This window comes from Sphingomonas glacialis, assembly GCF_014653575.1.
Lineage (GTDB): Bacteria > Pseudomonadota > Alphaproteobacteria > Sphingomonadales > Sphingomonadaceae > Sphingomonas > Sphingomonas glacialis.
The window spans coordinates 1-57671 of record NZ_BNAQ01000007.1; the positions used below are offsets into that span (position 1 = coordinate 1).

Annotated in this window: 49 protein-coding genes, 5 pseudogenes and 1 other annotated feature (1 of these 55 running past the window's edge); of the genes and pseudogenes, 27 read left to right on the forward strand and 27 right to left on the reverse strand. The window is 61.4% G+C overall.

From position 1 onward, the window contains the following. Window positions 1-232: 232 nt before the first annotated feature. Entirely contained in the window at window positions 233-415 is a 183-nt protein-coding gene (locus IE187_RS18295) for a hypothetical protein (protein ID WP_189677470.1), read from the forward strand. A gap of 140 nt (window positions 416-555) precedes the next feature. Here IE187_RS18295 and IE187_RS18300 read toward each other — a convergent pair whose 3' ends face one another. Beyond that, window positions 556-2472 carry a potassium transporter Kup gene (locus IE187_RS18300; RefSeq protein WP_189677471.1) on the reverse strand — a complete coding sequence of 639 codons (1917 nt, stop codon included), beginning with the start codon at window positions 2470-2472 and terminating at the stop codon, window positions 556-558. A gap of 431 nt (window positions 2473-2903) precedes the next feature. Here IE187_RS18300 and IE187_RS18305 point away from each other — a divergent pair. Beyond that, window positions 2904-3724 (forward strand): annotated as a pseudogene (locus IE187_RS18305) (IS3 family transposase); the annotation flags it as partial. 17 nt (window positions 3725-3741) lie between these two features. Here the strand turns inward: IE187_RS18305 and IE187_RS21425 are convergent. Together IE187_RS21425 and IE187_RS21430 are read right to left on the reverse strand one after the other, a co-directional pair. Then, window positions 3742-4371, reverse strand: coding sequence for an IS630 family transposase (locus IE187_RS21425; RefSeq protein ID WP_229839517.1), 630 nt, complete (start codon window positions 4369-4371; stop codon window positions 3742-3744). Further along, window positions 4254-4799: a helix-turn-helix domain-containing protein gene (locus tag IE187_RS21430; RefSeq protein ID WP_229839501.1), complete on the reverse strand. Its 546-nt coding sequence runs from the start codon at window positions 4797-4799 to the stop codon at window positions 4254-4256. The genes IE187_RS21425 and IE187_RS21430 overlap by 118 nt, the downstream gene beginning before the upstream one ends. 85 nt (window positions 4800-4884) lie before the next feature. Here IE187_RS21430 and IE187_RS18315 point away from each other — a divergent pair. Then, a pseudogene (locus IE187_RS18315) lies at window positions 4885-5238 on the forward strand (integrase core domain-containing protein); the annotation flags it as partial. Between the two features lie 243 nt (window positions 5239-5481). Here the strand turns inward: IE187_RS18315 and IE187_RS18320 are convergent. The 4 genes and pseudogenes from IE187_RS18320 to IE187_RS18335 all read right to left on the reverse strand — a co-directional run bounded on the left by IE187_RS18320 (window position 5482) and on the right by IE187_RS18335 (window position 9018). Next, window positions 5482-6204: an alternative oxidase gene (locus IE187_RS18320; RefSeq protein ID WP_229839502.1), complete on the reverse strand. Its 723-nt coding sequence runs from the start codon at window positions 6202-6204 to the stop codon at window positions 5482-5484. Window positions 6205-6359: 155 nt separating this feature from the next. Then, window positions 6360-7427: a GGDEF domain-containing protein gene (locus IE187_RS18325; RefSeq protein ID WP_189677473.1), complete on the reverse strand. Its 1068-nt coding sequence runs from the start codon at window positions 7425-7427 to the stop codon at window positions 6360-6362. A 54-nt stretch (window positions 7428-7481) separates the two neighbouring features. Next, window positions 7482-7625, reverse strand: a pseudogene (locus tag IE187_RS18330) (transposase); the annotation flags it as partial. Between the two features lie 79 nt (window positions 7626-7704). Then, window positions 7705-9018 (reverse strand): type II restriction enzyme NmeDI-related protein, encoded by a 1314-nt coding sequence (locus tag IE187_RS18335; protein WP_189677474.1) that lies wholly within the window; start codon window positions 9016-9018, stop codon window positions 7705-7707. A gap of 409 nt (window positions 9019-9427) precedes the next feature. Here IE187_RS18335 and IE187_RS18340 point away from each other — a divergent pair, with 409 nt between their 5' ends. The 7 genes from IE187_RS18340 to IE187_RS18370 all read left to right on the forward strand — a co-directional run bounded on the left by IE187_RS18340 (window position 9428) and on the right by IE187_RS18370 (window position 18370). After that, window positions 9428-11710 (forward strand): heavy metal translocating P-type ATPase, encoded by a 2283-nt coding sequence (locus tag IE187_RS18340; RefSeq protein WP_189677475.1) that lies wholly within the window; start codon window positions 9428-9430, stop codon window positions 11708-11710. Beyond that, the gene (cueR, locus tag IE187_RS18345) at window positions 11707-12090 is read left to right on the forward strand and encodes a Cu(I)-responsive transcriptional regulator (protein ID WP_189677476.1); all 384 of its coding nucleotides are present in this window, start codon (window positions 11707-11709) and stop codon (window positions 12088-12090) included. Before IE187_RS18340 ends, cueR begins: the two co-directional genes overlap by 4 nt. Before the next feature lie 250 nt (window positions 12091-12340). Beyond that, window positions 12341-14749: a phosphoketolase family protein gene (locus IE187_RS18350; protein WP_189677477.1), complete on the forward strand. Its 2409-nt coding sequence runs from the start codon at window positions 12341-12343 to the stop codon at window positions 14747-14749. After that, complete coding sequence (locus IE187_RS18355) at window positions 14737-15807, forward strand: acetate/propionate family kinase (protein WP_189677478.1); 1071 nt, start codon at window positions 14737-14739, stop codon at window positions 15805-15807. Before IE187_RS18350 ends, IE187_RS18355 begins: the two co-directional genes overlap by 13 nt. Before the next feature lie 132 nt (window positions 15808-15939). Continuing rightward, on the forward strand, window positions 15940-16164 hold the full coding sequence (locus tag IE187_RS18360) for a hypothetical protein (protein ID WP_189677479.1): 225 nt from the start codon (window positions 15940-15942) through the stop codon (window positions 16162-16164). Window positions 16165-16285: 121 nt separating this feature from the next. Further along, window positions 16286-16852: a DUF6629 family protein gene (locus IE187_RS18365; protein WP_308435298.1), complete on the forward strand. Its 567-nt coding sequence runs from the start codon at window positions 16286-16288 to the stop codon at window positions 16850-16852. A gap of 216 nt (window positions 16853-17068) precedes the next feature. Beyond that, the gene (locus tag IE187_RS18370) at window positions 17069-18370 is read left to right on the forward strand and encodes a glycoside hydrolase family 130 protein (protein WP_189677481.1); all 1302 of its coding nucleotides are present in this window, start codon (window positions 17069-17071) and stop codon (window positions 18368-18370) included. A 150-nt stretch (window positions 18371-18520) separates the two neighbouring features. On the opposite strand, the gene IE187_RS18375 is transcribed toward IE187_RS18370, so the two are convergent. Then, window positions 18521-19201 (reverse strand): hypothetical protein, encoded by a 681-nt coding sequence (locus tag IE187_RS18375; RefSeq protein WP_189677482.1) that lies wholly within the window; start codon window positions 19199-19201, stop codon window positions 18521-18523. Here IE187_RS18375 and IE187_RS18380 point away from each other — a divergent pair. From IE187_RS18380 to IE187_RS18395, 5 genes are all read left to right on the forward strand, one after another. Then, a complete protein-coding gene (locus tag IE187_RS18380; protein ID WP_229839503.1) occupies window positions 19163-21220 on the forward strand; it encodes a heavy metal translocating P-type ATPase in 2058 nt (685 codons plus the stop codon). The two genes, IE187_RS18375 and IE187_RS18380, sit on opposite strands and share 39 nt — an antisense overlap. 38 nt (window positions 21221-21258) lie before the next feature. Continuing rightward, window positions 21259-21732: an MFS transporter gene (locus IE187_RS21435; protein WP_229839504.1), complete on the forward strand. Its 474-nt coding sequence runs from the start codon at window positions 21259-21261 to the stop codon at window positions 21730-21732. Next, window positions 21702-22523, forward strand: coding sequence for an MFS transporter (locus IE187_RS21440; protein WP_229839505.1), 822 nt, complete (start codon window positions 21702-21704; stop codon window positions 22521-22523). The genes IE187_RS21435 and IE187_RS21440 overlap by 31 nt, the downstream gene beginning before the upstream one ends. 42 nt (window positions 22524-22565) lie before the next feature. Beyond that, on the forward strand, window positions 22566-23135 hold the full coding sequence (locus IE187_RS18390; protein WP_189677483.1) for a general stress protein: 570 nt from the start codon (window positions 22566-22568) through the stop codon (window positions 23133-23135). 191 nt (window positions 23136-23326) lie between these two features. Beyond that, window positions 23327-23602 carry a hypothetical protein gene (locus tag IE187_RS18395; protein WP_189677484.1) on the forward strand — a complete coding sequence of 92 codons (276 nt, stop codon included), beginning with the start codon at window positions 23327-23329 and terminating at the stop codon, window positions 23600-23602. Window positions 23603-24066: 464 nt separating this feature from the next. Here IE187_RS18395 and IE187_RS18400 read toward each other — a convergent pair whose 3' ends face one another. The 5 genes from IE187_RS18400 to IE187_RS18415 all read right to left on the reverse strand — a co-directional run bounded on the left by IE187_RS18400 (window position 24067) and on the right by IE187_RS18415 (window position 28032). Beyond that, on the reverse strand, window positions 24067-24501 hold the full coding sequence (locus IE187_RS18400) for a response regulator (protein ID WP_189677485.1): 435 nt from the start codon (window positions 24499-24501) through the stop codon (window positions 24067-24069). Between the two features lie 74 nt (window positions 24502-24575). Continuing rightward, window positions 24576-25205: a response regulator transcription factor gene (locus IE187_RS18405; protein WP_189677486.1), complete on the reverse strand. Its 630-nt coding sequence runs from the start codon at window positions 25203-25205 to the stop codon at window positions 24576-24578. Continuing rightward, the gene (locus IE187_RS21680; RefSeq protein WP_308435295.1) at window positions 25198-25410 is read right to left on the reverse strand and encodes an ATP-binding protein; all 213 of its coding nucleotides are present in this window, start codon (window positions 25408-25410) and stop codon (window positions 25198-25200) included. The genes IE187_RS18405 and IE187_RS21680 overlap by 8 nt, the downstream gene beginning before the upstream one ends. A gap of 12 nt (window positions 25411-25422) precedes the next feature. Beyond that, window positions 25423-26751 carry a PAS domain S-box protein gene (locus tag IE187_RS18410; RefSeq protein ID WP_308435296.1) on the reverse strand — a complete coding sequence of 443 codons (1329 nt, stop codon included), beginning with the start codon at window positions 26749-26751 and terminating at the stop codon, window positions 25423-25425. Window positions 26752-27030: 279 nt separating this feature from the next. Beyond that, window positions 27031-28032, reverse strand: a complete 1002-nt coding sequence (locus IE187_RS18415) for a sensor histidine kinase (RefSeq protein ID WP_229839506.1) — start codon at window positions 28030-28032, stop codon at window positions 27031-27033. Between the two features lie 168 nt (window positions 28033-28200). Between IE187_RS18415 and IE187_RS18420 the strand changes: the two are divergent. After that, window positions 28201-28550 (forward strand): annotated as a pseudogene (locus tag IE187_RS18420) (transposase); the annotation flags it as partial. Continuing rightward, window positions 28482-28574, forward strand: a sequence feature (AL1L pseudoknot). It overlaps the preceding pseudogene by 69 nt. Here the strand turns inward: IE187_RS18420 and IE187_RS18425 are convergent. The 4 genes and pseudogenes from IE187_RS18425 to IE187_RS21450 all read right to left on the reverse strand — a co-directional run bounded on the left by IE187_RS18425 (window position 28544) and on the right by IE187_RS21450 (window position 32214). Then, a complete protein-coding gene (locus IE187_RS18425; RefSeq protein WP_189677524.1) occupies window positions 28544-29137 on the reverse strand; it encodes a class I fructose-bisphosphate aldolase in 594 nt (197 codons plus the stop codon). It overlaps the preceding feature by 31 nt. The pseudogene IE187_RS18420 and the gene IE187_RS18425 sit on opposite strands and share 7 nt — an antisense overlap. Window positions 29138-29191: 54 nt before the next feature. Next, window positions 29192-31057, reverse strand: coding sequence for a phosphoketolase family protein (locus IE187_RS18430; RefSeq protein WP_268249533.1), 1866 nt, complete (start codon window positions 31055-31057; stop codon window positions 29192-29194). Next, a pseudogene (locus tag IE187_RS21750) lies at window positions 31000-31685 on the reverse strand (phosphoketolase family protein). Before IE187_RS21750 ends, IE187_RS18430 begins: the two are co-directional and overlap by 58 nt. Before the next feature lie 73 nt (window positions 31686-31758). Continuing rightward, window positions 31759-32214 carry a hypothetical protein gene (locus tag IE187_RS21450; RefSeq protein WP_229839508.1) on the reverse strand — a complete coding sequence of 152 codons (456 nt, stop codon included), beginning with the start codon at window positions 32212-32214 and terminating at the stop codon, window positions 31759-31761. Here IE187_RS21450 and IE187_RS18435 point away from each other — a divergent pair. Together IE187_RS18435 and IE187_RS18440 are read left to right on the forward strand one after the other, a co-directional pair. Continuing rightward, on the forward strand, window positions 32207-33169 hold the full coding sequence (locus tag IE187_RS18435; protein WP_229839509.1) for an acetate/propionate family kinase: 963 nt from the start codon (window positions 32207-32209) through the stop codon (window positions 33167-33169). The two genes, IE187_RS21450 and IE187_RS18435, sit on opposite strands and share 8 nt — an antisense overlap. A 22-nt stretch (window positions 33170-33191) precedes the next feature. Continuing rightward, window positions 33192-33416, forward strand: a complete 225-nt coding sequence (locus IE187_RS18440) for a hypothetical protein (protein ID WP_189677487.1) — start codon at window positions 33192-33194, stop codon at window positions 33414-33416. Window positions 33417-33464: 48 nt separating this feature from the next. Here IE187_RS18440 and IE187_RS18445 read toward each other — a convergent pair whose 3' ends face one another. Further along, complete coding sequence (locus IE187_RS18445; protein ID WP_189677488.1) at window positions 33465-34163, reverse strand: VIT1/CCC1 transporter family protein; 699 nt, start codon at window positions 34161-34163, stop codon at window positions 33465-33467. Between the two features lie 241 nt (window positions 34164-34404). Here IE187_RS18445 and IE187_RS18450 point away from each other — a divergent pair, with 241 nt between their 5' ends. After that, entirely contained in the window at window positions 34405-34641 is a 237-nt protein-coding gene (locus IE187_RS18450; RefSeq protein ID WP_189677489.1) for a hypothetical protein, read from the forward strand. 69 nt (window positions 34642-34710) lie between these two features. Then, a complete protein-coding gene (locus tag IE187_RS18455) occupies window positions 34711-35790 on the forward strand; it encodes an IS630 family transposase (protein WP_189677490.1) in 1080 nt (359 codons plus the stop codon). 64 nt (window positions 35791-35854) lie between these two features. Here IE187_RS18455 and IE187_RS18460 read toward each other — a convergent pair whose 3' ends face one another. Next, window positions 35855-38182, reverse strand: a complete 2328-nt coding sequence (locus IE187_RS18460; RefSeq protein WP_229839510.1) for an HAD-IC family P-type ATPase — start codon at window positions 38180-38182, stop codon at window positions 35855-35857. A gap of 333 nt (window positions 38183-38515) precedes the next feature. On the opposite strand from IE187_RS18460, the gene IE187_RS18465 reads away from it, so the two are divergent. From IE187_RS18465 to IE187_RS18480, 4 genes are all read left to right on the forward strand, one after another. Further along, complete coding sequence (locus tag IE187_RS18465) at window positions 38516-38995, forward strand: ABC transporter ATP-binding protein (RefSeq protein WP_308435297.1); 480 nt, start codon at window positions 38516-38518, stop codon at window positions 38993-38995. Next, a complete protein-coding gene (locus IE187_RS18470; RefSeq protein WP_189677492.1) occupies window positions 38995-39930 on the forward strand; it encodes an MlaD family protein in 936 nt (311 codons plus the stop codon). The genes IE187_RS18465 and IE187_RS18470 overlap by 1 nt, the downstream gene beginning before the upstream one ends. A 1-nt stretch (window position 39931) precedes the next feature. Next, on the forward strand, window positions 39932-40597 hold the full coding sequence (locus tag IE187_RS18475) for an ABC-type transport auxiliary lipoprotein family protein (RefSeq protein ID WP_189677493.1): 666 nt from the start codon (window positions 39932-39934) through the stop codon (window positions 40595-40597). Window positions 40598-40731: 134 nt separating this feature from the next. Continuing rightward, window positions 40732-41307: a chemotaxis protein CheB gene (locus tag IE187_RS18480; protein WP_229839511.1), complete on the forward strand. Its 576-nt coding sequence runs from the start codon at window positions 40732-40734 to the stop codon at window positions 41305-41307. Between the two features lie 421 nt (window positions 41308-41728). On the opposite strand, the gene IE187_RS18485 is transcribed toward IE187_RS18480, so the two are convergent. Both IE187_RS18485 and IE187_RS18490 read right to left on the reverse strand, forming a co-directional pair. Next, window positions 41729-42480 (reverse strand): IS5 family transposase gene (locus tag IE187_RS18485; RefSeq protein ID WP_189677495.1). Its coding sequence is split into 2 segments (ribosomal slippage): window positions 41729-42147 and window positions 42147-42480, totalling 753 coding nucleotides; the frame shifts between segments, so codons are not numbered across the junction. A gap of 110 nt (window positions 42481-42590) precedes the next feature. Beyond that, on the reverse strand, window positions 42591-47063 hold the full coding sequence (locus IE187_RS18490; RefSeq protein WP_229839512.1) for a chemotaxis protein CheB: 4473 nt from the start codon (window positions 47061-47063) through the stop codon (window positions 42591-42593). A 144-nt stretch (window positions 47064-47207) separates the two neighbouring features. On the opposite strand from IE187_RS18490, the gene dps reads away from it, so the two are divergent. Both dps and IE187_RS18500 read left to right on the forward strand, forming a co-directional pair. Beyond that, a complete protein-coding gene (gene dps / locus IE187_RS18495) occupies window positions 47208-47906 on the forward strand; it encodes a DNA starvation/stationary phase protection protein Dps (protein WP_229839513.1) in 699 nt (232 codons plus the stop codon). Next, complete coding sequence (locus IE187_RS18500) at window positions 47903-48289, forward strand: response regulator (protein ID WP_189677496.1); 387 nt, start codon at window positions 47903-47905, stop codon at window positions 48287-48289. The genes dps and IE187_RS18500 overlap by 4 nt, the downstream gene beginning before the upstream one ends. Before the next feature lie 17 nt (window positions 48290-48306). Here the strand turns inward: IE187_RS18500 and IE187_RS18505 are convergent, their stop codons facing one another. Together IE187_RS18505 and IE187_RS18510 are read right to left on the reverse strand one after the other, a co-directional pair. Then, window positions 48307-49437 (reverse strand): cation diffusion facilitator family transporter, encoded by a 1131-nt coding sequence (locus IE187_RS18505; protein ID WP_189677497.1) that lies wholly within the window; start codon window positions 49435-49437, stop codon window positions 48307-48309. A gap of 89 nt (window positions 49438-49526) precedes the next feature. Then, window positions 49527-50684, reverse strand: coding sequence for an NAD(P)-dependent alcohol dehydrogenase (locus IE187_RS18510; RefSeq protein ID WP_189677498.1), 1158 nt, complete (start codon window positions 50682-50684; stop codon window positions 49527-49529). A gap of 385 nt (window positions 50685-51069) precedes the next feature. Here IE187_RS18510 and IE187_RS18515 point away from each other — a divergent pair, with 385 nt between their 5' ends. Beyond that, window positions 51070-52560 carry a CYTH and CHAD domain-containing protein gene (locus tag IE187_RS18515; RefSeq protein WP_189677499.1) on the forward strand — a complete coding sequence of 497 codons (1491 nt, stop codon included), beginning with the start codon at window positions 51070-51072 and terminating at the stop codon, window positions 52558-52560. Between the two features lie 489 nt (window positions 52561-53049). Here the strand turns inward: IE187_RS18515 and IE187_RS18520 are convergent, their stop codons facing one another. The 4 genes from IE187_RS18520 to IE187_RS18540 all read right to left on the reverse strand — a co-directional run. Further along, a complete protein-coding gene (locus tag IE187_RS18520; RefSeq protein WP_189677500.1) occupies window positions 53050-53673 on the reverse strand; it encodes an NAD(P)-dependent oxidoreductase in 624 nt (207 codons plus the stop codon). A gap of 197 nt (window positions 53674-53870) precedes the next feature. Continuing rightward, entirely contained in the window at window positions 53871-56501 is a 2631-nt protein-coding gene (mgtA, locus tag IE187_RS18530) for a magnesium-translocating P-type ATPase (RefSeq protein WP_189677502.1), read from the reverse strand. Window positions 56502-56630: 129 nt separating this feature from the next. Next, the gene (locus IE187_RS18535; protein WP_189677503.1) at window positions 56631-57614 is read right to left on the reverse strand and encodes a zinc-dependent alcohol dehydrogenase family protein; all 984 of its coding nucleotides are present in this window, start codon (window positions 57612-57614) and stop codon (window positions 56631-56633) included. After that, window positions 57592-57671 carry the end of an NAD(P)H-hydrate dehydratase gene (locus IE187_RS18540; protein WP_189677504.1) on the reverse strand. It continues 1513 nt past the right edge of the window, so 80 of the gene's 1593 nt are visible here — the last part of the coding sequence; the start codon falls outside the window, past its right edge; its stop codon occupies window positions 57592-57594. Before IE187_RS18540 ends, IE187_RS18535 begins: the two co-directional genes overlap by 23 nt.

Genomic DNA, 57671 nt, shown 5'->3' on the forward strand with positions numbered 1-57671 from the left:
CGAGGCATGGATGGTCGTCTCATCCATCAGGCGAATGACGCGCCGTATTGCCAAGCTCGAATTATGAGTCGGGCTCTAAGGCGCATCCGCCCGATGATCACTCGGAACGGCAGACGACCATTTGTCCGGCGACCGCACCGGTTGGTCGAGATGTCGCCCTTGTTCTGCATCCTGCGGAGCTGGCGTTCGTAGTATCGTCTGCGTTTTGGCGAAAACTACTCAGATGAGGCTTATGCCCAACACCTCGGAATTTATCGACTACGAACAGCTGACGTTGGCTGCGCTCGAAAAGGCATCTTTGTCGGCAACGCCGGCCCAACAGCGTACCCACCTTAATCAGGCATCCGTGTTTGCCACTCTCGGCGAAAAGCAACGAGGCCTGCATCCTGGTGGTGCGCGCATCCGAAGTCGTTAGCGACCAGACATTGTCATTCGAGGTCGCATTTAGCGCTGTCAGAGCCATGCCATTTAGATCTGACATTCACAGGACTGACCGTGCCGTGGCTGCTGCGACTCGCGGCGCGCAGAGCCCGTACATGATCGTGCTCGGGGCGATCAGATTTCGATCTCGGTCCCCACATCGATGACGCGGCCGGGTGGGATACAGAAATAGGCCGCAGGCCTCTCGGCGTTACGTTGCATGAAGGCGAATAGCTTCTCGCGCCAATACGCCATGCCGAGCACCGCGCGCGACGGGATCACCGCTTCGCGACCGACGTAGAAGACCAAGTCGCGCACCGTTTCGGCATCGAGTTTGCCTTGCGCGACCGCGATGTCGAGCGCTGCGGGTACGCGAACCGGTTCGGTGAATCCGTAGCGCAGGATCATGCGGCGATAGCCGTCCTCCGCGATGAGCTGGACATGATCGTCCGCTGCGACCGCAGGGATTTCCAAAATCTCGATGCTGAGCAGGATAATGTGCTCGGGGATCGCACCGGTCAGCGCATAGAGCCGTGACAGCGAGAGCGGGACGCCTTCGCGCGACGGCGTCAGGAAGGCGGCGACCCCTGCCGGACGAAGCGGCGGTCGCGCCTTGAGATCCGCGCGAAACGCGTCGCTCGACTGGCGCATGCACGCGCGTGCCGCTGCAACCAATTGCTGGCCGCGTCGCCAGGTCAGCATGAGGAGCGCCACGCCGCCGGCAATCGCCAGCGGAAACCAGCCACCCTCGAAGATTTTCACCGAATTGGCTACGAAGAAACCCAGATCGATGGTCAGAAAAGCCCCGTTAACGGCAAGCACGAGCGCCAGCGCGTACCCCCATTGCCTCGCGATCAGCGCGGCGAGCAGGGTAGTAATGACCATCAGCAGCGACACCGCGATGCCGTAAGCCCCGGCGAGCGCATCGGAACTCCCGAAGGTGACGACCGCAGTGATCGTCGCGATGGCGAGCCCGGTGTTGACGAACGGGAGATAGACTTGGCCGATCGACGCCGCATCGGTGTGCAGCACGCGCAGCCGCGGGAGGAACCCCAGCTGGATCGCTTGTCGAGTGAGCGAGAAAGCACCCGAGATAATCGACTGGCTCGCGATGATGGTCGCGCAGGTCGCAAAGGCGACCAGCGGATAATGCGCCCAACCCGGCGCCAGTTTCCAGAACGGACTGGCAAGCGCGCTTGGGTTATCCAGAAGCAGCGCACCCTGGCCGAGGTAGTTCAATAGCAGGCATGGCAGCACAAGGGCGAACCACGCCAGTCGGATTGGCCCAACGCCGAAATGTCCGAGATCGGCATACATCGCCTCGCCACCCGTGACCGCGAGGAAGGCCGCACCGAGCAGAGCAGCGTCGACCGCGAACGGCGCGTGCCGCAGGAAGTCGATCGCGATAAAAGGGTCGAAAGCGACAAGAATGTGGGGTGCGCGCGCAATGCCGCCGATCCCGAGCAGTGCGATCGCAAGGAACCACAACAGCATCACTGGTCCGAACACACGCCCGATCTTGGCCGTGCCGAAGCGTTGCGCGGCGAACAGGCCGACGATGATGCAGATAGTGATCGGCACCACTGCGGGTGCCAGGAACGGCGCGTCTGTCTTCAGCCCTTCGACCGCGGAGAGGACCGACACTGCAGGCGTGATCGCGCCGTCGCCATAAAGCAAGGCCGCACCGACTAGGCCGGCGACGAGCAGGATCAGTCCCGAGCGGCCCGGCTGGACCGCGCGGGCGTGGAGGATCGCCAGCATTGCCATGATGCCGCCCTCGCCGCGATTGTCGGCGCGTAGGATCAGCAGCGCGTATTTCAGCGCGACAATGACGACGAGCGACCAAATGATCGCCGACGTGGCCGCAACGGCGGCGGCCGGTGAAAGTGCTCCACCGCCCGCGGCGGCCTTGGCGGCTTCGCGTAGCGCATACAGCGGTGAGGTGCCGATGTCTCCATAGACGACACCGAGCGCACCAAGGCTGACCCCCAGCGTTGCGACGGTGCTCTTTGGAGCAGCATGCCCGCTGCTTTTCGCGATCTTCGCCGTCATCGACAGATTCTCCAGGCCGAACGAGTCTGGCTCCGAGCAATACGCGCGCAACCCGTTTCGTTGCCAGGCCCAATCCGCGGTGGGGTGCTTGGCCCAGCTGACCGTGCAAACGCAATCAGTGCGGCGCTGCTATGAGCTATGATTATTCATCTGATAAACCAACGAGCGGGGGGATCGCTAATTGCGAGAGGAGCGGGTGGACCTCTGCTTTCAGGACCAGCTCCGATCAGATGAGAGCTCGTTCAGTCATTGCATTCAGGGCTAGGACCATCGGTGAAGATGCGCGCCAGCTCGCGGTGAACCAGCCCGTAGCATTCGCAGGCAACGGATTCGAGATCATGGCGATGGGCCACTTCGATCAACCCGCATGAGCTGCCCCCTTCTAAGTGGTCCATCGACTATGAGAGTCTGGATCAAGGAAGAGACGACGAATGCCTGCCAAGAAGCACAAGCCCGAGGAGATCATCGGGAAACTGCGTGAAGTTGAAATCGTGCTGGGTCAGGGCGGGACGACCGCCGAGGCGTGCCGGCGGATCGCGGTCAGCGAGCAGACCTATTATCGCTGGCGCAAGGAATATGGTGGCCTGAAGACAGATCAGGCTCGGCGCATGAAGGATCTGGAAAAGGAGAACCTTCGGCTGCGGCGTGCGATCTCCGACCTGACACTGGACAAGCTGATCCTGCAGGAGGCGGCACGGGGAAACTTTTGAGCCCCGCGCGGCGCCGACGCTGCATCGACCAGGTGAAAGAGGTGCTGGACGTATCCGAGCGGCGGGTGTGCCGCGTGCTCGGTCAGCACCGGTCGACGCAGCGCAAGGTGCCGTGCGGGGCAGATGACGAACAGGCGCTGACCGAGGACATTGTCGTGCTGGCCGGGCAATATGGGCGCTACGGTTACCGTCGTGTGACCGCGCTGTTGCATGCCGCTGGGTGGTCAGTGAACCATAAGCGTGTCGAACGGATCTGGCGGCGCGAGGGGCTGAAAGTGCCACAGAAGCAATCCAAACGTGGCCGGCTGTGGTTGAACGACGGCTCGTGCATCCGGCTGCGGCCGGAATATCCGGGCCACGTCTGGGCGTAAGATTTTGTCGAAGCGCGGACGCACGACGGGCGCAAGTTCCGGATCCTCACGATCATCGACGAGGCCAGCAGGGAGTGAATGGCGCTGATCGTCGCACGTCAGTTGAAACACGAAGACGTGCTGGCGGCGCTTGCCGAGCTGTTTATCGAGCGCGGGCCGCCAGCGCATATAATACCAAGATTCACTGATCAGAACTCCTGAGCCCAATTTCGCAACCCGATCGACATGATTTTCCAAGGCTGGTCGACGAGCTTGTTCCAGGCGTCGCAGCAGTGATCGACGATGTCGTCGTAGGAGCTGAACACGCGGTTCGACAGCCAGTTGTCGCGCATGAACTGCCAGATGTTTTCCTGCGGGTTGAGCTCGGGACATTTCGACGGGATCGCGATGATCGAGATGTTGGCGGGAAGTTCGAGCTTCGGAGTCAGGTGCCAGCCGGCCTGGTCCATCAGCACCACGGCGTGGGCGCCTGGCGCGACATGCAGGGAGATCTCGGCCAAGTGCAGGTTCATCGTGTCGGTATTGCAGAACGGCAGGACGAGGCCGGCCGCTTTGCCTTCCTGCGGGCAGATCGCGCCGAAGATATAGGCCGATTTGGTACGTTGGTCGTGCGGCGCCGACGGCCGCGTACCGCGCTTGGCCCATCGTCGCGTGATCTTGTTCTTCTGTCCGACCCTGGCCTCGTCCTGGAACCAAACCTCTATCGGTGTGCCACGCGCGAGTCTGGCTTTGACCGTGTCCAGCTCGGCGGCAAAGCCCCCTTTTTGAAGGCTTCGATCGCCTCTGGATCCTGCGCATGGTGTTTGGGCCGCGCGGATAATTTCCGGTAGCCCAGCGCGCGAAGCTCGCGGCTCAGCGTCGGCTTCGAAACCGACACGGAGAAATCGTCCCACAGCATCTGCGCCAGGTCGACGATCCGCCAGCGCACCACGCCGTGCGCGGCAGGAATTGGCCCCCGCTCGATCGCCTCGACCAGAGCCGCACGGTGCGTCGCGTTCAGGAGCGGCGGCTTGCCCGGGGCCTTTCGATCGATCAATCCTTCAGGCCCCGACGCATTGAACTTCACCACCCAGTCCCGAACGATCTGCACCGTGACGCTACCCAGGCGGGCAGCTTCCGTCCGGCTCGAACCCTCATAGATCGCCGCCAACGCGAGCAGGCGCCGCGCTTGGGCGCCATCCTTCGATTTACGAGCGGCGGACCGTACCGCGACAGCGTCGAAGTCGGTGCGAAGCGCGATCGGCATGGCAAACTCCTGTCCGTTTGCCATCTTGAATCAAACCTAGGCGCCGCAGGCAACCCCCTTCGAGTCACGGTCATCGGATCTTGGTATAACGTCGGACAATGGCAGCGAGTTCATCGCTACCGCGGTCCAGAAATGGCTCGGCCAGGTCGGCGTGAAGACGCTGTACATCGCGCCGGGCTCGCCCTGGGAGAACGGCTATAACGAGAGCTTCAACGGCTCGCTGCGCGACGAGCTGCTCAACGGCGAAATCTTCTACAGCCTCGTCGAGGCACGGGTGCTGATCGAGTCGTGGCGGCGCCACTACAACACCGTCCGGCCGCACAGCAGCCTGGGCTACCGCCCACCGGCCCCAGAAGCGGCGACACCGCCATTGCCGGCCTCCGGTTCCGCTTCGCTCCACCTCCGCCCGGCAATGGCGGCGGAGACGACAATGCACTAACTATCTACCCGGACCACCCGGTGGGGGCTGCTCATATTCGACCGCTGAAATCGAACGCGAGCGTTCCACCTACATTTGACGAAGCCACGCGTCCGACCATGAGACCGCCGGCACCCACCCCCTCGGGGCTATGCCGGCGGAATTTGGACGGAAGGTCATCGACATAGCCTCGCCAATTCCTTCAGATCCACGGCGGGCGGGTGCCGTTGGTTGTTGAGCCGTGTGCGGGGCGCCTCCGCGCAGTCAGCCGTTGACCGCCAATTCATTCGCATGCGGTGGATATGGGGCGTCCGCTTTGTCGAGCGGCATGCCGGCGATCGTGCTGGCGAAGCCGTGATTGACGTCGCGATGGTGCGCCTCGTCGTCACGGACCACCAGCACGACATCGCGCAGCGTGGCGTCGTCGGCCATTTTCCAATAGTGTCGGGCAATCAGCGGCGCGGGCACATTGGGGGAGCGCCCCTCGTCGATTTCATGCAAGTACAGCGTGTAGCTGGTCACCGCTTCTTCCTCGAAATAGCCCACGACCCGGTGCCCGGTCTTGGCAGAGAGCAGGTAGAGCAGGGAGAAGCCGATCAGGAAAACGCCCTGAACGAGCAGAATGACGGTGCGCTCGAACCAGGTCGGCTTGGCGATCTCGATGAACGTCATCAGGTGCATGCGCTCGTTCTCGGCCTCTTCCATCAGCGTGCGAATCCAGCCCTGATCATCCCGCATCCAGCGCAGGCATTTGAGATGCGTGAACATCGCGCCGACCATGCCGGGCACCGCCGCGACCGTTTCCAGCACGATCGCACGGTGCCCATAGCGCTTCGCGAAGAAAGTGTCCGCGCTGAAGCGCAGCAGCTTGGTGAAGCCGAGCGCGAAGTGGTCGGAGAAACCGTGCGGGACATGATGCACGATCGGTTGCGCGGCGCGCTCTGTCGCGAGCGCAAGGCTGTCGGGCTTGAGGACGGTATTGACCATTGAACGTTCGCTTCCCGGTGGTGTAGCCTCCGACTGTATCGGCCGACGCGCGGCCCGAGCAGGGTCGGGAACTACCTATCCCGTCCGATGCGTAGTTCCCGAAGCGCATCGATCACAATCGTCTGGCATTCGACGAATTGCTACTCTTCGATCAGTCACGCTGCGACGTTCGTTGCGCTACTTTCATCCCAGACGGCCACGGTCCCACGCGCGCTGTGTTTGGCCGAACAGAGCTCCGCGTCGGCTCGAGCCGAGAGCTGCTCGAGGTCGAGGCCGTCCCGAGGAGCAAAGGCGATCCCGATGCTCGTCCCGATCCTGATAGACGCTGATCCAATTTCAAAGGGGACTTCAAGTGCTTCGACAATTCTATCGGCGAGCGCCTGGGCTTCGCGCACATTTTTTACGCCAGTTTGAATAACTGCAAACTCATCGCCTCCGATACGAGCCACCGTATCGCCGGGGCGAGTAAGACGTGATAGACGGTCCGCGACGCCCTTCAAAATCGCGTCGCCAGTCGGGGGCCCATAACGATCATTGACGGGCTTGAAACGATCCAGATCGAGCAAGTGAACTGCGACCAGATCGCCGGCGCCCGAGATAGCTGCGATACTCTCGTCGAGGCGTTCCCTAAGCAGCAGCCGGTTGGCGAGCCCCGTCAGTACATCCTTGCGGGCAAGGCTCGCCAAGGTTCGGGCGGTGATCAGTTGATTGACCGTCGATCGATAGAGAAACCGCGCCGACTCAACGCTTCCGAGGGCGAAGGTGCAGTACAGTAGCGCCATTGCTCCATATGGGAGGCCATGACGCGCAGGCTCTCCGAGGTGCATCAGCAAACCAGAAAGAGACGGCACAATCGCAGCAGCGAGGCTTAGGATATAGATTTTCGGTCGGATAGCGACTCTGACGACTAGGCCTGCGCCATAACCAAAGATCAAAGCGCTCATGACCATGTGGATCGCCGCGTCTTCACTGCGTAGGGCGGTGAAATTCATGAAGCCGAGCAGTAGCCCCGACCCAATACTTCCAACGGCATAGAGTTTTTCATACCTTCGGACTTCGACACCGTTCATCTTATAGGCCGAGGCACGTTTCCGGTACGCGAGGAGGAGCGCGACACGACAGGTCATCCAAACAAGAATAGCGGCCGCAGAAAGCGCGGTTCCCACACTCCGTGAGTGGACCGCGACGATCATGCCGATGATGCCGCTAATCACGCCGACCATGCCTGTTCGTCATCTGCTCCGCACGGCACCTTGCGCTGCGTCGACCGGTGCTGATTCCTTGCGCCAGCGATAATAGGTCTGCTCGCTGACCGCGATCCGCCGGCACGCCTCGGCGGTCGTCCCGCCCTGACCCAGCACGATTTCAACTTCACGCAGCTTCCCGATGATCTCCTCGGGCTTGTGCTTCTTGGCAGGCATTCGTCGTCCCTTCCTTGATCCAGACTCTCATAGTCGATGGACCACTTAGAAGGGGGCAGCTCAGTAATATCCTAGCAATTCAGACGAGCTTGCTGGCGATGGCCTTGATCGCTTTCAGGCCCGATCCAAACCGCCCGATCGCCTCGCGGTTCTTCTCCAACTCGCCATAAGGGAGATAGGATATGTCGAGGTCGGCGACGCGGCTGAACGCGGGCCGCTGCAACTGCGCCCGAACGTCCGCCTCACGTGTGTCGGGCGCGACGAGAAACAGCCCCGCCGTCGCGTGAAGCTCGCTGCCGCTGAGCGCCAGGTCGAGCATCCGCACTATACCGGAATAAATCGAAGTCGAGTGCTCCACCTCGAACGCTGCCGCGACGTGATCGCCACCCTTTTCAAGCCAGAGCACATCGATCAATCGGATGGAATCCGCGCCTTTCGAGGTCGCAATGGTCGCGGGCAGGCGCTCAAGGCATCCATACCCTAGTGGCGACCCGTTGAAGGGACGGCTGCGATCGTTCGCGGCGATCCACACATCGTAGCCAAGCGCCAATCCTAGATCGCGAAGCCATGCCTGTATCTCGGTATGAGTGCGCTCGCACTCGCCCTGCGCCAACGCTGCCTGGCTGAGCGTGCGCGCTTCTTCGCGTGCGGCTTCAAGCCGCGATCCCCAGTTCGCAAGCGTCGCGCTGCTGCCGTCGAGGGGCGGCGCGGGGTAGCGGCCAGACCCCACGTCGAACAGCAAGCCGCCAATCGCACCCAAATCGTTCGATAACAACTCGCGGTGCCGCTCGTTCAAGTCGAGGACGCCGGTTCGCATCGCCAGGAAATGCTCCCAGCTTCCAAGCTTCACGTTCGCGCCAGTCAGCGCGTTGTAGCCCTTCACGATCGCGGTGTTGAAAGGGGGCACAAGCGTCGGATGGAGAAAGTAGAGCAGGCTCGCGACTGCCGGCCGAAGCCCCTTGATCTTCAAGCGGTCGATCGCGTGGATATGGCCGATGATCTCCTCGGCCGTATCGCAGCACGAACAGGCGTCGAGAAGGCGGCCAAACGCCCGCTGATTCTCGGGGCTCTCGTAAATATCCGGAATGCGGAGCTTCGGCTTCCACCGAAAAGCGTGGTCCGCGCCTTTGAAGATTTGCCGCTGTTCGGCGACCGAATGGACCACGGTTTCGAGGGACGATCCCCGATAGGTGACGCCGAACGTACCGCGCTCGATCTCTCCGACAACCTGCCCGATCCCGCGCCGGATCGACCGGAAGTTCTTCAACCGCTCATCCCAAAGAAACCAGCTTCGGTAAGTCGCGTTCGGATCATCACGCCAACGGGTAATGAGACGACGGACGAGTCCGTCATGGTCGTCGCCGATACCCAAGGTGTCGATCTGTGCTGCCATAAGTCCCCGTTACCACGGCTCGCAATGACGAGCTGAGCAACAGACCTAAGCTGCGACGCTCGTCGCGTCGAGTGGAGCGAATTTTGAACTATCCAAGGGGGGAAACTCGCGCCTGCGTAGAATCCACGGGTAGCAAATGAATCCGATCGGGCCTTGACCCTGACACGGTGTCAGACCCTACATGCTTTAGGATCGAAGGAATTACGCCATGAACGATCCTCATTCGCACGAACATCAATCTGGCGGCTGCGGCTGTTCTGGAAAAGGCGGGGGCCACCCCGAGGCCGTCGCGCCATCCGGTACGTCGTCGTCCTGCTGCTCGACGGCATCGGCCGCTCCCGTGGACGCCGATCGCCCCGCCAAAGCTGGCGGCTGCTGCTCTGGCAGCAAGCCGTCTGACGGAACGCCAATGGTCACGGACCCCGTGTGCGGGATGACGGTTGATCCGGCAAAGACGCCGCATCATGCCGAGCACGCCGGCAAATCCTATCATTTTTGCAGTGCGGGGTGCCGCGCCAAGTTTGTCGCAAAGCCGGATGCCTATCTCGGCAAGTCGAAACCGGAGCCGATGGCGACGCCGGGGGCGATCTGGACGTGTCCCATGCACCCGCAAATACGTCAGGAGGGGCCAGGAACATGCCCGATCTGCGGCATGGCGCTCGAACCGGAAGAACCGTCGCTCGACGATGGGCCTAATCCTGAGCTGACTGACTTTACGCGTCGGCTCTGGGTAGCGGGCGTGCTCGCCGTGCCGCTGCTGGCGATCTCGATGGTCGCCGAAATGCTCGGCATCCATGTCGTCAGTCCTGCCGCATCGCCTTGGGTACAGCTTGCGCTTAGCGCACCGATCGTACTGTGGGCGGGCTTGCCGTTTTTCCAGCGGGGATGGACTTCGCTTCGCACCCGCCATCTCAATATGTTCACCCTGATCTCGATCGGGGTCGGTGCTGCCTTCCTCTACAGCCTGGTCGCGACGGTCGCGCCCGGCATCTTCCCCCCGACCTTCCGCATGCACGGAGGCGTGGTCCCGGTTTATTACGAGGCGGCCGGAGTGGTGGTGGCGCTGGTGCTGCTCGGACAGGTCCTTGAACTGCGTGCCAGGGCGGCGACGGGACGCGCGATCCGCGCCCTCATGGACCTTGCCCCGAAGACGGCGCGTCGGATGCGATCGGATGGCTCCGAGGAGGAAGTCAGCCTTGCTGACGTGGCAACCGGCGATCGCCTTCGCGTTCGCCCCGGCGATGCGATCCCCGTCGACGGCGTCGTGGTCGAGGGCCGCTCCTCGGTCGATGAATCGATGCTCACCGGCGAACCCGCACCCGTCCTCAAGGAAGTCGAGGCGACCGTCACCGGGGGCACGGTCAACGGCACGGGAAGCCTGGTCATGGAAGCGCGCGCAGTCGGGTCGGATACGATGCTCGCGCGGATCGTCCGCATGGTCGCGGACGCGCAGCGCAGCCGCGCTCCGATCCAAGCGGTCGCCGATCGGGTATCTGGCTGGTTCGTGCCGCTGGTCGTGCTGATCTCGGTGGTGACTTTCGTGGTATGGTCCCTGGTCGGCCCTGAGCCGCGCATGGGGCACGCTATACTCAACGCCATTGCCGTGCTGGTGATCGCCTGCCCATGCGCGCTGGGCCTCGCTACGCCCATGTCCATCATGGTCGGTACAGGACGTGGTGCGCAAGCCGGTGTTCTGGTCAAGAGCGCCGAAGCCCTGCAGGGGCTCGAGAGGGTCGATACGCTGGTCATCGACAAGACTGGCACGCTCACGGAAGGCAAACCCAAGCTAATTGCGGTCGAGACGGTCGGCGCGGTCGAGGAAAACGACATGCTCGCCCTCGCTGCCGCGGTTGAAGGGCAATCCGAACACCCGCTCGCCCACGCGATCGTTGTCGCCGCCAAGGAACGTGAATTGCAGCTTGGCACGGTCGCCGATTTTGTCTCGCAAAGCGGCTTGGGTGTCAGCGCCACGGTTGGCGGCCGCTCGGTCGTGATCGGGAACGCCGCGCAAATGAGCCGGGTCGGAGCTGATCCCAAGCTGCTCGATGAGGCCGCCGATCGTCATCGCGCCGATGGTGCAGGCGTCATCCTGGTGGCGATCGACGGTGCTCTTGCCGGCCTGCTCGCGGTCGCCGATCCGGTTCGCGCCAATGCCGGAGAGGCAATCGCTGCGCTTCGCCAACAGGGGCTCCGCGTCATCATGCTGACTGGTGACAACCAAACGACCGCCGATGCGGTCGCGCGCGCCGTCGGCGGACTTGACGATGTGCGCGCCGGCCTGCGCCCGGAAGACAAGGCGCGTATCATCGGCGAGCTGAAAGCGTCCGGTGCCAAGGTTGCGATGGCCGGCGACGGCATCAACGATGCCCCCGCACTGGCGGCTGCGGACGTGGGCCTTGCAATGGGCACGGGAACAGACGTGGCGATCGAAAGCGCTGGCATGACGCTCACGCTCGGCGATCTCTCGGCTATCGTGCGCGCGCGCAAGCTCGCCCGTGCGACCATGCGGAACATCCGCCAGAACCTGTTCTTCTCGTTCCTGTTCAACGGGATCGGCGTGCCGGTCGCGGCTGGGGTGCTCTACCCCGTGGCGGGCATTCTGCTCTCGCCGATGCTGGCCGGCGCGGCGATGGCGCTCTCGTCCTTTACCGTGGTCCTCAACGCGCTGCGGCTGAACGCGGTGAAACTATGAACATTGGCGCGGCGTCGGACGCCAGCGGCGTTTCTCAACGGATGATCCGCCATTATGAGAAGATCGGTCTCGTGCCGGCACCGGCCCGGCGTGGGATTTATAGGCATTATGCAGACCCCGACGTTCATCGGCTCCGCTTCATCGCAAACGCCCGCGATCTCGGGTTTCCGATAGAGGAAATTCGCACGTTGCTGGGCCTATGGTCAGACCGGGAGCGATCGAGCGCTGAGGTGAAGGCGCTGGCTGAATCGCGTGCCGCCGAATTGGGCCGCAAGGTCCGCGCTTTGGAGAACATGCGTCGTTCCCTCATATGGCTTGTTCAGTCCTGTCATGGCGATGATCGGCCAGACTGCCCGATTATGGATCGCCTGGCAGAATAGGTAACGCGGACAAGCGCTTAACCATGTATAGAATTAATCGCGGTCCTTCAAAAGGACTGAATGTGTTGGCACTAGTTTCATGGCCAGCGCACCAGGGCTGCCCGCATCACCGGGAGCACATGCGCCGACAAATTCAACGGCTGCGTATTTTCCGAGGGTCATCAACGCTCAGATCAAGCACTAAGCAAGCGATTGCCCAGGGCCGCGTGAGCATAGCGGCGTGCTAAGTTAATCAGCAAGGATTTGCGACATGGCGACAAGCGCGCTGGACACGATCGAACGCGGCATCGCCGATCCCATCAGTGCAGACGGTCCGCTGTCGCCGGACATGCTCCGGCGCATGCACGGATACTGGCGCGCGGCAAACTATCTCTCGGTCGGCCAGATCTACTTGCGTGAGAACCCGTTGCTCGAGCTACCGCTCACGATCGACCACATCAAGCCGCGGCTGCTCGGGCACTGGGGAACGACGCCGGGGCTCAATATGCTCTACGTCCACCTCAACCGCTTGATCGCCGAGAATGATCTCAACTTGATTAACGTGATCGGACCGGGTCATGGCGGCCCGGGCCTCGTTGCGAACACTTACCTCGAAGGGTCCTACACCGAACATTATCCGGCGATAGAGCGCAGCCGAAACGGCATGCACCGCTTGTTCCGCCAATTCTCCTGGCCGGGTGGTATCCCGAGTCACGTCGCGCCGGAGACTCCGGGATCGATCCACGAAGGCGGCGAACTCGGTTATTCGTTGGCCCACGCTTACGGCGCTGCGTTCGACAACCCGGACCTGATCGTCGCTTGCGTGGTCGGCGACGGCGAGGCCGAAACTGGCGCGCTCGCGACCAGCTGGCACTCAAACAAGTTTCTCAACCCGGCACGTGATGGCGCGGTGCTCCCGATCCTCCACCTAAACGGTTTCAAGATCGCCAATCCCACCGTGCTGGCGCGGATCGGCCGCGACGAGCTGACCGATCTCCTGCGTGGCTTTGGCCACGAGCCCTGGTTCGTCGAAGGCGACGACCCGGCCAAAGTCCATCAGCAACTCGCAGGGACGCTCGATGCAGTGCTAGCCCGGATACAGGACATCCAGGCAAAGGCACGCTCAGGCAAGGGCCCGATCGAGCGCCCGCGTTGGCCGATGATAGTCTTCGCGACACCCAAGGGCTGGACCGGCCCCAGATTTGTCGACGGCCTGCCCGTCGAGGGCACATGGCGCGCACATCAGGTGCCGATCGCGAGCTTCGACAATCCTGAGCATCTTCGCCAGCTCGAGGAATGGATGCGCAGTTACGAACCGGCCGAACTGTTCGACGATGATGGAAAATTTCGCGAGGACTACGCGTCGCTGGCGCCGACCGGCCACCGCCGCATGGGATCGAACCCGCACGCCAATGGCGGTGCGCTGCTTCGGCCTCTGTCGCTCCCGGATTTCCGTGCGCATGCGGTGCCTTTGCCCGAAGCCGGTCAGACCAAGGCCGAAGCGACCCGCGTTCTGGGCGGATATCTGCGTGACGTAATGGGATTTAATCTCGACGCCAGGAACTTTCGGCTGTTCGGGCCGGACGAGACCGCGTCCAATCGCCTCGAAGCGGTCTATGAAGTGTCCGGCAAAGTCTGGATGGCGGAGATCGATTCGGTCGATGTGGATCTGAGTCAGGATGGCCGGGTGATGGAGGTGCTGAGCGAGCACCTCTGCCAGGGATGGCTTGAGGCCTATCTGCTGACCGGCCGTCACGGCTTGTTTTCCTGTTACGAGGCATTCGTCCACATCATCGATTCCATGGTCAACCAGCACGCCAAATGGCTGAAGGTCACCAAGGCGATCCCGTGGCGCAAGCCAATCGCTTCGCTCAACTATCTGATCACCTCCCATGTCTGGCGGCAGGATCACAATGGCCTGTCGCACCAGGACCCGGGCTTCATCGATCATATCGCCAACAAGACCGCCGACGTCGCCCGTATCTACCTGCCGCCCGACGCCAACTGCCTGTTGTCGGTGGCCGATCATTGCCTGCGGAGCCGCGGCTATGTGAACCTGATCGTCGCCGGCAAGCAGCCGGAATGGCAATGGCTGGATATCGATGAGGCCGTGCGCCACTGCACCGCGGGGGCAGGCATCTGGGAGTGGGCCGGTGACGAGGGAGAACCCGATGTCGTCATGGCGTGCGCCGGCGACGTGCCGACGCTCGAGACGCTTGCGGCTGTTACGCTACTGCGCGACTTTGTGCCGGATATCCGAATGCGTGTCGTCAACGTCGTCGATCTGATGGGGCTGCAGCCCCAGTCCGAACATCCCCACGGCCTCGGCGATCGGGAGTTCGACGCGCTCTTCACCGCCGACAAGCCCGTGATCTTCGCGTTCCACGGCTTCCCGGCGATGGTCCACAAGCTGACTTATCGCCGCACTAACCATCACAACATCCATGTGCGCGGCTTCAAGGGTGAAGGGACAACGACCACGCCGTTCGACATGGTCGTGCTGAACGATCTTGATCGCTATCGGCTCGCGCTGGACGCGATCTCACGCGTTCCGCGTCTGAGTGCTCAGGTCCCCGCTGCCACCGCCCGCTACTGGGCGGCGATCGAGCGGCATAAGCTCTACATCGCGGAGCATGGCGACGATCTGCCGGAGGTCCGGGACTGGCGATGGAGCAGGTGAACCCGGCAGCGGACCGCGACGTCGTCCTCGCGCTCAACAGCGGCTCGTCATCGCTCAAATTTGGGCTCTACGACGTCGGGCCGACTGGGGTCGTCGAGTTGACCACGGGCGCCGTAGAGGCGATGCATTTCCAGGACCGGCTGTTCGAACGCATCGAAGCCGCGCTGACCGAGGCAAAGGTTCCGGGTCCAACTGCGATCGGCCACCGTATCGTGCATGGCGGTCCGACGCTGCGGCGGCACTCCCGGATCGATGACGATGTCGTCGCCCAACTCAAAGAGGCGGTCGCCTTGGCCCCGCTCCACGGTCCAGCGTCCCTGGCGCTGATCCGGCTTGCCGAAGCGCATTACCCGGCGCTGCCGCAGGTCGCCTGTTTCGACACTGTCTTCCACACGACCCTGCCCGAGATCGCCTACGTCCTGCCCATCCCACGCGCCATGTCGTCCGACGGAGTGCGCCGCTACGGTTTCCACGGGCTTTCCTGCGCGTCGATCGTTCGGCAACTCGGGGGGGAATTGCCCGATCGCCTGATCATTGCCCATCTCGGCAATGGCGCCAGCGTCACGGCAGTAAAAGCCGGTCGCTCCATCGACACAAGCATGGGCCTTACGCCGACCGGCGGGGTCGTCATGGGCAGCCGAACCGGCGATCTCGACCCGGGTGTGCTGCTATATCTGCTCCGTGAGAAGGGCCTGGATGGTTCCGCGCTAGAGGCGCTCGTCGATAACCAATCCGGCCTGCTCGGTATCTCGGGCGTCTCCGGCGACATGCGTGCCTTGCATCTGGCAGCCACGGAGCATCCCGACGCCCGCCTGGCAATCGACATATTCTGCTATTCGGTGCGCAAGCAGATCGGCGCGATGGCAGCCGTCCTTGGCGGTGTCGACATGCTCGTCTTCACCGGCGGCATAGGAGAGAACGACGCGGCTGTGCGCAGGTCGATCCTCGGCGACCCCGGCTGGGTCGGGAACTTTGCGGTTCGTGTCATCAATGCTCGGGAAGACGAGCAGATTGCGCGGGAAACGCACATTGTCCTTGCGGACACCGGTCGACTGTAACGCTTCGCGCCGATCCGAAAATGCGCGAGTACGTGATTCCCGAGGCCTGACGCGCGAACAACCGCAATCTAGAGTAATTATGAAGCTTGGCCCGAAGTTATGGGAACATGTTCGTTATTTGGGGGGATTGCTATGTTCACCGACAACGACGAAGCCGCATATATCCAGGGGCGGATCGATGCTTCGCTTGATATGGCGCGCGCCGCTACGAGCGACTGCGCCCGCATCGCCCATGAGGCGATAGCCGAGCGCTATGGAAGCAATCTGGTTGCGCTGAGGGGTCGTCCGTCAACTGCGTCGTCCGCTTTGCTGCTGATGGAGGAAACCCGCTCGGTGCCAGTCCCCTCGACCTGCTGAGCCTGGCTAGCGTCGAAGACAGTGTCCTAGCAGACGAACGTATCGCGCCTTCTCGCACTAGACAACTCGAACTCGTATTCGGCCGGAAACGGTGCTTTCGCGCTAATTCTGGCAAAAAAGAATATGCTTTTATGCAACTGCCAGCTTCACCGCCGGAGCCGGATTGTTGATCATAGGTGCCATAACGGTGCGCCGCACCCGCACGACGGCAGAATTGCCGTTCGCTCTCATTCCCGCGATGTTCGGTGTCCAACAGGTGATCGAGGGCGCACTCTGGCTCACCTTCCCTGATAAGGCGCCGCTTCTGAACGTCGTCCTGACTTACGCCTATTTTGTTTTTTCGCATGTCTTCTGGCCGATATACGTGCCGTTCGCTGTGATGCTGATCGAAGGAACGAATTGGCGCCGCAAAACCGCGATGGCGATCGCGGTGGCAAGCGACATGGCCGGGCTCTATCTGTCATACGCGTTGATCACGCAGCCGATCGTCGCCCGGGTGGTCGGTCACCATATCACCTATGTGTCTCCGCACTTCTACGGCGTCGCAGTAATGGCACTCTATCTGCTTGGAACGTGCGTCAGCCCGCTTTTTTCGAGTCACCGGATGGCGCGGGCGTTCGGCGTAGCAGCGTCCATATCTTTCGTCGCCGCCTATATCTTTTTCGCGATGTGGTTCATTTCCGTCTAGTGTTTCCTCGCCGCCGTCATGAGCGGCATCGTCCTTCTCCATTTCTCCCGCCACGCTCGTGCGTGGGCCGGGCGAACGGCACCGCTGCCTGACACCGGCGCAAGTTGAGACAATGGTCGTTAGGTAGTTTCCGACCCTCGCGGTGCACCAAGCGATGGAGTTACCTCGCCGTGCGTCTCCGGATCTCGGTCGCGGCATCATCCGGCCGGGGTAACAATGGCTAACGACGACCTTGCGACGCATCTGCCAATCACGCTGCGACCCGACCCAAAACGGGTCGCGATCCGCCCGTTCACGCCTGCCGACGACTCGCCCCACGCCGCAGTCGATGGTCGTCCGCGCGCCCAGCGCATTGCCGACCGCGTTCTGGCGCTCAGCGCTGCCGACCTGACGATCGACCTCAAGCGGGTCATGTCAGGCCTGTCGGAACACCACCGCGATGTGAACATGGTCCTCCGGCGGCGCTTCCACGAAGTGGACGGACTATTGATCGACCACTGCTCCGTCTCCGAGGAGCAGGCTCTTCTGATCGGGGCCTATTTCAGCGAGGAATATGCGTTCGAGGCAGCTGCCCTGTTCAACCCGAGCATCGTTGCCCATCCGGATCAGTCTGGCGTGCAACCGGGCGCAATGCGCTTCGTGCTGTCGTTACGTGGCGTCGGCGAAGGTCATGTCTCATCCGTCACCTTTCGTACTGGGATCTGCGATGCCGACGGCAGCGTCACCATCGATCCGCCAGGCCTGCAGGCTGTCGCGCCGCGGATCGAGAAGATCCCAGGCGGCGCACCCGATGATCCGGGCGTCCGGTTATTCTGTGAAGACAGTCGCGATCTTTCCGAAGTCGTGATCTTTCCAATAACGATCAACCAGCGGCACGGAATCGAGGATGTGCGCCTCGTTCGATTTGTCGACGACGATGGCAACGTCGCCTATTTCGGCACTTACACCGCTTTCAGCGGCGAGGGTATCCGACAGGAGATGCTGCGCACGACCGACTTCGTGACCTTCGAACTGAACGCGCTTCGCGGCGACGCCACGGCCAACAAGGGAATGGCGCTCTTCCCGCGTCGGATTAACGGCCGATACGCCATGCTGGGACGCCAGGATCATGAGAACATCTGGCTGCTGACGTCTGACGACCTCTACAACTGGGCAGGCGGGACCAGGATAGTGTCGCCTCGGTGGGACTGGGAGTTCGTTCAGATCGGCAATGGTGGTTCCCCGATCGAGATTGATGAAGGATGGTTGGTTATTACCCATGGCGTTGGCCCGGTGCGCAATTATTGCCTCGGGGCGTGCCTGCTTGACCGCGACGACCCAACGAAACTTCTAGCACGAACGACCTACCCAATTCTTCAGCCCCGAGCCGAAGAACGCTACGGCTACGTCCCCAACGTGGCCTATACCTGCGGCGCGATGGTCCACGGCCGAACGCTTATCCTCCCCTACGCCTTGGCCGACAGCTTCACGACCTTTGCAACAGTGCCGCTGGATCGGCTGCTCGAGGCGATGGCTTAGGTAGTTTCCGATCCTGTCGCGGCAGGTGCAGGCTCGGCTAAATCCAAAATGTCGATCCACGGTCCCGCCGAGCACGCGTCTGTGACCAGCGCCGATCCCAACAGGACAACAGCCATGTCGATCAACACCGATACGCCTACAGAGTCTGGTTCAAGCCATAGTTGCTGTGGCGGCATGAGTAAGAATTCGAAAGCGGCTACGCCAGCTGCGGCGCAGCCAGCGGTCGCTACGTCGGTCGAACTCAAGCACGACACACAAGCCCCAAAGAAATCTGAATCCTGCTGCGGCCGCGGGGCTGGCGCCGAACACGGCTAGGGCGATCGGTGATTCCAATCCCCACGCCGTTGAGACGCGACCAGTTCGGATCACAACGCCAATTCCGCCACCTCTGATCACAGATGAGCAGCAACCGGTTGACTGCGCTACCCGGATATCAGCCGGCCGTCGCCATTGACCGAACCACGCGCCGCGGGCCGTAGGCCGAGCCCATTCGGCAAGGCCAGTGACGATCCGAGCATGACCTTTCATCGGTTGGGCGAGAAGCTCGACATTAGCGAGAGAAGCGATGCCGAAAAGCTCCAGTCCGACAGCATCGATCGATCGAATGGATATGCCAGGGGGCGGCGCGCGCTCACTTGATACGCTCGGAGCATCGGCGGAAAAAAAACCGAACGCGACGGCCGCAGCAGAGACGAGCGCGGCGCTGCAGATCCGGACATCGAAAATGCGACAGCGAAGGGAATGGAGCCGCTCGCTGACGAGGGCCATGGCGAACGCCACAAAGCGAATGCTATGAGCAATGCCGACGCCATGGCCAAGGAAATGGGTCATGGCGGCGGCGAGGACTTGGCTGCCAGGGTTCGCGACATGCGCAACCGCTTCTGGATCGCGCTCGCGTTCAGCGTGCCGGTCTTCATCCTCTCCCCAATGGGCCTGGATTTCCTCAAGGTCCCTGTTCCGTTCGGACTGAGACTCGAACCGGTCCTGTTCGTTCTGGCAAGCGGCGCGATTCTCTACCCGGTCTGGCCCTTCGTCGTTGCCGCGTATCGCGCAATCCGCTCGGGCATCGCCAACATGGCCGTCCTCGTCGTCCTGAGCGTAGGCACCGGCTACCTGTTCAGCGTAGGAGCCACGTTCATCTGGGGCGGCCAGAACTTCTACGAAGCCGCGGTAATCCTGCTCGACTTCATCCTGCTTGGACATTGGCTTGAGATGCGGGCGAGAGCCGGAGCGTCGCAGGCGATCCGATCTCTCATGGATCTGGCACCGCCCAAGGCGATGGTGCTGCGTGACGGCAAAGAAGTCGAAGTGGCCACCTCCGATGTCGTCGCCGACGACATCATCGTAATCCGGCCTGGCAACAAGATCCCGGTCGATGGTGTGATCACGGAAGGATCGTCCTCGGTCGACCAGTCTATGCTTACCGGAGAATCGATGCCGGTCGACAAGAAGGTTGGTGACACCGTCATCGGCGCGACCATCAATAAGAGCGGGACGTTTCAGTACAAGGCGACCAAGGTTGGCGCCGACTCGGCGCTCGCGCAGATCGTCAAGCTCGTCCAGGACGCGCAAAACTCCAAGGCCCCAGCGCAACTTTTGGCAGATCGCGCCGCGCAGTGGCTCGTGCTGGCGGCGGTCGTCATGGGACTGGGCACATTTGCGGTCTGGTATTGGTGGATTGGTCAGCCGCTGCTGTTCGCCGTCAGTCTCACGATCACGGTATTCGTCATCGCCTGTCCCGACGCCCTTGGACTCGCGACACCGATGGCGATCATGGTCGGCACCGGCCTGGGCGCGATCAACGGGATACTGTTCAAGAACGCATCGGCGTTGGAGGACGCGACCAAGCTGGACGTGATTGTCTTCGACAAGACCGGCACTCTGACGATGGGCCAGCCCGAGGTCGTGGAACTGGCCGTAGCCGCCGGCATGGATGAACAAAAGCTTCTAGCGACGGCGGCCGCAGTTGAGGCGGGCTCCGATCATCCGCTGGCCCAGGCGATCACGCGCCGTGCTGCCGATGTAAAGAGACCCAAGGCAACCGCCTTCAGGAACCTGGAGGGCAAGGGAGCGCAGGCTGAAGTCGACGGCGAGGCCGTTCTGCTCGGCAACAGGCTCCTGATGGCGGACAACAAGATCGATCTGGGCGAGCTCGGAGCGAAGTCCGACGCGTTGCAGAGCGCCGGGCGAACTGTCGTTCACATCGCGATTTCCGGCAAACTGGCCGGCCTTCTTGCGATTGCGGATGCCGAACGACCGACCGCCAAGGCAGCAATCGCATCGCTTCGTGAGCGTGGCCTCGATGTGATCATGATTACCGGTGACAACCAGGGAACGGCCTCGCGCATCGCCGCCGGCCTGGGCATCGACACCGTCCTGGCCGACGTGCTGCCCGGGGACAAGGCGAGCAAGATCAAGGAACTGCAGGCGCGAGGCAAGAAGGTCGGGATGGTGGGCGACGGCGTGAATGACGCGCCGGCTCTCGTGCAGGCCGATGTTGGCTTCGCGATCGGCGCGGGCACCGATGTGGCCATGGACAGCGCCGACATCGTCCTGATGAAAAGCGATCCTTTCGATGTGGTGGGAGCGATCGAGCTCTCGCATGCAACATTGAGGAAGATGCACCAGAATCTATGGTGGGCGGTCGGCTACAACGTAATCGCATTCCCGCTAGCTGCAGGCGTGCTCTACCCGTTCCTGCTTGGGCCCAGCATCGCCGCGCTTGCAATGTCGGGCAGCTCGGCGCTCGTCGCGATGAACGCCCTGTTACTCAAGCGCACGAAGCTCACCGGCATAACCCTGCGACGGTCCCAGACGCAGTCAGATCCGGCGAGGGCTTTTGCATCATGAGGATGCGCGCGTCAGCGACAGGGGCGCCACGCGGGACCTTGGCAGCGCTGATGCTTTCGGTGTTCACGGTTTCTCTCGGCTTCGGCATCGTCCTTCCGTCGCTGCCATTCCTCCTTGAACGACTTTTCGGTGCGAGCGGCGACGCAACGCAAGTTTCACGCGCGACAGGTCTGCTCACCGCTCTCTACACGCTCTCGCTGTTCCTGTTCGCACCGGTCTGGGGGTGGCTGTCCGACCGCTTCGGTCGCCGATTGATCCTGATTATCGGGCTGGTGGGGTTCAGTGCCACCATGCTGACCTTTGCCTTCATCGATGGCCTTGGTGCGATCTATACCGAGCGCTTCCTGAGCGGGATGTTCGCCGCAGCGGTGACGCCCATCGCGCTCGCCACGATCGGCGATATTGCAGCAACGGAGGCCGCACGGGCGCGGCGGCTCATGTTCGTCAGCCTGGCCGGGATCACCGGCTTCTCGTGGGACCTATGCTTGGCGTATTCCTGTCGCGCGGGGTGAAAGTGCTGTTTCCGGCCCTCGGCGGCATCGGAGCGCTCACAATACCGCTGATCGGAACTGCGGTGCTGGCCTCCGTCGCCGCTCTGGCAGCGACGCGAACGGTTCCGAAGGCAATTACGAGCAATGGCCGATCGAAGGGCGAGCCAGTCGCTCTCGAGTCTGACAAATGGCTTGTCCCGAGGTTGCTCGCGCTCGCATTCGTCGTCTCTGCCGGCGTCGGAGTGTTCGAAGTCGGGCTGGCGTTACGCGGAAAAGAGCAACTGGGTCTGACACAATATCAGATCGCGACCATGTTCACCGAATGCAGCCTGGTGATGCTGATCGTCCAATCCCTCGTTTTCTCGCCTTGGATTAGGCCTGAAACGGCGCGCTGGCTCATCGCCCCCGCTTTTGCGATCCTCGCTGGAGGAATCTTTCTAGTCCCGCACGCATCCACCTTCACGCTTATGCTGGCGGTCATTGGAGCGGTTGCGGCAAGCGCCGGAATCCTCTCACCCATCCTAACCTTCTGGATATCGAGCAAGGCCGGAAGGGCGCAGGGTGCACGACTCGGCAAGCAAACCGCCGCCGCAAGTCTTGGCGCCGCCTTCGGGTCGGCCGCGGGCGGGCTACTGTTCGATGTGTCGTGGCTACCCGACGCTTCGTTCGCGATTGCCGCTGCGCTGTCGGTCGCAGCCGTCCTGCTGAGCCTGCGTCTGCCAAAGCTCCTCGTCGCTCACGAAGCCACGCAGAAGACCGAGCCGCCCTCCGTGAACGCCCCCAGACCCAGGCATTCTCCCGTGCCCGGATAACGCGCGCCGGCTCCAAGCACGTCAACCTAGAAGGAATACACGATGTCAAAAAGTCACGCGATCATCGCCGTCTTCGACAGTCATCAGGCCGCTGAAAGTGCCGTCCGCTCGCTCTCCGACGGCGGTCTCGACATCAAGCACTTCAGCATCATCGGCAAGGGTTACCACAAGGAAGAGCAGATTCTTGGCTTCTACAACGTCGGTGACCGCATCGCCTCCTGGGGCGGAACCGGCGCATTCTGGGGTGGCCTATGGGGACTGTTTGCTGGCGATTTGTTTATGACGGTGCCGATCATAGGGCCCGTCATCGTGCTCGGACATTTCGCTGCGATGGTATTCGCCGCGGCCGAAGGCGCGGTAGTCGTTGGAGGCCTGGGCGTGCTCGGCGGCGCACTGTCCAGCCTTGGCATCCCCAAGGATAGCGTGATCGAATACGAGACCGCCCTGAAGACCGACAGCTTCCTGCTGATGGCGCATGGCTCGGTCGAAGAGATGGCCCGCGCCAAGACGCTACTCGATTCCGCATCGCCCACACGCATCGATCTGCACCGCGATGTCGTGGAGATGCCGGGCGTTCACGCAGAGCGCGCCACGCTGGAGGAGGTGAACTGACTTATGATGCGATGCGCGTCTGCCGTTTCCAACTAACCTCGCGGTAGGTGTTGGAACTGATCTACCATGCCGAAATATGGGAACTTCGGATCGTATGATGCGCTTGGTAATAGGCCGATCCCGCATCGCTCGACACCGACGATCCCCGTCTCTTTCGGCATGCCATTTTCGACCAATCTAGGAGAAAAAGCGTGTTTTTAACGAAACTGACCCTCGGGTCCATTGCCTTAGTGCTTGCCACCGGCACGCCAGCTTTTGCGCAGAACGGCATGATGAGTTCCGGCGGTATGCAGCCGGCCAGCATGAAGATGACAAAGTCGCAGATGGCGAGCATGAACCGGTGCAAGAAAATGTCACATCCCATGATGACGAAGAACCGGACGTGCATGAAGATGATGAAAATGCATCCGGACATGATGAGCGACGGTAGCATGATGAATGACGGCAAGATGGAAAAGAAGCACTGATAGGAGAGGGAAAGCGTCCTTGGAGACTCGTCCCCAAGGACGCCTGACTGCGGAGCCGCGCCTCTAGTTACAGCTATCGAACGTCAGAATGTCAGTGCGGACCATTCGTGGTGACATCCCCCAGCGGCGAGCAGAATAAACGATCAGAGCACGCCACGGGCCCGACCATGTGGCCCATTTCGCGATAATTGAGGACCCAAGGACGCGATGGAACGCCATCGGCCGTTATCGCTGTGGATAGGCGTCGAAAACGAGACCCAATCTGTTTGAGGCGGAACCGCCTGTGAAACCTTGATATTCTGAATTCTATAAGGATCCCGGTCGGCGTCGGTCGTGACCACTGCTTTATTCGCTGCCACAATGATTTATCCGAACTTCAGCGTGGTTCCGTATCGACGCCATCCACAGATCATAGGCACGGTCGCCTCGCTGACCGTAGTTTGAGTTGATCGGCGTCTACTTGCCTATTTGTTAGGCCCCAAGCCCCCAACATCCCAGCCGGCCCAGCTGTGGTCGATCGATCCGGCGATCGCGGTCAGGAGCGCCTGATTGCCGACGTTGTGGGGCAAGACTGTGTCGCCATATCGCTCCGCCTTCTGTAGCATGGGGCTAGCCGAAGTCGGACCATCAAGCAGCAGCGCTTTGCCATGCCAGCCATTGGCGCGCATTTGCCGAAGGATTTCGAGACCATCGATGTGCCCCATCTCGAAATTGAGGATAATGCATAAATAATCCCGCGCTTGCGGGTCCGCCAGGAGCGCTGCGCAGGTGGCATAAGACCGTACGTCATAACCCTCCGACAGAAGCATCAGTTGTCGGGCGTGACGAACGGCTGAATCCCCATCGACGAGCGAAACGCCAATGCCCAGCGGGGAAGGTTTTTTCTTGGAACGGAACATAGTACGTATCTCCGGTATTGCCCGGGTGTCGCACGTTGGTGAGCGGCCAGTCTGTACGTAGAAAGCGAGGGTCGTTACATTGGCTCCGCGTCGCCGAGACCTGCAGCGAATGCGATCCGAAGCACATCGGACAGGCTTCGCGCGGACAATTTATCCATGAGGTTTGAACGGTGGGCCTCGACCGTCCGCGTCGAGATACCGAGATCGAACGCGATCAGCTTGTTGGGTCGCCCCAAGACCAAGCCGCCCAGCACGTCGCGTTCTCGCTCTGTTAGAACTGCCAAGCGGACAAAAGCTTCGGCGGACGCGAGCTGGATGCGGTCGTTTCGTCCGGCCTGGTTCAAGGCTTCGTCGATGGCGGCGATAAGCGCGGAACGTTCGAACGGCTTTTCAAGAAACTCGATTGCACCCGCCTTTACCGCGCGAACAGCGAGCGTTACCTCCCCGTGACCCGTCAGCATGATGACCGGAAGCATTATCCCTTGCTCCGCAAGGCGGGCTTGAACCTCCAGGCCATCGATGTCGGGCATGCGAACGTCTAGAAGAACGCACCCTTGCGTTGCTGTCGTCGCCACCTTGAGGAACTCTGTTCCCGACGCATAAGTGACGACGGTGTAGCCAGCTCTGCGAAGCATGAAGCTGATGGACTGCCGGATCGCTTCGTCATCATCGACTACATAGACGATCCGCGTATGGTCATTCATCGTCATTCTCCGCGAGGGGAACGCAGAAATGGAAGGCCGTGCCACCGCCGTCAGCCGCTTCGGCCCAGATGCGCCCGCCATGCGCTTCGACGATAGTCCGACAGATCGAGAGCCCGAGGCCCATGCCGTCTTCCTTGGTCGTGGCGAACGCTTCGAACAGCCGATCCCTGACGTCGGGTGCAATGCCGGAGCCGGTGTCGGCCACTGTCACACGAACTCACCCGGCCCTGTCAGGTGCGGTCTGGATGGTCAGTTCCTTTAACGAAGATACACTCATCGACTGGATGGCATTGCGGATGAGGTTCACAAGCACCTGCTGGATCTGGATGCGATCGACCATGACGTGGTCATGCCCGGCAGCGATCGTCATCGTAACCTTGATCCCTGCTTCGTGAGCGCCGAGCAGCCCAAGGCTAGTAGCCTCCTCCACAAGTGCATCCAAACGCTCGACCCGGAAGCCAGTATCGCCGCCGTCAACGAAGGCCCGTAGGCGCCTGACAATGGTGCCGGCTCTCAAAGACTGGGCAACAGATAACTCGAGGGGTTCAACCATGTCGGCGAGAGTTCCGTCGGGATGGTCGCCAATGATATCGCGCATTGCCTCAAGATAATTGGCGATCGCGGTGAGCGGCTGGTTGATCTCGTGGGCCAACGTCGATGCCATGGTACCCATCGCACTGACGCGCGAAACATGTATCAACTCCGACTGCAGTTCTGCCATGCGGCGTTCGGTTTGTTGGCGATTGGTGAGGTCGCGGATGAAGCCCGTAAAGATACGCTCGCCGGCGACCGAAGCCTCGCCGACCGCCAACTCCATCGAAAAGACCTCGCCGTTTTTGCGCACCGCTTTTTGCAGGCGTACGTTGCCAATTATGTGCTTGATCCCGGTTTCCCGGTAGGTCCGAAGATCCGCGTCGTGGCGGCGCTCATCCGCCGGCAGCATTAGAATACGAACATTGCAGCCGATCACCTCGGCCTTCGTGTAGCCAAAGAGATGCTCCGCGGCGGCGCTGAAGGATGAGACGATGCCGTGCTCGTCCATGACGATCATCGCGTCCGGCACGGTGGCCAGAATTGAGCGCAGATGATCTTCGCGCCGCAGCACCGCCGCTTCGGACGCTTTCTGGTCGGTAATATCGCGGATGACTTTTCCGAACCCGCGAAGCGCACCAGCGTCGTCGTACAGTGCAGTGATCGTTATGCTCGCTAGGAATTCGGAGCCATCCTTTCGAAGGCGCCAGCTATCCTCCTCAAGGCGACCGTCGTTCTGCGCTCGGTCCATATCGGCTTGGGGCTTGCCGGCCTCAACATCATCGGGGGGATAAAAGAGGTTGATGGATCGACCGACAATCTCGGCTTCCGTCCAGCCTTTCAGGCGCTCTGCACCGCGGTTCCAGATTGTTACACGCCCTGCGGGGTCAAACATGAAGATCGCGAGGTTCTCGGCCCCATCGATCAGAAGACTGAGTTCCTCGGCCAGGACTGCATTCCTACGCGCCGTCGCATCGGTTCCTGATGATGCACGGTGGGATGAAGCGTCGCTCATTCGGCGCGTGTGGTGGGTCGTGGGAGCGCGCAATACCTCATCGAACAGTCTGCCTCCAGCGTCGGTAGTTCCCGATGTATCGGGTTCCGTGAACGACACAACGCTCAAAGACGCGATTTGAAACCAAGGCGGCAAGACGCGCGGCGGATCGCAAGGTACGTCGTGGCCGGCTGAGTACGGGAGCGCGGCGGCTAGCGCTAAAGTGGCTCTATGCCGCCTGCTGGAGGTGCGGTGCCGCTACAGAACTTGTAAGGGATACGCTCATCCCCTCTGCGCTGCTTACTGTCTCAATCCGCGCGCCGAGCTGTTTAGCCAAAGCCTCCACGATTGTCGTGCCGAGCCCAGAGCCACCGGCAGTAGCACCCTCCAGCTTGCCGACGCCGTTGTCCGAGACATAAGCTTCCAGCCTGCATCGCTGGTGTTGAAGATCACAGCGATCCGAGCGTCGTTCCGGGTCTCCGGGAAAGCGTACTTGACGCAGTTTATGACAAGTTCCGTCACGATCAGTCCGAGGCTGACTGCTTTAGCTGAATCTATCGTGCCCGCCTCGGCTTCCACGCGAATAGCGATGGGGTGGCTTTCGCTCACCATCGATCCTGCGAGGCTGTTGCAAAGCTGGGTGAGGTAATTGTCAGCTTGGACCTGATTGATCGCCGACGATGCATGCAGGTGAGACTGCACGGCGGCGACGGACATGACCCGCTGGTGGGCATCGCGGAGATGCTGGCGCGTTTCGGGGGAGGAGACGCCTTTCGCCTTCAACAGCAGAATGCTCGCAATGATCTGCAGACTGTTAGCCACGCGATGCTCAATCTCCCGAAGCAGAACATCTTTTTGGCGAAGTAACTCTTCGGTTTGAAGAAACAGTGCTTCCTTTTCTTGTTCGATAGCCCGCTGATCGGTGATATCGCGGAATGCCAACAAGATGGTGGCGGTGGGGCTATCTTCATAAACGACCTTGCGTGCGTCCAGCAGCATGACTCGCAGGCCCACGCCAGGGAAGTCGTGCTCCACCTCGAAGCCGTGCATCGCGATGCGCTCGGGAATGATCTTTTCGAGAAGGAGTCGCAGTGCCGGAATATCCCATTGGCCATCACCCAGCGCGAACAGCTTGGCACCCCGCGTGCGTTCAGGGTCGACCTTGAATACCCTGTAGAAGGAGTAACTCGCCGCCAGCACATTGAACGATTCGTCGAGCACGACAAACGGTCCAGGGATCGTGTTGACGATCGCCTGAGCCAGGATCTGTGCATCTTCGATTTTGCCCGTCCGGTTAATCATATGGCTCTCAAGGTCCGCGCGGAGGTTCGGCCAAGGCGGCGAAATAGCTCTCATTGTAGTATGCCCTAATTGTAGCGGCTCGCAATGATGATCGCCCAGAACTGCAATAAAGGACTGAACCGCGCCGGGTTTGCCGGAGGCTTCAACTCCTGAGAAGGTGGAGCCTGTATGAGCAAGACAACGTACAAGTTTGCGCCGGAAGTTCGCGAACGCGCGGTACGGATGGTTTTCGACCACGAGCGCGATCATCCCTCGCGATGGGCAGCGGTGGTTTCGATCGCGGAGAAGATCGGCTGCGTTCCGGAGACACTGCATGAGTGGGGGAAGAAGGCTGAGGTCAACAGCGGCAAGCGCGCCGGTGTCCCGACCGAGGTTGCCGACAAGGTGAAGGCGCCGGAGCGCGAGGTCCGCGAGCTGCGGCAGGCCAACGAGATCCTGCGCAAGGCGTCCGGATATTTTGCACAGGCGGAGCTCGACCGCCCGTTCCGGCGATGATCGCGTTTATTGACGATCACCGCGATGCCAACGCCACACCCTGTTCGTCGGCATGACGGAAGACCGCGTGCAGAACTTCCTCCGTCACCACGGCGCAGCGCGCCAGGTCGTGCCGACCGTCTATCAACACCTCTGGCTCGATCACCGTGAGGAGGCCAACTTGCCGGCAGATCGCGACATAGCGCGCGAGCGTCTGCGCATCGGCCTCGATACAGCCTCGCGTCGGGATATCCGCCGCAATTGTGATAACGCCGCGCCATTTCGCGAAGCGCGCGCGCATCACCGCAAACGCTTCGAGCCGCGCCTTCAGCCAGTCGACTCCGTCGGTGATCCGCACGCGCGCATGCCCGGCGAGCGCGATCGTGCCCGTGTCGACCTTCACGCCAGGAATGATGCCCGCATCGCGGATTGTGGCCGCGAAGCGCGCACCAGAAAGCTCCGTCTGGCGGATCGTCTCCTCGTTCAGGATGATGGTGCCGATCGATTGGGCGAGACCTGGCGTCGTCACGATCAGGTTTCGCCAGGCGCGTCGGCGGTCGACCGTCTGTGCGATAAAGAGCGCTGCAAAACGTCGATCACACGTGCCGATACTCTCATCGATCGCGAGCAGGCCCTTGCCATGCGCTCACCATCTGCTGGGCGAGGGCCGCGAGATGGGCGACGCTCATGCGGGGGTCCGCCAGGTCCAGTCGCGTATCTCCGGCAAATCCTCGCCATGGCGATCGATATAATGCTTATGCTCGACCAGCTTGTCGCGCATCGCCTGCTGGAGATAGGCGCCTCGGCTGCCGGTCTGCGGCACCCGGTCGATCGCGTCGATGACCAGGCTGAAACGATCGAGGCCGTTCTGCACGCGGATATCGAACGGCGTCGTGATCGTGCCTTCCTCACGATAGCCGTGGACGTGCACGTTGCGATTGGCGCGGTGGCAGGTGAGTTGATCGACAAGCCCCGGATAGCCGTGAAAGGCGAAGATCACGGGCTTGTCGCGCGTGAACAGCGAGTCGAACGCACGCTCGCTGAGGCCATGGGGATGCTCGGCGCAGGGCTGGAGCTTCATCAGGTCGACGACGTTGACGACCCGCACCTTCCGCTCGGGCAAGGCACCGCGCAGAATCGAGGTCGCCGCCATGCTTTCGAGCGTCGGCGTATCCCCGCAGCTGGCGATGATGAGATCGGGTTCGCAATCCTGATCATTGCTCGCCCAGCCCCAGATGCCGATCCCTTGCGTGCAATGCGTGACCGCAGCCTCGATCGACAGCCACTGCGGCAGCGCATGCTTGCCGGCAACGACGACGTTTAAATAGTTGCGGCTGCGCAAGCAGTGATCGACCACAGAGAGCAGGCAATTGGCGTCCGCCGGCAAATATACGCGGACGATATCGGCCTTCTTGGAGACGACGTGATCGAGAAAACCGGGATCCTGATGCGTAAAGCCGTTATGATCCTGTTGCCAAACGTGCGACGCGAGTAGGATATTGAGCGAGGCGATATCGCGACGCCATGCAATCTCCTTGCACACCTTCAGCCATTTAGCGTGCTGCCCGACCATCGAATCGACGATGCGGATGAACGCCTCGTAGCTGTTGAACAAACCGTGACGGCCCGTCAGCAGATAGCCTTCGAGCCAGCCTTCGCACTGATGCTCACTGAGCATCGAATCGACAACGCGACCCGTTGGCGCGAGGAACTCGTCGTTGGGTTCTATCGCAGCGTCCCATTGGCGATCGGTCACCTCGAACACGGCGCCGAGCAGGTTGGACAGCGTCTCGTCGGGGCCGAACAACCGGAAATTGTCGGGATTCGCGATAATCACGTCCCGTAGGAACTGGCCGAGAACCGGTGTATCTCCGCAGATGACCGCTCCCGGTGTCGCCACCGCCACCGCGTGAGCGCGAAAGTCCGGCATCCGCAGATTGCGAAATAGGGCGCCGCCATTGGCGTGCGGGTTGGCGCCCATCCGCCGGTCGCCCTCGGGCGCGATCGCGGCAAGTTCGGGAACCAGGCTGCCGGCCTCGTCGAAGAGGTCCTGGGGGCGGTAGCTCATCATCCAGCTTTCGAGCAGCGCCACGTGGTCCGGATGATTGCGATCGACCAGGAGCGGCACCTGATGCGCACGGAATGTGCCCTCGACGGGCACGCCGTTGACTTCCTTTGGGCCGGTCCAGCCCTTGAGCGAGCGCAGCACGATGACCGGCCACCGCGGGCGGAGTGTCGTTTTGCCGGTGCGCGCATCATCCTGCAGCTGACGAATGTCGGCGATCGCCACATCCATCACCTCAGCCATACGCTCGTGCATCGCATCGGGGTCGCTTCCCTCGACAAAGCGCGGCGACCAGCCGCAGCCTTCGAGAAAATAGGCCAGGTCGTCGCCATCGATCCGCGCGAATATCGTCGGATTGCTGATCTTGTAGCCGTTGAGATGCAGGATCGGAAGGACCGCGCCGTCGCTGATCGGGTTCAGCAGCTTGTTTAATGCCAGGCGGTGGCAAGCGGCCCGGTTTCCGCCTCTCCGTCGCCAATCACGCACGCGACGATCAGGTCGGGATTGTCGAACGCCGCGCCGAAGGCGTGGCTCAGTGAATAGCCGAACTCGCCGCCCTCATGAATTGACCCAGGGGTCGTTGGTGCGACGTGGCTCGAGATGCCGCCCGGGAACGAGAACTGAGTGAACAGCTTTTTGAGGCCGGGCATATCCCGGGTGATGTCCGGAAAGAACTCGCTGTAGGTTCCCTCAAGATACGTGTTGCCGACGATCGCCGGACCGCCATGGCCCGGGCCCGCGATATAGATCATATTGAGATCGTGAGCCCGGATCACACGGTTAAGATGGACGTAGATGAAATTTTGTCCGGCGTCGTTCCCCAATGTCCCACGATCAGGGGTTTCACATGGGCGAGCTTTAACGGCTCCTGCAGAAGCGGGTTGTCATAGAGGTAGATCTGTCCGACCGATAGGTAATTGGCCGCGCGCCAATACGCGTTGGTAAGGCGGCGCTCTTCCGACCCAAGATAGGATTTCGCCACCGACGATGAGACGTCGACAAGGCTCGGCGGCACTCGTTCGATGGCATGTGCGTCCATGGGGTTGCGGCTCCGCGAAAGGGCAGGTCCCGGCGTCGTGGCGTTGCATAACCGGAATTGTCTCTGGCGCAGCATTGGCCGCAATTGGCTCTCGATCGCAGTATCGGAAAATACTCACGACGTGCCTTCGCAACTTCCGGCGCAGTCGTTACGGCACGAGCGGGAAGACGACGCTGACCGTCATCTTATCTACCGTCGGGTCTCTGCCTGCGACGGGTCTTGTGACAAGCCTTCTCCGCGGCCTTGAGGTGGTGGAGCCGCGAAGCCAGCTGGGTAGTTTCCGACCCTCGCGCGATACTAGCCCCTTGGCATAATCGGAGCGTCCCATCCTGCGCGTGTCGTGCACATGCGCGAATGTCGTCAGGAGATAATCATGACCGGATCGATCCTGACGTTGAATGCGGGATCGTCGAGCGTCAAATTCGCGATGTTCGATGAAGCGCTCATCCCGATTCTTTGCGGCGAGATCGAAGACATCGACGGGACGCCCCGCCTGGCCGCAAGCGATGTAGCAGGCCGAGTCGTGGTGGAATGCAGCTGGCTGGCCGAACATGCATCCTTTGCGGTGATCCTCGGCGATTTGCTCAGTGTCTTGCATGATCATGCTGGGCCGCGACGGGTTGGGGAGTGCAGGCCACCGCATCGTGCATGGTGGCATGGATCATGTCGAACCTGCCCTCATCACCTACGATCTGCTAGATTCTTTGGACGGACTGACGCCGCACGATCCCCTGCACATGCAGCACAACCTGGCACCCGTGCGCGCCATCCTCAAAGCGCGACCTGATCTGCCGCAGGTTGCTTGTTTCGACACCGCCTTCCACCACGATATGCCGGTGGAAGCTCAGACCGTGCCGGTCCCGCGCGCGCTACGGGACGCGGGCGTGCGACGGTATGGCTTCCATGGACTGTCGTACGAATATATCGCGAACCGACTTGCGCGAGATGCGCCAGATCTGGCGCGGGGGCGCGCCATCATCGCGCATCTAGGCGCAGGGGCAAGCCTTTGCGCGCTCAGCGGCGGCGCCAGTATCGCGACCACGATTGGTTTTAGCACGCTCGATGGCTTGCTAATGGCAACGCCCTGCGGCGACATCGATCCCGGCGCTTTGCTCTATCTTGCGCGGCAGGGCCGCAGCGTGGCTGAGATCGAGGACTTGCTCTATCACCAATCCGAGCTCCTTGGCGTATCGGGGATCAGCGGGGACCTGCGTCTTCTGCTTGCCAGCGACGATGCGCGCACGGTCGAAGTGATAAGCCTGTTCAGTTATCGCATCGCGGTCGAGGCCGGGGGTATGGCGAGCGCACTCGGCGGGATCGACGGGTTCGTCTTTACCGCGGGGATCGGTGAACGTTCCGCCGTCATTCGTGCAGCTGTATGTGAACGTCTTGCTTGGCTGGGCATCGCCCTCGACGATGCAGCCAATGCCGCCAACGCGCGTCAGATCAGCGCGACGGACAGCAAGATCAAGGTTCTGGTATATCGCACCGACGAGGAAGCGATGATCGCGCAACACACCCGGGCGGTGCTGTCGCGCCACCTGGCAGTGAATCGTTGAGGCTTAGCGCGCTCGTGGGATCATGATCGTCATGTGCGGCTCGATCGTCGCTGTCCTCGTCGACAACGAGGTTCGTCCGGCAATTGACGCGCCGCCGGACGTGGACGGCGACGGGCTTGAACCGCTCGTTCTCGAAGGTCACTTTCATGGCGATCCGCAAACGGTTGGCGGCATCACGCAAGCAGGTCGTCTCCATGCTCGCCGGCGCGCGCGCGACTGCAGTAGCATGGCATTACCGTCGACGTGATCGGGCTCGCCGCAGCCGGGCGCCGGATCAGCTAAAACCGCCGCGGTCCTAGAGCGTGGTCCCCACCAGACGCCCGATGCTCGCAGTAACCGCGAGGGCAAGGGCGCCCCAAAACGTGACACGCGCCATGGCCCGCCAGACGTTTGCGCCCCCCGTGACCCCGCCAACAGCACCGAGAACCGCGAGAAACACAAGCGCCCCGACCGACTCTGCCACAATGAGCGTTGCTGGCGGCGCGATGACAACGATCAGGACCGGCAATGACGCCCCGAACGTAAAGGTGGCAGCCGACGTAAGAGCAGCCTGAATTGGTCGGGCGATGCCCGTGGCCGTAATTCCCAGTTCGTCTCTCGCATGTGCGCCGAGCGCGTCCTTCGCCATCAGTTCACGCGACACCAAATGAGCGGTCGAATCGTCGACGCCACGCTCGCGGTATATTTGCGCGAGGTCCTCTCCTTCACCAACGATATCCGACGTGAGCCCGGCGCGTTCGCGGGAAAGATCGGCTTGTTCGGTGTCATGCTGGGAGCTCACCGAGACATATTCGCCTGCTGCCATCGACATTGCGCCCGCCACAAGCGCTGCGACCGCCGCGATCAGAGTATTGGCGCGGTTGCCGCCCGCCGCGGCAACGCCAAGGATCAAGCTCGCGGTAGACAATATTCTATCATTGGCGCCCAGCACAGGCGCGCGCAACCACCCGATGCGGGAAACAAGATGGTGCTTGGGAATCCTCGATCGCATCATCGGGCAGGTGCTTCCATTTTACGTTGACGCTACGGTCGTCTCCCCGACAGCCCCAGCTTCAGAAATCACCCATTGGCGATGCTCAATCGCGTGCATCGGCAGATCAGGCTGAGCCCTTCGTTTCGGCAGGGCGGCGTTCTCGCCCGCAGTCGGATGGGTAGATGCCGAGCCTGCCGCGATCCGCATCGACGGCTAAATTGCAGGCCAGAGGCGATGCCAGACTTCGCGATGGAGACGAAAAATGATCAAGCCCAAGGAAAACGATATCGCGGTGAAACCCCTTCTCACTGAAACCACGCAGCATCCGGTCGACAGGCCCGGCTGCGATTTCGGCGAATCGACCGGCCTGACGACAGCGGGTCTGGGACTCGGTTTGGGAGAGGATTCATCGGATACGCGTCTGGAGCGTAGCCTGCTGGGTCGTCGGTTCACGGGGACGCTCAGCATACCGCGTTGGCGCGGTCCCGATATAGCCTAGTGGTGCTCGCCTGACGGTTGAGTCCGATTAGGGATTCCCAGGGTCGTGTGGCCGTGCGAGTCAGCGGGGATGCGCAGTGGCATAGTCATCGACCTCACGTCCGCGGACCGAGAGCGTCTTGAGCGGATCAGCAAGGATCGCAACGCCGCTCAGAAGCACGTCTGGCGCGCCGAGATCGTGCTTCAGAGCGCTGACGGGGTCGGCACCAGCGAGACCATGCGCCGGACGGACACGTCCAAGACGTGCGTCTGGCGCTGGCAGGAGCGGTTCATGCAGGAAGGGGTGGAAGGCCTTCTGCGCGACAAGACCCGCCCGTCGCGTATCCCTGCTCTGTCCCCAGAGGTCGTCGCATGGGTAGCCACCCGAACGCATGAGGAGCCGCCCGGCGAGACGACCCACTGGACGGCCTCGCTGATGGCCAGCGAAGCGGGCATCAGCGCCAGTTCGGTTCACCGGATCTGGCGCGCCCACGGCCTCCAGCCTCACCGCGTTCGGCAGTTCAAGCTGTCCAATGATCCTGAGTTCATCGACAAGCTCCGCGACGTCGTCGGCCTGTATGTCGCGCCGCCCGCTCACGCGATCGTCTTGTCGTTCGACGAGAAGAGCCAGATCCAGGCCCTCGACCGATCCCAGCCCGGCCTGCCGCTCAAGAAGGGCCAAGCCGGCACCATGACCCATGATTACAAGCGCAATGGCACCACCACACTGTTCGCGGCGCTCAACATACTCGACGGAACCGTGATCGGTCGCAACATGCAGCGACACCGACATCAGGAATTCATCCGCTTTCTCAATCTGATCGAAGCGCGCGTCCCCGTCGGCAAGGCGATCCATGTGATCCTCGACAACTACGCCGCTCACAAGCACCCGAAGGTCCGCGAGTGGCTCGACCGGCACCCGCGCTTCACCTTCCACTTTACGCCAACCTCGTGCTCATGGCTCAATGCCGTCGAGGGTTTCTTCGCCAGGCTGACCAACCGCCGCCTCAAACGCGGCGTCTTCCATTCGCTCGTCGACCTTCAGGCTGCCATCAACCGCTTCCTCGCCGAACACAATGAAAGCCCAAAGCCCTTCGTCTGGACAGCCGATCCCGATAAAATCATCGCCGCCGTCAGGCGCGGGCACCAAGTGTTAGATTCGATCCACTAGGTGGGCATGCGCTCGCTTCATCAGTCGGGAGCTACCCCAAGATGCCCCACCGGATGAGCTAGCATCATCTCGAGATGGATGCTCGTTTCCGCGTGACAGAGCGGAGAAGGAGAAACACCGCCATGACAGCCCAAGCTCCGCTTATTGCGGCGGTGAACCATAGGTTTGATGGCAAAACCACTAGCGCGAAGAAGCTCCGCGAGATCGGGACAATCAGCACGACCGCGAATGCTGCTGCCAACGTGACAAGGAGAAGTGCGCGAAACGGGGTAAAGGGCCGGCAGAGATAGGCCAGGTTTGCCAGTCCGCAAGAAAACAGAACGAGGCTTGCAACGGTGCTGGCCTCGTCGAGCGAACCATTGGCGGGATACAGTGCGATCGAATATGCCGCCAGCGTCGCGATTGCGGCGGCGATGCCCGCAGGGATCGCGAAGTGTAATACGCGACGGAGAAACCCGGTTCGTGCGCGCTGTGCATTAGGCGCAAGCGACAGGAAGAAAGCCGGGATTCCGATTGTCAGTGCGCCGACGAGGGAAAGTTGGCGGGGCAGAAATGGATAAACGAGACCTGCCGCCGCAACCGTGCCGACCAGAACCGCTGCAAAAACCGTCTTGGTCACGAACAAAATCGCCAGACGTTCGATGTTGGCGATGACGCGCCGCCCCTCGGCCAACACGTCAGGTAGACACGCGAAATTGCCATCGAGTAACGTGAGCTGAGCGATGGCGCGAGCAGCACCACTTCCTGCCCCCATTGCGATGCCAATATCGGCCTGTTTGAGAGCGAGGACATCGTTCACGCCGTCGCCGGTCATGGCGACGACCTGACCCTTGCTCTGGAGGGCGGCAATCATCGCGCGCTTGCCGTCTGGCGTAGCCCTTCCGAAAATGGATCGCGCTTCCATCAGTGTCGCGAGCGCTGCGCCATCGCTCGGGAGGTGAAGCGCGTCGACGGGATCGTCGGCACCAGGCACGCCGACCTGGCGGGCCACTGCGGCCACGGTCTCGGGATGGTCACCGGAAATGATCTTGATGGCGACGCCTTCCCGCACGAAGTAAGCGAGTGTTTCCGCGGCGTTCGATCGCACCTCTTCGGCCAGGATGACGAATGCGGCTGGGATGAGGTCGGCAGGCGGTTTGTCGCTTGAAAACGCCCTCGCATGAGCAACGAGCAGCACACGACGTCCGTCTTTGGCGTGCGCCGCAGCGCGCTTTAACAGGTCGGCGTGGATATCACCGACGAGCAGCACGTCTGGAGCGCCGAGCACCCAGTTTCCGTGGTCACCAAAGCACACTTCGCTCCATTTGCGCGCCGACGAGAACGCGACTTTGTCCGTGGCCTTCCAGTCTGTTGGCGCTGGATACTTCGAGGCGATAGCGCGCAGCGTGGCATTGGGCGCAGGATCCGCAGCGGCGAGCGCCCCGAGCGCCTTGGCGATCTCGGCATCCGCGTCGAAGATCTCGATGTCCGCGATGTTGAGCTTGCCCGTCGTGAGCGTGCCCGTCTTGTCGAGACAAAGCGTGGTGACCCGCGCCAGCGTTTCGACGGCGGGCAGCTCCTGGATGAGCGCGCGGCGGCGACCCAGGCGCGTCACGGCGACGGCCAGGGCAAGGCTCGTCAGCAGCACAAGTCCTTGCGGCACCATCGCGACCACGCCGGCTACCGTCGAGCGCAGCGCGGCGGCGTGGAATAGGGGCTGTGCCCGAAATTGGCTCCACAGCAGCACGGGGGCCGCAACCGCAATCGTCCACAGGACGTAGCGCAATATGCGGTTGATACCGGCGCTCAATTCGGAGTGTGCGGGTTTGAAGACCTTGGCCGCACTTGAGAGTTTCTGGGCATAGGCTTTGCTGCCGACGGCGGTTGCCCGGTAGTGACCGTGCCCGGCGGTTACAAAGCTGCCCGAGAGCGCGCGGTCGCCGGGCATTTTCAAAAGTGGCTCCGACTCGCCGCTGATGAGCGCTTCGTCGATTTCCAGGTCTTCCGATGTGACCACGATGCCGTCGGCGACGACCTGATCCCCCGGTCTGAACTCGAGCACATCGTCGAGAACGAGAGAAGCGACCGGAATGTCGATCGTGTGTCCTGACCTCACAACGCGCGCAGTCGGTGCACTGATGACGGCCAGCCGATCCAGAGCTCGCTTGGCGCGCACCTCCTGAACTATGCCGATAAGCGTGTTCACAACCGAAACGCCGCCGAACAGCGCGTCTTGCAATGGACCAATATAGAGAATGATGCAGAGCAGAACGCCGAGTATCGCGTTGAAACGGGTAAATGTGTTGGAAATCAGTATCCCGCTTATCGTTCGGCTGTTTTGACGATCAACCGCATTGATATCGCCACGACGAACGCGTTCGTCGACCTGTTCGTCAGTAAGGCCGGTATCCACCTTTGGCGCTATTGATGCGCCACAGGATTGAGGTCGCCCACCAGCGATCAAAGCCGTCGGCGTGGTACTGGCTCCCACCCCCTCATCTCCCATAGTGTCTTGGCCCGGACGGGTGCCCTGCAATACCTAGGCTACGCGCTGATCCAGAACGTCGTCATCCACCGGCAACTACTCATGTGGGAGAACGGGACTGCTGTTTTGGAACGACGCGCATAAGCGTCCCGATAGCGGGACGATCGAGATTTTCGGGCAAAATGGTGGTGTTCTTGATGTGCAAGGTGCGACCGAGCAGCGGGTCGGCGTGATGTTCCTGCAGGGGCTTTGTTCTCTGCGTTGAGTGTTCAGGAAAACATCGAGGCGCCGTTCCGGGAGCACGCTGATCTGCCCGCGGATATCGTCCGCGATCTGGCCGCCCTCAAGCTTCTGCTGGCGGGACTTCCTGCCGACGTCGGCGTCCAGATGCCGGCCGAGCTGTCAGGCGGCATGCGCAAGCGCGTCGGCGTTGCCCCAGCGATCGTACTCGATCCCGACCTCCTGTTTCTCGACGAGCCGACGTCGGGACTTGATCCGATCAGCGCGACCGCGTTCGACGATCTGATCCGCACGCTGCATCAAGCGCTGGGCTTTACCGTGTTTCTCATCACGCATGATCTCGATACGCTGCACGCGATCTGCGACCGGGTCGCGGTGCTCGCTGACAAGAAGATCATTGCCGTTGCGACCGTCGCCGAACTCGAGAAATCCGAACAGCCCTGGATCAAGGCGTATTTCCACGGCGCGCGCGGTCGCGGCGCAGAAGGCAGGTTCAGCTGATGGAACGCCACGCCCATTACGCGCTCGTCGGCGTCATCTCGACGCTGCTGGTGATCGCGGCCTTTATCTTCGTCGTCTGGCTCGGCCGCTTCGAGTTCGATCGTCAGTTTGACGAATATCGGATCGTGTTTTCCGGCCCGGTGCGCGGGCTGAGCGTCGGCGGTGACGTTCAGTTCAGCGGCATCAAGGTCGGCACCATCCAGCATATCACACTGGATGCCCAAGACCCCAACAAGGTCATCACCGATATCCGGATCGATGGCGAAACCCCGGTTCGCGTCGATTCCGAAGCCACGACCGAACTGCAGGGCATTTCCGGGATCGACGTCATTCAGATCAGCGCAGGGACACCGAGCAAGCCCCTCCTGCGCCAGGTTGACACCAGTAAGCGTCCGACCATTCGCAGTAAGCCGAACGCGCTGGCGTCGCTGCTCCTTGGTGGGGGGCAAATGTTGGAAACGGCCACGGAATCCCTCACTAGGGTCAACCGCCTTTTGTCGGACGGTAATATCGCCAATCTGACGGGGGCGGTGCGGGACATCCGATCGACGACCGCGGCGTTCGCTGCCAACCGGTCAATGTTCAGCGATGCTGCGGCAACTCTTGCCAAGCTCGACAGTGCAGCGACCGACATCCAGGGGGCCGCCGCCTCGGTTCACAAGATTGCCGATGGCGATGGGCGGCAGGCTTTCTCGGACATTTCCAGCGCGGCGGGTGAACTCAAACTCGCAGTACACGAAGCGCGCGGAACGATTGCGCGGCTCGACGGCCAGACGGGCGCGCTTGCATCGACAACCATCCCCGACATCGATGCCACGATGCGAAGTCTGCAGGATACGGCGGACTCGCTGAACGGGCTTGTCCGCTCGATCCGTGAGGATCCGCGCGGCACGCTGACAAAACCCCGCGGCAAGGAACTGGAGCTCCCCAAATGACGTGCGCCGATCAACCGCACGCCTCGGCGGATTCGCATCGCTATGTCTGCTCGCGGGCTGCGTCGGTGGGCTTCTGGGCGGCGGTAAACCCGACAGCTTATACCGCTTCGGTGTTACCGAGCCTGCTGGCACCACCAAAAGACTATCGTCCGCGCAACCGACGCTCTTGGTCGAGAAAGTCCGCTTCGCTCCGGAAATCGACGGGGACCGAATGCTGGCGGTGCATGAAGGAAGTGCGCGCTACATAAAAGGCGTTCGATGGGTGACGAGCGCGCCGAGTCTTATCGCGCAGGCAACGGTTCGTGAGCTTCAGTCGCGGATGCCGGGGTTCCGGGTGACGGCAGCGCAGGAGGGCGCGCGCGACGGCTATTCGCTCGCGCTCACCATTGGACAATTCGAAGCGCAGTATGACAATGCAAGCATGCTTGATACGCCGACGATCGTGATCGCAGGCGATGCAACGCTCTATCAGCTTCCCACGCACACCGTCGTCGGTCAACGGCACTTCGTAACGCGGGTAGGCGCTACGCGCAGCCGCGCCGGGGAGATCGTAGCGGCGTTCGATCGCGCCACCATATGTTACACGGCCGATATCGCAGACTGGATCACGACTTCGGCCGCAGGCCAGCCTCCGTCTGGAGATGCCGTCTGCCCAACGCGGTCGTAGCGTAGCGCGGCGCTGGGCAGAGACAAACGGTGCGCGGTTTCGGGCGGGAGCGTGTACGGTCGCCCCAACCAGCCTAACGTGGGTATCAAGCAATGCCGTCTCGTCGCGAGCGCGGACAGAGGAGCATCGGGCCGGTGATAGCGCAGGACATTCCAATCGTATGCGTCGGCGGATCAGCGGGCGGTCTCGACGCGTACAAAAGACTGCTCGATAACCTGCCGAGCGACCTCGGCGCGGCGATCGTCATCGTCAACCACCTGCGAACGGTGTCGACACTTCTGCACGAGATCCTTCCGCGGCATACGGCGATGCCGGTCGAACTCATCACCGAGGGGCTCGATATCCGGCCGAACCATGTCTTTATCATTCCTGCTCAACGCGATCTGCACGTGCTGAACGGGGAATTCCGGCTGGCCCCGATTTCCAAGCCGCGCGGATGGCCCGATGTCATCACGGTCTTTCTAAGGTCGTTGACCGAGCATTGGCATGGCAGACTCGTCGCCGTGATCGTGTCCGGCTATGACGGCGACGGAGCAGAAGCCTTGTGTGGTATCCGCGAATGCGGAGGGGTGACGATCGCGCAATTGCCGGCGTCTGCCCTCCAGTCGGATATGCCAGACAGCGCGATCGCGAGTGGCTGTGTCGATTTCATCCTCCGCCCGGAAGCCATTGCCGCAAGAATTGCGGATATCCTCGGGTCTGGTCGCTGATGATTGAAAGGCGTTTGCTGCCGAGCCACCCGCTGCAACGATGACTCCCGCTACCGCTCTGGGCGCAGGGATGAGTATTTTCCGATCCTGCGGGGCGCGGGTTCCAGAGGATACATGGATGGACCCATGATCGCCGCGCACACGTGGCGGTCGACCTCAGGGAGATCGAAATGCTGACCGAAACCAGAACTTTCCTTCGCGACCGGGCCACTACCGAAGATGCAATGGCTGCGGCGACTGACTGTGGACCTGCGGCGTGGTCGCATTCTCATCTCGCACGTCTTTATCGCGAACGGTGTATTGATACTGCTGGTGAAGCCGGAGAGTGCGTAGACTGTACGATGGGCGCCGAGTGCCTCGTTATCAGGCGAGCTTGCTAATATTTCTTCCATGGCTGTCGATTGCGCCCTAGGGTCAGGACTCATAACCACCAGGTGATGGCGGCTACGAGGTATATCGCGCCGACGAAGTTGGTGGCGAGTTTGTCGTAGCGGGTTGCGATGCGGCGATAATCCTTGAGGCGGCAGAACATGCGCTCGACGGCGTTTCGCCCCTTGTAGAGCGTGCGCGAGAAGCAGCTTTTCCAGCGGCGGTTGGCCTTTGATGGGATGTTGGGCACCGCGCCCTGACATTCGATCAGGTCGCGGATCGCGTTGGTGTCATATGCCTTGTCGGCCAGCACGATGGTACGCGGCGCAAGATCATCGAGCAGGACATCGGCGGCACGGCAGTCGGCGACGTTGCCGCCGGTCAGCAGGAAGCGGAGCGGGCGACCTTGGCCGTCGGTGAGCGCGTGGAGCTTGCTGTTTCGGCCACCTCGGCTGATCCCGATCGCCTGGACGAGCGCCCCCCTTTTCCGCCGCCTGCCGAGCGGTGGGCTTTCATGTGCGTGCTATCGATCAGGACTTCGACAGGCGGCCCGCCCGCCGCTGCCAGCGTGACGAACATCTCCTGCCAGATGCCTTTTGCCGCCCACCGCTCGAACCGATTGTAGAGCGTCTTTCTCGGACCGTAGCAGGCGGGGGCATCTACCCACCGGCCACCCGACTTCACCACATGGATGATGCCGCTGATCACTCGCCGGTCATCGACCCGCGCGACACCTCGGATCTTGTTCGGCAGCAACGGACGAAGCCGCTCGAACTGCTCTTCGCTCAACCAGAACTCGCTCAAATTCAGGCTCCTGCTGTTGCCGAGCCTGAATCACATTCGCGCCGCCAAGGGAATCCCGTTTATGGGTCCTGACCCTAGTTCAAAAGCGAACGGTCTTTCGGTGAGCGATGCTACCCACCATTCGGTACGGGTGCAATTTCGTTGGTTTGGGCGACACCTTCGGTGGACGACGGCCCTGATAAGGCTTTCGGCATATGGCCATCGGCGGCGGCCTGCGCGATTCGAGCAAGCTCTGGAAGCGACTTCGCATCCATCTTGTACATGATAGCCGCGCGGTGGTTCTCCACGGTGCGCTGACTGATACCGAGATCGGCAGCGATATTTTTGCTTGGATGACCCGCAAGAACCATGTCCATTACTTCGCGCTGTCGGATGGTCAGATCGGCAACATGCGCGGCCGCTTCTTCGTGAGCCGCGTCGTTGAGCCGGATATCGTGCGACTGGTCGATTGCGCGCGCAATGCTTGCCAGCAATTCCCCGCGACCCACCGGTTTTTCAATGAAATCACAGGCGCCCGTCCTCATGGCCTCAACAGCGAGGCCGATGTCGCTGCTCCCAGTGATCAGGATCGCGGGCAGGTGATCTCCCCGGGCGCGAAGGTGTTCGATTAGCGACACCCCACTCATCCCGGGCAGGTGAGCGTCAACCAGGAGGCACCCGTCCTTGCCAGGCTTATAGGCCTCTAAAAAAGCCTCCGCAGTGGCGAAACCTTCGACTCTTTGCCCATCATCTTCAAGCACGTCGCGGATGGTCGCTAATATGCCCGGATCATCATCGATCACGTATGCCACGGCTGCGCCTACCATCGCAGCCGCTCCGACGCGGTGCAAGGATGACGGCTGTGCGCTTTCCAGAAGTCGCTCGATTGCCGAACGGAGTTCCCGCGCTTGCACCGGTTTGCTTAGCTGTATGCAATCGCCTGCCGCGATTCGCGCCAGCGCCTCGCTCGAAATATCCCCGGTTAGAATGATCGCTGGAAGACCATCCGGCAAATTGGCGCGAAGCCCCCGCAAAAGATCGATTCCATCCGTGCCCCCCGGGAGATTATAGTCGGTTAACAGGAGTTCTGGCTTGAGCGCACCGCCGGCGATGAGCTTGAGTGCGGAAGCCGCGCTGGTTGCTGTTTGGACGATATGCCCGTCGCCCCGGAGCAACTGTTCAAGCAGTTCGACAACGTCCGGATCATCGTCGACAATGACGATTTTGCAGGTACGCCGTGCCGGCATCCCGATGGAATCGGCGTTAAGTGCCTCTATTACTGGGTTGGAGAGCTTTGTAGCTGGACTCGTGACCGTAATGGTAAAGACCGAACCCTTGTTCGGCTTCGACCGCACATTGACGGCATGGCCGAGGAGGTGGCCGAGGCGTTGCACGATTGACAAACCCAAGCCCAAGCCAAGGCTTCTTTCCCGCGCGGTGTTATTAATCTGATGAAATTCTTCGAAGATGGCATGAAGCTCATCGGCTGCGATCCCGATACCGGTATCCCACACTTCGATGCAGAGCACATTGCCGCGAAGACGGCAGCCGAGCAGCACTTTTCCCCGCTTCGTATATTTGATGGCGTTCCCAAGCAGGTTGCGGATCATCTGCGTAAGCAGGGTCGGATCGCTGTGCACCAGCGCAGAACTTTGCAAGATATGGAGCGAAAGATTGCGCGATTGCGCAAGATAGCTGAATTCATCCCGCAAGAGATCTAGGACATCGGCAATGGGGAAGGTTGCCGGCTTGGCTTCGACGACGCCGGCTTCGATCTGGTTGATGTCGAGTAGAGCATTGAGCATCCCGGACATGGCCGCCAGCGTTTGTCCCTGACGGGAGAGCAGCTTCTTCGGCTTTTCGGCCTCGACAGACTGGGTCAGCAGTTCCTGAAGAAGCGTCAGCGACTGCAGAGGCTGGCGCAGGTCATGGCTCGCCGCCGCGAGAAACCGAGACTTGGCGAGGTTGGCGCGTTCCGCTTCGATCTTGGCGAGTTCGAGCGCCTTCGCAGCGATCTTTCGCTCGGTGGTGTCGGCGAAGGTGATAACGACACCTTCAACATTGCCATCATGCGCGCGGTAGGGAAATACCCGCCGGAGAAACCATGTGTCCTTCGGCGCGCTGATTTCGCGCTCGATCAAGATGTGATCGGATAGGACCCGGTTAGCATCGGTCAGCAGCTCGGGATCGGTAGCGATCGGCCGCAGGTCCGCGATTGGTCGTCCGATGTCCCCGGCTATTATGCTAAACAACGACTTGATCGCAGGTGTGTAGAATCGGATTTTAAGGTCGATATCGAGAAATAGCGTTGCTACATTGGTACTGTAGAGAACGTTCTGTAGATCGTCCGACGTCAATCGCTGGCGCTCCAGCGTTTCCTGAAGCTGGCTGTTGAGTGCGGTCAATTCCTCGTTCAGAGATTGCAGCTCCTCCTTCGATGTGAGCAGCTCCTCGTTGGTTGACTGGAACTCCTCGTTGACCGAAAGTGCCTCTTCGTTGATCGTCTTCTGTTCCTGGCTAGAAGTTTCCTGGTTCAGGATTGAATTTTGGAATTCAGCCTGGGTCGCTTCGAGCTCGTGCTCAAGTTCTGCAACACGCGCGGCGTCGCTGCGATTTAGGAGTGACGGCGCACTTGCGCTTTCGCTTGCCTCCTCGACGAAGCAGATGAGCAGCAAATCCTCTTGGTCGTCGGCAACCGCCTGGACATCGATACGAAACCAGATGGTACTGCCATCAAGGGTCACGCGCGAGCGGCCTCCATCGACGCGCGGGGCCGCCTTGCTGACCTTGTCGATCGCGAGCCGAAGCTTGGTTCGTAGGGTCGGGCTCGCCATGGCGAGTAGATCGAGCGTGGCATAGCCCGGCGCGATGCGCAGATAGCGATCGGTCGGCCCCATCGAGTAGAGACACTGCCCCTTGCGATTGATCAGAATCGCTGCGGGCGCGTGGCTGGCGATGACGGCCTTGCGGCAAATATCCGCCAACGTGGATTGGCGCATTGGCGAGGCGGATCTGTCGTCCGTGCCAAGCGATGGCAGGGTATCGCCAAAGCCTAAAGGAAAGCCGGTATTACTGGTCCTGCTTCGCGCGATATGCCGGTAGACGCGTTCGGACTTTGCGATCACCTCAAACCGGTCTTCGGCCTTACCTACTGTTTCGGATGAGCCCAGAACGAGGACTCCACCTTCGCGCAGGGCGAAATGGAAGAGCGATATCACCTTGGCCTGCGCCTCGGGATTTAGATAGATCAGGAGATTGCGGCAGGAGACGAGATCGATCTTTGGGAAGGGCGGATCTGACAATACGTCCTGCACGGTGAAGACGACATCGCCGCGCAGGCCCGTCGCCACTCGGTACCCGGCCTCGTCCTTGACGAAAAAGCGCGCAAGCTGATCTGCTGGAACTGCGTGTGCGATGTCGAAGGGATACAGCCCTTCGCGTGCGGTCGCGATGGCGCCCATATCGATGTCGGATGCGAAGATCTGCAGCTTTATGTCCCGCCCAGACGCTTTGATTGCGTCACGGCAGATCATCCCGATCGAATAGGCCTCTTCTCCCGTGCTGCACCCGGCGACCCATATCCTGAGCGCCTTATGCTCCGGTAGATTATCGACGAGATCAGGAATGATTGTCTTAGCCAGTGCCGCAAAGATCGTTGGATCCCGGAAGAAGCTAGTCACATTGATCAACAGGTCCTTCGCGAGTAGGTCGCGCTCGGCCGGGTCTCTACGGAGCAGATCGAGATAGCCGGCAAGATTACCGCGCTCGAGCGCGAGAAAGGCGATCCGCCGTTCGATGCGACGTTCGAGCGTCCCCGGCTTGTACTGCCGGAAATCGTGAGGCGTCTTGTCCTTGAGGAAGCCGATGATCTCGTCCAGGCCTGTCGGGAGCGGCAACAAGGGTTCCTTCGGCTCTGCCGGCCTATTCACGATCTCAACCTGGCGGGCGGCAAGCGCCTGCGGTATATCATCTAATTCAAGGATCCGATCGACCAATCCTGTTCCGATCGCGCTGCGCGGCATCCCGTCATATTCAGCCTCTTCGGGCTTTTGTGCGATCACGTAGCCGCCTGCGGCCTTGAGTGCGGAAATCCCTCCACTGCCATCCGCACCTGTTCCAGATAGGATGACGCCGACCGTCTGTTGGCCATAGCGCTCGGCCAACGAACGCAACAAAAAATCGAAAGGTAGCCGGGCACCATGGAGTGCCTGGCGGGGGGAAAGCTGCAAAGCACCGGCGCGAACGGAAAGATATCGGCCTGGCGGAATGACATAGATATGATCGGGGTTGATGGGGCAGTCGTCGGTCGCGTCGACGATTTTCATTTTGGTGTGTTCGGCCAGCAGGTCGACCATCATGCTCTTGTGAGTCGGATCAAGATGCTGGACGAGAATAAACGCCATGCCCGTGTTCGGCGGGATCGCGTCCAGCAATTTGGATGCAGCATCCAACCCCCCGGCTGACGCCCCAATGGCGATGATCGGCATCATGCCAGGAGGGCCTCTGGCGGCAAGTGCGGTCGCGCCTTCTGCCGCCTTGGGCGACGCAAGACGGGTCTCATGGTTGGGGCGCGGATCCGCCGAACGTGCGTTGTCTGCCGTCATGCAACACGGCGTAGCACTCTTCCGCCTCTTCACTCATACTTATAGTGACTCCGGACATGAATTCGCCGTCACGCTTTTGAAGCGTGAGTAGTTTCCGAGACTGACCGCGCGACCGTCGAAGGGCCATTGTCGCGGCCGACCCTGATGACGAAGCTGCTCAAGATGGCGAGCGGGTTTGCATCAAAGGCCGGTGGGGCGGCCTGGAGCTTGACCATGTACCCAACGAGAAACAGCTTGCCCGAGCAAGTCCGTGCGCAATCGAACGAGATTTTGAACAAGCACTTGGCCGCCGCGATCGATATCCACGCGCAGCTCAAGCAGGCGCACTGGAATGTCCGGGGGCCGGCGTTCATTGCCATCCGTGAGCTGTTCGACCGAATTTCGGCAGAGGTCGAGGCGATGTCGGACCTAATCGCCGAACGCGTTGCGGGGCTTGGCGGAACGGCGCGCGGTACCATCCAGCTGGCGAGCGAGCGCTCGTTTCTTGCGCCCTATCAGCTCGGTATCGGATCCGAGCAAACCCATCTTTCGGCTGTCGCCGAGGCTTTGGCGTCATTCGGGACCTCGACGCGCGCGACCATCGGGGAGCAATCACCTTTGGCGATGCGGACACCGCAGACCTTTTCACCGGCATATCACGCAATATCGACAAGCATCTCTGGATCGTTGAGTCGCACCATGTCCCTGCGTGAACGTCTAGGGCGCAACGCCGACCACCGCGGGGTACCAGCGTCGCCGGATGAAGCTGGCACGAGCCACGATGATGAGCAGGGACCGGCGAGACGGCTGCCGCGCTCGATTACGAATTGGGTCAATGAAGGCGGCGCAGGAGAGGACCGGTGACCGCTGGACGCAGGATCGTCATTGTCGAAGATGACGTCCTCATCGCCATGGATCTCGCCGATCTTTTAATAGCGATGGGCCATGACGTTTGCAGGATCGCGACGACCGAGGCCGAGGCCGTGGAGGCAGCGATGGCTTTGGAGCCCGATCTGATGATCGTCGACGGGAATCTTGCCGAGGGCAGCGGGGTGTCGGCGATGCGTCAGATCCTAGCACGCGGCTTTGTCACCCATTTCTATATAACCGGTGATCCGGTCCAACTTTTGAAGATCGCGCCGAATGCCGTGGTCGTGGCCAAGCCGTTCAATATGCGTGCTCTGGTTACAGGTATGGCCAAGGCAGGCCGCGTGAAAGCCAGCGTGACCGGCGGGGTGGAATCGTAGCGAGTTACGAGCGTGGCTTAAACCGTGCCCGACTTGATTGTGTCCTGCGACACCTCGCCCACCGGAACGGCGCCTTCGTCCAATTTTGAGGTGATCGTGGGCACCAACCGCTGCGCGCGCCAAGCGCTTGGAATGAAAGAAGGCAATGTCAGGCCGAAAAACCGGCTTCCGCGACGCTTGCGCGCATCTTCGACTGGATCTCCGAACCGGTCGCGCCGCTGTGCGCTAAAGGCCTTGTCGGTTTGCGGTTTGACGAACAAAACGACGACATCAGGATGTGCGGCGCGGACATGTTGCTCGAGGGCGATCACTTGTTGCTCGACCTGCGAAATCGTCCGCTCATCAGAGAATTCAAGGCTGAGGGCAGCCAATATCTGATCAGGGGAGAGTTGGACTGTCAGTAAGCCGTTCGCACGCGTGACGAATGGCTCGGCGGCAGCGATTGCCAGGATCGATCGCGACAAGTGCGGATCAGCACGCTCTCCTATCAGTAGGCTCTTGCTTTCACGGGCCAGCAGGACGGCCGTCCCACCCAGGATCACGCCGATGATGATCGACGCCACGCCGTCCAACCAGGGTTGCTGAAATGCGACGGCCGAAGCGGTTCCGATTGCGGCGACGACGAGGCCCAGCAAGGCCGCGCTGTTTTCAAACAGGATCATGAACGACGGCGGATCCTTGCTCTCGCGAAAGGCTGCGTAAAAGCCAAGCTCGCCGCTGGCGGCTTTAAACTGCTTGAAGGACACCAGCCATGCCCACCCTTCCAACCCAAAGGCGACGCCGAGCACCGCATAGTTGATCAACGGATGCTGGATTGCTTCGGGGTGAAGCACGTGATTGACGCCCTCGTAGACAGCAAATCCCGCGCCGACGGCGAACACCAGCAGAGCAACGATAAAGCTCCAAAAGTATAGCTCGCGCCCATAGCCCAAGGGGTGTTCGATATCAGGCCGGTGCCCGGCGCGGCGAATGCCATAGAGGAGCAGGATCCCGTTTCCGGCATCGACGAAGGAATGGATCGCTTCGCTCGTCATGGCGGAACTGCCGGTCCACAGCGCGGCCGCGGACTTTGCGAGCGCGACCAGCACGTCGCCGGCCAAGGCGGCGCGGACGGCGGGCGTGGAGGAGTTTTTGCGTCTTGATACCATGGTTCGTCCGTCGAACGTGCGGCCCTCAGGCGGCGGCTGGATCGCTAGCGCGCGCTCGCGCTCCCGAGCGCAGGGGGTCTCAGGCCGCTTTATCCGGCGCGATGCGACGCGAGATCGATGACGAAGCGATAGCGCACGTCCTTGCGCTCGACCCGAAGATACGCGTCGTCGATCTGATCGGGGCGGATCAGCTCGATCTGCGGCCGAATGCCGTTGGTGCAGCAATAGTCGACCACGTCCTGCGTCTCGGGCATGCCGCCGATGCAGGACCCGACGATCGATCGCCGCTGGCTCCACAAGGCGCCGCCACTGACGCCGGCAATCGTGCCGGGCGCGCCGACGTTGACGAAGATGCCGTCCAGCCGGAGCAGCGGCAGGAAGGGCGCGACGTCGAACGGGAAGGGGATCGTCGACAGCATGAAATCGAAACGGTCCGTCATCTCCCCGACCAGCGGGATCGGGTCGGTCGCAGCCGGTTGCCACACGACGACGTCTTTCGCGCCCATGGCATAGGCGTCCTTGGCCTTGTCCGCGCTCGTCGTGAAGACGGTCGCTTCGGCACCGCGATAAACCGCGAGCTTCAGCGCCATATGCCCCAGCCCACCGAGCCCGATCACCGCGAAGCGTTGGCCCGAACCCAGGCGCCAATGCTGCATCGGGGAAAAGGTCGTGATGCCCGAGCACAATAACGGCGCGGTCGACGCCAGATCCGCGCCATCGGGGATTTTGACGACGAAGCGGTCGCGCACCACGATCCGTTCGGCATAGCCGCCGTGCGTCTGCCCGGGACCGCGCGGGTCGGGCGAGGCATAGGTCAGCGTCGTGCCCGTCGTGCAATATTGCTCCAGACCCGCCGTGCAATTGTCGCAGACGCAGCAGCTGTCGACCATGCAGCCCACCCCGGCAAAATCTCCGGGCGAGAACCGGGTGACCGCTTGGCCGACGGCGGATACCCGACCGACGAACTCATGCCCCGGCACCATCGGAAACGGCTGTTCGCCCCATTCCCCGCGGATCATGTGGATGTCGCTGTGGCACACGCCGCAATAGAGGATGTCGATCGCGACATCGTCCGGTAGCAGCGCGCGGCGGTCGATGTTCATGCCGTGGATCGGCCCGTTGCTGTGAAGCGCGCCATAAGCCCGGGTAGGTGCGCCATGATGCTCGACGATCTGCGAAGGGTTGCTCCGTGTCCGCACGGTTTCCACGCTGTCGGCGAATTGCTCCGGGAAGAATGTATCTGTCACAACGGTCTCCAACGTTTCGCGGTTATCAGCCATGCCCAGCAGTGCGATCGCGACGAGCAAGGGACGGGACTGCGCCAAGGTGCCTCTGCCCAACAGGACCGGAAACTACCCAGGGACCGAGGATACGAGGTCACCGCGGCGACGAACGGGCATCTCCGCATGGTCTGCAGGTCACGACATCTTCGTCGGCGGTCGAGGGCACATGTGTGAGAATACGCGACCATAAGGGCATGTTTCAGCGATTTGCCTGCGTCTGCTTGAGCGTGGTGATATCCGTTGCCAGGACTTCGGTGCCTGCGAGGTCTGCGTAGATTCCGATGCTTTTCCGACTGCCGATCGACGCGGAGAACGGCGCCTCGGACGTCCGATAAGAACGAATAGCGAAATGACAGGTCCCCCATTGGAAACCGAGTTGAAGCTTGATGTGGATGTGCAAGACGGGTCCACGGTCTATGAATCGCTGATCACGAGCTTTGGCCGTCCGACGGCGCATCATCACCTGATATCAACGTATTTTGATACCACCGAAGACCATCTCTGGCATGCCGGCATCACATTACGCGTCCGCCGTGACGGAAGACGGCGCATTCAGACGATCAAGGTCGAGGGCGGCAAAGCCGCCGGGTTGTTTAGCCGGCCGGAATGGGAGTGCGACATCGCGGGGGAAACGCCCGATCTTGATCTGCCTACAGCTGGCTTGCTAACCAAGTTGGCTGACGCGGAGATCACCGCCGACACCTTGCAACAGGTGTTCACGACAGACATTGCCCGCACGATTTGGCTCGTCGATTCAGAAGGCGCGACGATCGAGATTGCCGACGACGACGGTACCATCACGACCAAGGGTCGCGACGAGGCGATCCACGAACTTGAGTTCGAATTGAAGAAAGGTACATGTGCGGCGCTGTTCACGCTTGCGGCAAAAATTGGCGCGACTGTTCCGCTGCGCATCGGCGTGCGCAGCAAAGCCGAACGCGGGCAGGCGCTGCGGACGTCCGATGTCAGCAAGGCGCTCGAAGCTGAGCCTATCGCTCTGGGAAAAGACCTCACCACAGCCGCTGGCTTTCAAGCGATCGCCGGTGGCTGCATTCGGCACTACCGGCTCAATGAAGGGCTGCTGCTCGAGGCCACGGACTCCGAAACGTTACATCAATGCCGCGTGGCGCTCCGTCGCCTTCGCGCGGCGCTGACGTTGTTCAAACCGATCCTCCGAGACCCGGAGTCCATCGCGCTGAGCGACCGATTGCGGACCGCCGCCGCTTTGTTCGGCGATGCTCGTAACATCGATGTGCTGATTGATCGGATCGCGGATCCTAAACTGCTCGCCACGCTGACGGAGCGCCGCAAGGCGATCTGCGCTGAGCTTTTGAGCGCGATAGGAGCGGATAATTTTCGCGCGTTGATGCTCGACCTTGTCCGCTGGACCAGTGTCGGTTGCTGGCTCTCCGAGAAGGATACCGCCGAGAAACGGCACCAACCAATCACCGCTTTCGCCGGTCATGTACTCGACCGCTATCAACGGCGCCTGAATCGACGCGGCAGGCACCTGGCAAGACTGAGCGACGAGAACCGTCATAAAATCCGCATCGTCGGCAAGAAGCTTGGCTATGCTGCGGACTTCTTCGGCACCCTGTTTGCGGGCAAGAAGGCCCGCCGACGGCGTCAACATTTCCGGCAGGCGATAACGGCACTGCAAAGCGAGTTGGGTAGTCTTAACGACGAAACCACCGGTGCCGAGTTGCTGAAGCATTTTACCCCTTTGGCGGTGCCATCGAAGGCAGACGCCGCACTTGCGGCCTCGTCTAAGAACCAATCCATCAGCAGGGCCGCGGATGCCTATGAGATGGTGAAGGACATCAAGCGCTTCTGGCGTTGACTCCGACGCCGGTGCTTCGCTTACGGCGGGTCAGCCCTTTTTCGTTTGAATTGCGTAACGGGAGGGCCTGCCGAGCTGGCAATGGTCTGGCTCCTTCTGGCGGTGGGCTCTGAACAGAGCGACCGTAGTCCTAAACTAGTCAGACGTTGGTAGTGGGCAGGCCCTATGGAGCGATTTGTTATGCCCTCGAAAATTCTGTTTTAACGATCCGGGGCCGGTACATAGAAGCGACCCGGATATACCTTAAGCGCCAGCAGGCCGGCTTAGGTGGCGCAAAACACCTGGATGTGGTGCATTCCCGGGGAATGACGAGGTTTGGGACTTAACTGCCATCCCGTTTGAACCTCGAATGTCGACTTGGGGCAATAAAGCCGACACCGCGCGTTCCATCCGTCCAACGCCGCTATTTCTTAAAATTGCCGTCTCGGCGGCCGGGTGGCGGCGTGCCGCGCCGCCACTCGCGCCCACATGACAGGCGAGCGATGTCCGTCATGAATTGGCAATTGTGACCGCGCCGCCGACGTGTTCGTCACTCGTCAGCTGATCGACGCAGAATTGCGCCACGTCCGCCCGAGTGATCGTGTGGGCGGTGTCGTGTCCTAGAAAGACCTTCACGATCCCGGTGGCAGCGCGGTCGTTAAGCATTGCGGGGCGGACGATGACGAAGGCAATGCCACTCGCGCGAACGACGGCTTCCGTAGCAGACTTGTCCTCAGTGGAGCCCCGCAACCACGTGGGCACGATCACGTGCTCCACGAACCAGCTCACTTGGTCCGCCGAGTCGCCGACGCCGAACGCACTGATGACGATGATGCGCTTCGTACCGTGCGCCTTCATCGACGCAACGACGGCGCCGGCGACGCTGCGCTCAAGCGCTGTCTTAAGGTAAGGCGTCTTGCCGCCGATCGAGTCGATCACGGCATCCTGCCCGGCCATCGCCCTGTCCACGCTCACCTGATCGGTCGCATCACCGGCGACGACACGGACATTCTCAGGTAGGCTATAGGACGCCGCGTCGCGAACGAACGCTGTCACAATGTGCCCGGCCGCCAAGGCCCGCTCGACCATAACTGAGCCCGTCTTGCCGGCGGCGCCAATGATCAAAACTTTCATGATCTCTTCTCCTTGAGCGGTTAGCCGCCGGTGTGCGGCACAATCAATATTCTCCGCCGTCGATTGCGAGCGTGCTGCCCGTAACAAAGGACGCGTCTTCGGAAACAAGGAATGCGACAGCTTTGCCAGAGTAGGCGGAAACCCGATTTCGGAGGTTTTCCGTCACTGCCGATCGTTAGCGTATAACTGGGTCCGTTCTATGTGCTGACCCCTTTCTGCCGCCGCGCTTTTGCCCGTCTATGGCGTGAGCCGTTCAGAATCTTGGTTGTGGCGGCGCGCTTCAATGATTCAGCGAACATTAGGTAGAAGAGGACCAGCAGAATGATACCGCCAGTCATGGCAAGGGGTGGGGTCTGAAAACCGAAGAGCGCAGCCGCCGGGGTGAACGGCAGCGCCATCGCAACCAGTAGAGCACCCAGCGACGTGGCCACCAGGATCGGTTTCGGCCGATCCGCCCAAGGCCTCCCATTCGTGCGGATGACGAAGATGACCAGGATTTGCGTCGCCATCGATTCCAGGAACCAGGCCGTGCGGAACTCGGGTGGTGAAGCGTGGAACAAGAAGATCAGCCCGCCGAACGTGAACAGGTCGAAAACCGATGACAATGGTCCCATGACCGCGGCAAATCGGATCAGCGCGTGCATATCCCATCGTTGCGGCCTGACTATGGCTTCGGGCCTCACAGAGTCGAACGGGATCCCGATTTCGGAGATGTCGTAGAGCAGGTTGTTAAGAAGGATTTGCGTCGGCAGCATCGGCAGGAACGGAAGAAACAGCGATGCGGCCGCCATAGAGAGCATATTGCCGAAATTAGAACTCATGCCCATCCGTATATATTTGAGGATGTTCACGAAGGTTCGCCGTCCTTCCTCCACGCCATCCGCGACGACAGCAAGATCCTGATCCAACAGGATCATGTCTGCGGCTGCCTGCGCGACGCCGGTTGCGCCCGACACGGACAGGCCAATATTCGCGGCCTTGAGCGCCGGAGCGTCGTTGATGCCGTCGCCGAGATAGCCCACCACCGCGCCGCCTGCTTGCAGTGCGCGAACCAAGCGGGATTTTTGATCGGGCGCGAGGCGGCCATAAGCATGAACCGATCGGACCTGTATGGCCAACGCATCGTCACTGAGATGCTCGATATCGGCCCCCGACAGAACGCGACGGGCATCTAGACCTACCAGCCCGCTCAGCCGCCTGACCACGATCGGGTCGTCGCCCGACAGGATTTTGAGCCGGATTCCCTGTGCCGCGAGACGGGCGACCGCGGCGGCGGCAGTCGGTTTGGGCGGGTCGGCGAAGGCGCACAGCCCCTCGAAAACAAGCCCTGTTTCATCAGCAGTCCCCGGATCGCGGCGGCCCTCGGTCCAAGCGCGGGATGCGACGGCGATCGCGCGAAGACCATCCTTCTCGGCAAGTTCCTTGACCCGGGCGAGCACTGCGGCGCGTCCACTATCTTCCATCACGCTATTGGCACCGCCGTTTCGCGACGCCGTGCAAAGCGCGATGATAGCGTCCGGGGCACCTTTGGCGATCAGCACATCGCCCTCAAGTCCTCCAGCGACAATCGATCCCAGTCTCCGGTTGAAATCGAAGGCGTGGCGCCCGAGCAACGTCCAGCCCGACGTCGCCGTCGGGTTACCCTCTACAAGCGCTGCATCAAGCGCCCCACGATCCCCGCCGAGAATTGCGGCGATCGCGGCGAGGCGGCTTGGACGGGGATCAAGCGTTCCCGAACACGCGATGCTCTGCGCCAGCGTGATATGTGCTGAGGTAAGCGTGCCGGTCTTGTCAGTGCACAGCACCGTCATTGCACCTAGATCATGGATAGACACGAGCCGTTTTACGATCACCTTGCGCCGCGCCATGCGGATGGCGCCGCGTGACAGGGTGACGGTTGTGATCATCGGCAAAAGTTCAGGTGTAAGCCCAACCGCCAACGCGACCGCAAACAGCAACGATTGCAGCAACGGGCGCCCGAAGAATACGCTGGTCGCCAACACGACCAGCACCAGTGCCATCGTCAGTCGCATCACCAGAAGGCCATAGGCACGCAGATCGGCCTGAAAAGGCGAGGTCTCCGTGGGCTGATTGAGGGCAGACGCCGCGGCCCCGAAGATCGTCGCCGCTCCAGTGTTGATTACCAGGACGACTGCCTCGCCAGTCTGGGCGACCGCGCCGCGAAACACGGCTCCACTAGCCTGGCTCGCGGACAAGCCCGTAACAGGGCCAGGCCTTTTCTCGACAGGATACGGCTCGCCCGTAAGTGCGGCTTCGTTTGCAGCGAAAGCGTCGCTTTCGATCACGAGTCCGTCGGCAGGAACGATATCACCCACGCGGACGCGTATCATGTCGCCCGGCACCACATTTCCCACGGGCACCTGAGCATACGTGCCGTCGCGGCGTACTTCCGCAGTAAGGGCGACAGACTTCCGAAGGACGTCAGCTGCGCGAATGGCATGGCCCTCCTGCACCGTATCCAACCCAATCGACAGAATAAGGATCGTCGCAATGATTGATCCGCCGACGAGATCCCCCGTCCCGGCCGATACCAGCGCGGCAGCAAGCAAGATCAGTGACAGCGGCTCCAGCAGCCGACGAAGAATGGTCCGAAGAGCGCTCGCGCTTTTGCCTACGACATCGGCGTTTAGGCCATAGCGCCCGAGCCTGTCGGCGGCCTCTGCGCTACTGAGCCCAGCGTCGCCGCAACGCAACGTGGCCCGCAGATCATCGATAGAACGCGTCCAGAAGGGCGCGTGGTCGGGCTCGCCTCGATTCCCCGTCGGGGCGGATATGATCGGTTCTGCAGCATGGACCGGTTGGATCATTCCGCTAGCACCCCTGTCCGAACGGCTGGCGGCCAAGCGGGGAACATGGGCCGCGCATTCTGATGTTTCTGCCGTCGCGGCGATACGATGCGGCGGGGTGGCGTTAACATACGGGCAGCCACCAGCAGGTCATGGCACCAGTACCGCGGCACCGTCGAACCGGCCTGCCCGCAGGTCGTCGAGTGCTTGGTTGGCCTGTTCCAGTGGATAGACGGTCGTCTTCACGACGATGCCCATCTTCGGGACAAGGCCAAGGAAATCGATTCCGTCTTGTCGTGTGAGATTGGCGACCGACAGTAGTTCCCGCTCTTCCCAGAGGATGTCGTAGGGGAAGCTCGGAATATCGCTCATGTGGATGCCCGCGCAGACGACCCGCCCGCCCTTGCGCACTACCTTGAGTGCCACCGGCACGAGATCGCCAACGGTGGCGTAGATGATCGCAGCATCGAGGGGTCCTGGCGGCATTTCGTCCGAGCCGCCCGCCCAGGTCACGCCCAGGCTGCGCGCGAACTCTTGTGTTCCAGTGTCGCCCGGCCGCGTGAATGCAAAGACTTCGCGACCCTGCCATTTGGCGACTTGTGCGACGATATGGCCGGCGGCGCCAAAACCGTAAATGCCCAAGCGCTTACCATCGCCGGCGATCTCCAAAGAGCGCCAGCCGATCAATCCGGCGCACAGCAGCGGTGCGAGCGACACGTCGCTGCCCGTCTCACCAAGTGGAAATGCAAAGCGCGCATCGGCAATCACCGCGGTCGCGAAGCCGCCGTCACGGGTGTACCCTGTAAACAGCGGCGCATCGCAGAGGTTCTCTCTATGCGCCTTGCAGTAATAACACACGCCGCAGGTGTGGCCGAGCCAAGGGATGCCGACCCGTTCTCCCAGTTGGAGATCGGATACATTCGAGCCGATTGCGTCAATCCGGCCGACGATCTCATGGCCCGGAATTATTGGCGATTTCGGGTTCGGCAGTTCGCCGTCGAAAACGTGCAGATCGGTGCGGCAGACGCCGCACGCGAGAACCTTGACGCGGACTTCCCCAGGGCCGGGCTGACGGTCGGGCAATTCCGTCCATACCAGCGGCGTTCCAGGTTTATTGAGTACCATTGCCTTCATGGTCGGCCAGTCCTTCGCTATGCGCCTGCCGAGGGGGCAGGGGGTAGGGGCGGTCAC

Coding starts and splice junctions, on each gene's coding strand:
- IE187_RS18350 (WP_189677477.1), top strand. CDS start 12,341: ATGGCGACAAGCGCGCTGGACACGATCGAACGCGGCATCGCCGATCCC.
- IE187_RS18440 (WP_189677487.1), top strand. CDS start 33,192: ATGATCGTCATGTGCGGCTCGATCGTCGCTGTCCTCGTCGACAACGAG.
- IE187_RS18375 (WP_189677482.1), bottom strand. CDS start 19,201: ATGACCCATTTCCTTGGCCATGGCGTCGGCATTGCTCATAGCATTCGC.
- cueR (WP_189677476.1), top strand. CDS start 11,707: ATGAACATTGGCGCGGCGTCGGACGCCAGCGGCGTTTCTCAACGGATG.
- IE187_RS18390 (WP_189677483.1), top strand. CDS start 22,566: ATGTCAAAAAGTCACGCGATCATCGCCGTCTTCGACAGTCATCAGGCC.
- IE187_RS18415 (WP_229839506.1), bottom strand. CDS start 28,032: ATGATTAACCGGACGGGCAAAATCGAAGATGCACAGATCCTGGCTCAG.
- IE187_RS18295 (WP_189677470.1), top strand. CDS start 233: ATGCCCAACACCTCGGAATTTATCGACTACGAACAGCTGACGTTGGCT.
- IE187_RS18445 (WP_189677488.1), bottom strand. CDS start 34,163: ATGATGCGATCGAGGATTCCCAAGCACCATCTTGTTTCCCGCATCGGG.
- IE187_RS18325 (WP_189677473.1), bottom strand. CDS start 7,427: ATGGTCGGCGTGATTAGCGGCATCATCGGCATGATCGTCGCGGTCCAC.
- IE187_RS18400 (WP_189677485.1), bottom strand. CDS start 24,501: ATGTTCCGTTCCAAGAAAAAACCTTCCCCGCTGGGCATTGGCGTTTCG.
- IE187_RS21430 (WP_229839501.1), bottom strand. CDS start 4,799: ATGCCGATCGCGCTTCGCACCGACTTCGACGCTGTCGCGGTACGGTCC.
- IE187_RS18410 (WP_308435296.1), bottom strand. CDS start 26,751: ATGAGCGACGCTTCATCCCACCGTGCATCATCAGGAACCGATGCGACG.
- IE187_RS18505 (WP_189677497.1), bottom strand. CDS start 49,437: ATGGTATCAAGACGCAAAAACTCCTCCACGCCCGCCGTCCGCGCCGCC.
- IE187_RS18335 (WP_189677474.1), bottom strand. CDS start 9,018: ATGGCAGCACAGATCGACACCTTGGGTATCGGCGACGACCATGACGGA.
- mgtA (WP_189677502.1), bottom strand. CDS start 56,501: ATGATCCAACCGGTCCATGCTGCAGAACCGATCATATCCGCCCCGACG.
- IE187_RS18490 (WP_229839512.1), bottom strand. CDS start 47,063: ATGACGGCAGACAACGCACGTTCGGCGGATCCGCGCCCCAACCATGAG.
- IE187_RS18515 (WP_189677499.1), top strand. CDS start 51,070: ATGACAGGTCCCCCATTGGAAACCGAGTTGAAGCTTGATGTGGATGTG.
- IE187_RS18435 (WP_229839509.1), top strand. CDS start 32,207: ATGATCATGCTGGGCCGCGACGGGTTGGGGAGTGCAGGCCACCGCATC.
- IE187_RS18300 (WP_189677471.1), bottom strand. CDS start 2,472: ATGACGGCGAAGATCGCGAAAAGCAGCGGGCATGCTGCTCCAAAGAGC.
- IE187_RS18535 (WP_189677503.1), bottom strand. CDS start 57,614: ATGAAGGCAATGGTACTCAATAAACCTGGAACGCCGCTGGTATGGACG.
- IE187_RS18520 (WP_189677500.1), bottom strand. CDS start 53,673: ATGAAAGTTTTGATCATTGGCGCCGCCGGCAAGACGGGCTCAGTTATG.
- IE187_RS18320 (WP_229839502.1), bottom strand. CDS start 6,204: ATGGTCAATACCGTCCTCAAGCCCGACAGCCTTGCGCTCGCGACAGAG.
- IE187_RS21450 (WP_229839508.1), bottom strand. CDS start 32,214: ATGATCATGCAAGACACTGAGCAAATCGCCGAGGATCACCGCAAAGGA.
- IE187_RS18370 (WP_189677481.1), top strand. CDS start 17,069: ATGGCTAACGACGACCTTGCGACGCATCTGCCAATCACGCTGCGACCC.
- IE187_RS18340 (WP_189677475.1), top strand. CDS start 9,428: ATGGTCACGGACCCCGTGTGCGGGATGACGGTTGATCCGGCAAAGACG.
- IE187_RS18455 (WP_189677490.1), top strand. CDS start 34,711: ATGCGCAGTGGCATAGTCATCGACCTCACGTCCGCGGACCGAGAGCGT.
- IE187_RS18355 (WP_189677478.1), top strand. CDS start 14,737: ATGGAGCAGGTGAACCCGGCAGCGGACCGCGACGTCGTCCTCGCGCTC.
- IE187_RS18405 (WP_189677486.1), bottom strand. CDS start 25,205: ATGAATGACCATACGCGGATCGTCTATGTAGTCGATGATGACGAAGCG.
- IE187_RS18380 (WP_229839503.1), top strand. CDS start 19,163: ATGAGCAATGCCGACGCCATGGCCAAGGAAATGGGTCATGGCGGCGGC.
- IE187_RS18360 (WP_189677479.1), top strand. CDS start 15,940: ATGTTCACCGACAACGACGAAGCCGCATATATCCAGGGGCGGATCGAT.
- IE187_RS18450 (WP_189677489.1), top strand. CDS start 34,405: ATGATCAAGCCCAAGGAAAACGATATCGCGGTGAAACCCCTTCTCACT.
- IE187_RS21440 (WP_229839505.1), top strand. CDS start 21,702: ATGCTTGGCGTATTCCTGTCGCGCGGGGTGAAAGTGCTGTTTCCGGCC.
- IE187_RS18470 (WP_189677492.1), top strand. CDS start 38,995: ATGGAACGCCACGCCCATTACGCGCTCGTCGGCGTCATCTCGACGCTG.
- dps (WP_229839513.1), top strand. CDS start 47,208: ATGACGAAGCTGCTCAAGATGGCGAGCGGGTTTGCATCAAAGGCCGGT.